The sequence below is a fragment of the Streptomyces sp. NPDC050508 genome, from assembly GCF_040655155.1.
Classification (GTDB): Bacteria; Actinomycetota; Actinomycetes; order Streptomycetales; family Streptomycetaceae; genus Streptomyces.
The window spans coordinates 1-57,250 of record NZ_JBFAJJ010000013.1 but is presented as its reverse complement, the minus strand read 5'-3'; the positions used below and the strand labels follow the sequence as shown (position 1 = coordinate 57,250).

Below are 57,250 nucleotides of genomic sequence, written 5' to 3'. Positions count from 1 at the left end.
TCACTTGCCGCGCAGATGCGTACCGGGCGCTGGAACGCCATGACGACGCCTTGGCCGACTACAACCGCGCCATCGAACTGGACCCGGACAGCAAGTGGTGGGTCATCGCCAAGCGAGGGCTCATCCACCAGGCCATGGGGCGCCTCCCTCACGCCCTTGCCGATCACACCCGCGCCATCGAACTCTTCCCGCACGACGCATGGATCACCACCAGTCGCGCCGAGATCTACCGCGCCATGGGCCGCTACGAAGACGCCCTCACCGACTACACCCGCGCCATCCAACTCGAACCCGACAACGCCTGGCGCGTCATCAGGCGGGGCACCTTCCATCGCGTCATGGGCCGCTACGAAGACGCCCTCACCGACTACACCCGCGCCATCCAACTCGAACCCGACAACGCCTGGGCTATCGGCCCACGGGGGCTCACCTACCGCGCCATGAGCCGGTACGACGACGCCCTCCCCGATCACCACCGTGCCATCGAACTCGCCCCGGACAGCGCCTGGATGACCGCCAACCGCGGCGACACTTATCGCGCCATGGGCCGCTACGAAGACGCCCTCACCGACTACACCCGCGCCATCGAACTCGAACCCGACAACGCCTGGTACCGCTTGAACTGCGGAATCGCCCTGCGCCTCCTGCACCGGCCGGAACAGCACGACCACTTGCGGCAGGCAGCGGAGATGTACTCCACCGAGGCGTCCGCGGACGGCTCTCAGGCCGCTCACGCAAGAGGAAACCTCATCGTGGTGCACTGCGCCGCGCGGGAATGGGACAAGGCATCCGAAGAACTGGAACGTTTCCTGGCATGTCCGCCCACCCCGCTGCGTATCCACGAAGCGCTGGTCGATCTCTCTGACCTCCAAAAGGCCTTTCCCATGGACCTGAGCCAGCTCCGGCCGCTCCACGAACGACTGGAGCACGCGGCCGGTCAGCAACACTTCTGACCACATCGACGACATTCCTCGGGAAGGACACGATGAAGCTCCTCCTCACCGACTCCGGCATCAAGAACGCGACCATCCAGGACGCGCTGGTCGACCTCCTGGGCAAGCCGATCGCCGAGTCCAACGCCCTCTGCATCCCGACCGCGGGGTACGGGGCCCCCGACGCCGATCCGGGCGGGCCATGGCGGTTCATCAGCGGCCGATCCCCCAGCCCCATGACCGAGTTGGGGTGGAAGTCGGTCGGCGTGTTGGAGCTCACCGCGCTGCCCAGCATCGACGAAGCGCACTGGGTCTCCTGGGTCCGGGATGCCGACGTCCTGCTGGTCAACGGCGGTGACACGCTGTACCTGAACCACTGGATGCGGGAATCCGGGCTGGCTGACCTCCTGCCGTCGCTGCACGACACGGTCTACGTGGGACTCAGCGCCGGGAGCCTGGTGATGACTCCCCGCATCGGAGAGGCCTTCGTGGGCTGGAAGCCACCCACCGGCGGCGACAGCACCCTGGGCGTGGTCGACTTTTCGATCTTCCCGCACCTGGATCATCCGGATTGTCCGGAGAACACCATGGCCGAGGCCGAACGATGGGCGGCCGGGATCGCGGGTCCGGCATACGCGATCGACGAACAGACCGCCATCAAGGTGTCCGACGGCGCCGTCGAAGTGATCTCCGAGGGCCACTGGAAGTTGTTTTAGTACCTCCCCCTGCCGTCGCGTCGCAGGTACCTCGCCCGGGCGTCGTCGTGGGCGCTCCGCAGCAGCCGTACGACCGTGTCCGTCGTCCTCTCACCGGGATTGACGACGGAGACCCAGCCTTGTGCCCCGTATACCGGGTGCGGCACCACCATGTCCGCAGCCGCGTAGTCACGGGGGCCGGTGAGGCTGCGCGGCTCCTCCCCCGTGAGCTGTCGGAACGTCGCGCGGTCGACGTGGATGTTCACGCGCCAGCGGCCCGGACGGTCGAGGTCGGACGCGGTGTCGTCGGGGTAGTTCTTGGTGACGACGGTTCCGTACGGCTGGATGTTCCGCGGCAGTCGGCCGTCGGGGGCGTAGTAGAAGAACGCGTCCCCCCAGGCGAGTTCGGGGAAGTCGCCGCCCGGCTCCGGTACGAACACGAGGGCGCCGGTGAAGTCTCGTACGGTCGTGATGATCTGTTCCATACTCATGGTTCAAGCATCATCTTCAAGTGCTGATGTGGGGTTTGACCGATGGACGAGCCGGTGAGCGGTGCACGACGGGGGACGCTCAGGACCTCCGATGTCGCGCGCGAGTCGGGGTACTCGGTGCAACAGGTGCGCGATCTGGAGCGGTTGGGAGTCATTCCCCCGGCCGCGCGTTCGGGCAACGGATACCGCTCCTACGCATCGCTGCACGTGCAGGCTCTCCGCGCCTATCGGGGACTCGCAGGTGCCGTCGGGCCCGTCGTCGCCCGGCAGTTGCTCGCGGAGCTGCGAGCTCAGTCGATCGCGGAGGCGGCCTCGGTGATCAACGAGGTCCATGTTCGGCTGGCCCGGGAACGCGAGGAGGCCCTGCGCGCCCAGCAGGCGTTGCGGGCGATCCAAGCCGAGGGAAACACGGCGGAGTCGGAGCAGGACGGTGACGCGATGACGATCACCGAACTCTCCAGAGCACTCGGAGTACGTCCCTCGACCCTGCGCTTCTGGGAGCAGGAAGGACTGGTCACTCCTGAACGCGTGACCTCCCTGCGGGCGCGCCGCTACGGCCTGTCCGCCGTCAGGGCGGCCCGGATCGTCACGGCCCTGCGCAGTGCCGGCTACGGCGTTCCCGCAGTGCGCGAGATCATGGGCTCCCTGCACCGGCTCGACGGGCAGGGAGACGCTCGGCACGTTCTGCGGGAACGTCTCGACCAGATCGCCGTGCGGACCGTGGAGCTGCTCCGGGCGGGCGCCGACCTGGCAACTGTCGTCCTGACAGCCCAGGAACGGGCGACCGTCTCATCCCGGCCGGGCGACGGGTGACTCAGTGCCGGTGGCCGTCGGAGGGCTCGCTCGTGGTGGCCGCGTCGGCGTGCAGGACCTCGTGGACACCGTCGAGGCGACCGGGTACACCGCGCGGGAACCCGCACGCCCGAGCACACCGGTGCCCGCCCCGCAGTTCGCGTACTGGCCATGGCTGTCGCTGACGCTCGCTGCGCCCGTCGCCACGAACCGGTGAGGGAAAGGCAGTTGCCGATCCGGAGCCGGTCATGAACGATCTCGCGTCATGACGATGAGCACCGACCACCCACCTGCCCGCCCACTCGCGCTCATCACCGGAGTGGGACGCACCGTGGGCATCGGTGCGGGTATCGCCCGCCGACTGGCGGCCTCCGGCTGGGACATCGCCTTCACCTACTGGACTCCCTACGACGAGCGCATGTCCTGGGGCCGCGAGCCCGGTGCGACGGGCGCGATCACCGACGCCCTCACGCAACACGGCGCCGCCACCACGGCCGTCGAGGCGGACCTCTCCGACCCGGACACTCCGGCCCGTGTCTTCGACGAGGTCGAACGCGGGCTGGGCGGCATCACGGCCCTGGTGATGTGTCACTGCGAGTCGGTGGACTCCGGCCTGCTCGACACCACCGTGGAAAGCTTCGACCGGCACTTCGCGGTCAACGCCCGCGCCACCTGGTTGCTGATCCGCGAGTACGGCCGGCGCTTCGCCGCGGCCCCGGGCAGCGGCCGCATCATCGCCCTCACCAGTGACCACACCGTCGGCAACCTCCCCTACGGCGCGAGCAAAGGCGCCCTGGACCGCATCACCCTGGCCGCCGCACACGAGTTCGCCGGCCTCGGCATCACCGCCAACGTGATCAACCCGGGGCCGGTGGACACCGGTTGGATGACCGAAGAGGGACGGTCGCACGTGCTCCGCCGGACACCGCTCAACCGCCTCGGCACCCCGCAGGACACCGCCCACCTCGTCGACTTCCTCTGCTCTCCGCAGGGCCAGTGGATCAACGGCCAACTCCTCCTGAGCAACGGGGGTTTCGCGTAGCGGGCCACCCCATCGGCCCATGGGCCTCAAGCGGTCCGGGCGCAGTCCCCCGCCAGGCGCAGGCTCTGTGTGACGGCGTGCGGGATGTCGTCGACCGGGAACAGCGTGTGCCGTACGGTCCGTTCGGCGTCGACGATCAGGATCAGGCGTTTGTGGCGGAGGCGTCCGGCGCCGCGAAAGGTCGGCAGCCTCAGGGCCGCACCCAGTTGGTGGCGGGCGTCGGAGAGGAGGGGGTACGGAATCTCCTCGACGCGGGCGAACTCCGCTTGTTCGTGCGGGAGTTGGGTGCTGATGCCGCGTACGTCCACGCCTGCCCGGCGGAAGTCGGACCAGGCGTCGCGGAAGAGCCGGTTCTCCAGCGTGCAGCCGGCGGCTCCGGGGATCCGCTCGTCCCAGTCGACTCCGGTGCCGGGGTAGGTGAACAGCACGGTCGCTGCGGCGTCGGGCGAGACGACGGGCAGGTCGGCGCCCTGCGTGCCGGGGAGTTCGAGGTCTTCGGGCAGGCGGGTGCCGGCCAGGGCGTGCACGCGGGTGTGCTCGGCACCGTCGGCATCCGCCGTGGCGGTCAGGCTTCCGTCGCCCAGCATCCATCGGTCGCCCCAGTCCTGCATGGCGACGAGCAGGGGCAGCAGCGCGAGTCCGGCATCAGTGAGCACGTACTCGTAGCGCACCGGACGCCGCTGGTAGAGGCTGCGACGCAGGACGCCCTGGGCGACCATGCGGCCGAGCCGCTCGGTGAGGACGTTGCGGGACAGGCCGATCTCGGCGGCCAGCGCGTCGAAACGGACGTGTCCGCGGGCGATCTCCCGCAGCACCAGAACGTTCCACCAGTCCCCCAGAACCACGGCGGCCTGGGCGATGCCGCAGGTCTCGTCGGCGTTGTGCATCCTCATGCGCCCATAGTAGGTTCTCTTTCAGGACTCACTTTGTTTCAAGACGGAACTTACCGCCCGCCGCCACGCGGGCCCTGCGTGAGGAGTTGCACCGTGACCGCCATCAGCCGGGTCGTCGCACGGGAGATCATCGACAGCCGGGGCAATCCGACCGTCGAGGTGGACGTGGAACTCAAGGACGGATCGCTCGGCCGTGCGGCCGTGCCGTCGGGCGCCTCCACGGGCGCCCGGGAGGCGGTGGAACTCCGGGACGGCGACCCGACCCGCTTCCACGGCAAGGGAGTTCGCCGCGCCGTCGACGCCGTGAACGAGAGCATCGCGGACGCCGTGATCGGACTCGACGCCGAGGACCAGGCGACCGTCGACCACACCATGATCGAGCTGGACGGAACGAGCACCAAGTCACGTCTCGGCGCCAACGCCCTGCTCGGCGTCTCCCTGGCCACCGCCAAAGCCGCCGCGGCCGCCCACCGACTGCCCCTGTACCGCTACATCGGCGGCGTCGACGCCCGCCTGCTGCCGGTACCGATGATGAACATCGTCAACGGCGGCGCCCACGCCGACAACCCGCTCGACTTCCAGGAGTTCATGATCGCCCCCATCGGCGCGGCCACCTTCGCCGAGGCCGTCCGGATGGGCTCCGAGGTCTTCCACACCCTGCGCCGAGACCTGATCGCCGCAGGCCACAGCGCGAACGTCGGCGACGAGGGCGGCTTCGCCCCCGATCTGCGCACCGCGGACGAGGCCCTCGACTTCGTCCTCCACGCCATCGAACGCACCGGCTACAAGCCCGGCACCGACATCACCCTCGTCATGGACCCGGCCACGTCGGAGTTCTTCCGTGACGGCGTCTACGACTACACGGGCGAGGGCGTCCGCCGTAGTCCCGCCGAACACGCCGACTACTTGGCGGAGTTGGTCGACCGCTACCCCGTCGCGTCGATCGAGGACCCGATGGCCGAGGACGACCACGAGGGCTGGCTCGCGCTCACCGCCCGGCTCGGCGAGCGCTGCCAGCTCACCGGCGACGACGTCTTCTGCACCAACGAGACGCTACTGAGCGCCGGTATCCGCGACGGGGTCGCCAACTCGATCCTGGTGAAGGTCAACCAGATCGGCACCCTCACCGAGACCCTGGCCACGGTTGCGACCGCCCACCGCGCCGGCTACACCGTCGTCATGTCCCACCGCTCCGGCGAGACCGAGGACACCACCATCGCCGACCTCGCCGTCGCGACCGGCTGCGGCCAGATCAAGACCGGTTCGCTGTCCCGCGCCGACCGGACCGCCAAGTACAACCAACTCATCCGCATCGAGGAGGACTTGGGCACCCAGGCCCGGTACGCGGGGCGCGATGCGCTGGGGCTGCGTCGCTGAACGCCCGCCACCTGTGGTCAGGTTGCGGGCTGTGCCTCGGTGACGGCGACTCGGCCTCCCTCCACGAGCTGCGATGGCGCGGGCGGCGGCACGTGCCAGATTACTCATGGACTCGGTGAACGAGACGCTTCGTCGAGGTGCGCGGCCAGTACTCCAAGGTGCGCATCAGGCGGCGCGTCGAGGTCGGTGGCCGAGCCGGGGCCCGGCACGTCGGTCCGTGCCGGGCCCCAAGGCCTTCGAGCCCGAAGTGGGCCCAGTTGATGGACAGGTGCTCGGGGAGCTTCACGCGCAGCAGCGCGGTGAGTGCGAAGCCGCCGTCCGTGGCGTCCTTGGCGAGGCCGATCTCCGCGGTCACCGAGATCTCACCGGTGGGAACCTTGGCCGCCCGGCCGTTGGCGGTGACGACCGCGGTGTAGGCAGCGTCCATGATTCCAACCACTTCCCCTGAACTGTTCAACTGCTGTTCTGATGTGCCGACTTCAGGGGAGAACGCGGCTCCCGGCGCTCCGGTCAGGAGACCTTGGCCCCCAGCAGGTCGACCGGGACGATCACCGGCGGCGCGTTCAGCTTCGTCTGCGCGGCCTCGCCGAGTGCGGCGGCGATCCGACCCGTCAGGTGCGCCTGGCGTCCCGGCTCGTCCTCGAAGGTGTCGAACACCCCGAAGGTGGTGGCGTTCTCACGGAACGCGAACCACGCCACCGTGCCCTGTTCCTGTTCGGCCAGTTCCTGCGCGCCGCGGAGCATGGCCTCCACCTCGTCGGCGTACTCCGGCTTGGCCTCGATGCGTACCAGCAGACCGACCTTCATGTGACCACTCCTTGCGTGCGAACCGCCGGGCTCCCGGCGCACAACGAACCTATGGCGGCGGCTGGTGATCACATCAGCGGCAGAAACGACACGGTTGATAGGGTTCCCGCCATGCAGGTAGCGGTCGTCGTCTACGACGGGGTGTTCGACTCGGGGCTCTCCGCCGTCCTCGACGTTCTGGACAACGCCAACGCGCTGGGCGGGCAGATCCATGAGTCGTCGCCCACCTGGGACGTGACACTGGTCGGCCCCGCCCCGCAGGTACGGACCGGGGCGGGATTCCTGGTGGCGCCCGAGCCGCTTGAGCACGCACGCACAGCGGACATCCTGGTCGTCCCGGCCCTCGCGGGGAGCGATCCCGCGGTCCTGCTCGACCATGTCGGCGGCGACGCGTCCCGCGCCGTCCGCAATCTCGTCGCGGAAACCCGTGCCCGTGGTACGTCCGTCGCGTCGGCCTGCGCGGGTACCTTCCTGTTGGCCGAGGCAGGCGTGCTGGACGGGCTGCGCGCGACGACGACATGGTGGCTGTCGCCGTTGTTCCGGAGCCGCTACCCCAAGGTCCGGGTGGATCACAGCCAGATGGTGATCTCCAGTGAGGGCGTCACCACCGCCGGCGCGGCTTTCGGTCACGTCGACCTGGCCCTGGCGATCGTACGGACGGGCAGCCCCGCGCTCGCCGACCTGGTCGCCCGCTATCTCGTGGTCGACGAACGCCCGTCGCAAGCCGCGTACATCATTCCCAGCGCCCTGGCCCAGAGCGATCCGACCGTCGCGGCCTTCGAGCTGTGGACCCGCGAGCATCTGGCGGAACCCATCAGCATTCCCGAGGCGGCGAAGGCGATCGGTGTCAGCGAGCGGACCCTGCAGCGTTCCGTGCAGCGCACGGTCGGGACGTCACCCATCCGATTCGTCCAGGACCTGAGAGTCGAACGCGCCTCCCACCTGCTGCGCACCACCGCCCTCTCCCTGGAGACCATCTCCAGGAAGGTCGGCTACGAGCACCCCAACACCCTGCGGGTGCTCCTCCGCGAGCGCACCGGAAAGACCACGTCGGCCCTCCGCGGCAGCAAGTGATGTGAGGTCACTTCAGGGGATGAGCACGATCTTGCCGCGCGTGTGGCGCTGTTCGAGTTCGGCGAAGGCGTCGCGGACTCGGTCGAGCGGGTAGGCGGCGGCAATCGGGATCTCGATACGGCCGGAGGCGACGAGGTCGGCCATTTCGGTGAGGACCTCGCGAGTGGAGGCATCGACGCTGCCTGCGCTCCGGGTGCCGAGTTCCTGCGCCTTCTGGAACGAGATGATCGTCTCGATCCGGTCCCGGGAGATGCCCAGATCGGCGGCGAGTTGGACGTATTCGGGGCCGAACAGGTCGATGAAGGCGTCGATCCCGCCGGGTGCCGCCGCGGTGAGGGCTTCGGCGAGACGGTCGCCGTACGGGACCGGGGTCGCTCCGTGGTCGGTGAGCCAGTCGGCGTTGGCGGGTGAGGCGATGCCGAGGACGTGCGCGCCCCGTACGGCGAGGAGTTGGACGGCGACGGTGCCCACGCCACCGGCGGCGGCCGAGACGGCGACGGTCTCACCGGGCTTGGGGGCCACCGCGTCGACGGCGGCCCACGCGGTGCAGGCGACGACGTAGAGGGAACCGGCCACCTCCCAACTCAGGGCGTCCGGCTTGAGGATCAGTTGCGACGTCGGTACGACGACGTGGGTGGCGTGGCTGGAGCGCTGCCAGGAGAAGCCGAGGACCTTGTCACCGATGCCGAAGTCGGTGACGCCCTCGCCGAGTTCGGTGACGACGCCGGCGAGGTCGCTGCCCTGGCCGGACGGGAAGGTCGAGGGGAACCGGTCGTGCATCGCCCCCGACCGGATCGCTGCCTCTCCGGGGTTGATGCCGGCCGCCCGAACCTCTACGAGGACTTCTCCCTCGGCGGGTTGAGGCATCGGCACCTCGGTGACGTGGAGGACGTCACGGTCGCCGTAGTGGTCGAAGCGCACTGCTCGTGCTTGTGCGGGACTCATCTGGTCTCCTTCGTCAGGGGTGTTGGCCCGGATCCGGGGCGTGCGGGGTGGTGGCGCGGAGTACGGCGAGCGCGCTCGCGAGGTGGCCGAGCGCCGTGGCCGTGAGTGGGGCGGCCAGCCGTGCCGCGAGTTCACGGTCGAACACTGGACCGGCCCTGGTCATCAACTCCCGACCGGCCGCTGTCAGTTCAACGATCGAGGAGCGGCGGTCGGCGGGGTGGGGACGCCGGGCGCAGTGGCCGAGTTTCTCCAGCCGGTCGACGGCCTGGCTCGCGCCGCCGACCGTGATCGAGAGGGCGGCGGCTATGTCGTTCACCCGGCAGGAACCCTCGCGTTCGACGACGAGCAGCACGTTCAGGCCGCCCAGGGTCACATCGCAGTCGTGCCGGAGCTGGGCGTCGATCCCGTTCCACAGGTCGGTCTCGAAGCGCACCAGGTCGTCGAACAGTTGCCGCAGGTCCACGGGAAGGCTCCTTCCGGCGAGATGCATTAGCTCTAATTATATTAGCACTGATGCACTTGCGCCGACTCGGTGGCGAGTTCCGGCACGGCTACGGACGCCGGGCCGCCTTCACTGAGACCGAACCGCTCATGGACCTTGCACAGGAAGGGGGCGCAGAACATCAGCACGGTCATGGAGACGTCCATGGGTTGTGCCGTGAAGCCGAGCAGAGAGGACAGGTGGCTGTCGCCGACGGAGTGCTTGGAGTCGACCAGCACGGCGTCAACTCCGCTCACCAGAGGGTGAGTTCCAGCGGGCGCGGCGACCGCTCGCACATCCCGGACCAGGCTCTGGGCCGCGTCGGACTTCGATGTCAGGGTGCTCACCACGTTGATCTGCGGCGCGTCGGGGCGGCCCAGTGCGGTGTTGCCGGGGTCGGTCGCCGTGGGCTGTCCGTCGGCGTAGGTTCCCGTGCTGGTCTCGACGCGGGCTGCTGGCGGCTCGTGGCGTCCTCGGGCAGTACGCGTTCGTCCGGCGTGCCGAAGGTGATCCCGAGGAGCGGGCTCGCCGCGAGCAGCAGGACCGCGAGTACGGGCAGCGCGGTGAGCGCCGGCCGCCACATGACGGTGGCGGCCAGCCGTCCCCACACGGGTGCGCGGGTGGCGGAACGCGCGCGGTTCGCCCAGGGCAGCCGCCCGCCGTTGACCCAGTGGCCCAGGACGACGAACAGGGCCGGCAGGACGAACAGCATGCTCACGGTGACGATGACACCGACCCCGGCGTAGCCGAACGAGCGCAGGAAGTACTGCGGGAACACCCCCTCGGCAACTCGGGCTGGGGTCACCCGAGTTGCCGAGGGGTGGCGAGCGGTCGTAACACTCAGATCGCGGCAGCCGCCGCACGGCCCGCCTGGCGGCCGGAGAACAGGCAGCCGCCGAGGAAGGTACCTTCCATCGAGCGGTAGCCGTGCACTCCCCCGCCACCGAAGCCGGATACCTCACCGGCCGCGTACAGACCGGGAATTGGTGTCCCGGTGGCGTCCAGGACCCGGCCCGAGAGATCGGTCTGCAGGCCGCCGAGGGTCTTGCGGGTGAGGATGTTGAGGCGGACCGCGATCAGCGGTCCGGCGCTGGGGTCGAGGATCTTGTGGATCGCGGCCGTACGGCTGAGTGAATCCCCGGGGTAGGAAAGGGCGTTGCGGATGCCCATCACCTGAGCGTCCTTCGAGTACGCGTTGTCGATCTCCCTGTCGCGGGCCTCGATCTGCCGCTGGAGGTCGGCCAGTTTGATCAGGCCGTCGCCAGTCAACTTGTTCATTCCGAGGACCAGTTCGGAGAGCGTGGTGGCGGTGATGAAGTCGACGCCGTTCTTCCTGAACTTCTCGATCGGCTCCGGCGTCTGCCAGATGCGCGAGAGAAGCATCAGGATGTCCTTGTTGGTGAGGTCCGGGTTCTGCTCCGAGCCGGAGAGCGCGAACTCCTTCGCGATGATCTTGCTCGTGGTGACGAACCACGAGTAGTCGTAGCCGCTGGCGGTGATCGAGCCCAGGGTGTGGAGGGTGTCGTAGCCCGGCATGTCGGGGGCGGAGAACCGCTTGCCGGTGGCGTCGAACCACATCGACGACGGTCCCGGGAGGATGCGGATACCGTGGTTGGGCCAGATCGGATCGTAGTTCCTGAGGCCCTCGGTGTAGTGCCACATCCGATCGGGGTTGACGATACGGCCGCCCGCCGACGCGGTGATGCCCAGCATCCGGCCGTCGACGTACGCGGGCACACCGGTGATCATGGTCTTGGGCGGGTTGCCCAGTCGGGCCGGCCAGTTCTGCCGTACGAGATCGTGGTTGGCGCCTATGCCGCCCGAAGTCACGATCACCACGGGGGCGTTGAGTTCGAAGTCGCCCACCACGGTGCGGGAGGTGGCCTTGCCTCGCTGGGCGGTGCTGGGTTCGAGGAGCGCGCCGCGCACGCCGGTCACGGCACCGTTGGTGCGGACGATCTCGTCGACGCGGTGCCGGAACTTGAAGGTCACCTTCCCGCTGGCGACCCCGGCCCGCACCTGCTTCTCGAACGGCTCGACCACGGTCGGCCCCGTGCCCCAGGTGACGTGGAAGCGGGGCACCGAGTTGCCGTGTCCGTCCGCGAGGCCGCCGCCCCGCTCGGCCCAGCCGACGATCGGGAACCAGCGGATGCCGAGGCCGTAGAGCCAGGACCGCTTCTCGTTGGCCGCGAAGTCCACATACGCCTCGGCCCACTTGTGGGCCCAGTAGTCCTGACCGGTCGGGTCGTCGATGCCCCGGTCGAAGCCAGCCGTACCCAACCAGTCCTGCCAGGCCAGCTCCTGGGAGTCCTTGATGCCCATGAGCCGCTGCTCGGCGGAGTCGATCAGGAACAGTCCGCCGAAGGACCAGAACGCCTGGCCGCCGAGGTTGGACTCGGGTTCCTGGTCCAGGAGCAGCACTTTCTTCCCTGCGGCGACCAGTTCGGCGGTGGCGACGAGACCGGCGAGGCCGTGGCCGACGACGATGGCGTCGGCGGACGAGGCGTCGGCCGCGAACGCGGGTACCGCGTGTGCCGAGAGGGCGGCGCCGGCGGCGACACCGCCTGCCACCGTCAGGGCTCTTCGTCTGCTGATCGGCGTGGGGGCCGAGTTCTCCATGGGGTCCCTTCCGGAAGAGAAACGGGAGGTGCGGGAGGTGTGCCCGACACGTGGAGCGTGCCGCGACACCTCTGTTGTTACCGCCGGTAGCACCTAGGGAAACCAGGCTGTGTCAGGAGTGTTGCGGGAGGCGGGTTCAGGACAGGTCGAGCGGGCCGTCGCGGTCGACGAAACGGCCCGAGCCGGCGCCGGGTTGTTCGGTCGCGAGGCGGACGATCGCGTCGGTTCCCTCGGTGACGGTCTGGGGACCGCTGTGGCCGTTGAGGTCGGTCGCCGTGTAGCCGGGATCGGCGGCGTTGACGCGAACGTCCTTGAGCGCCTTGGCGTATTGGGTGGTCAGCATGGTGAGGGCCGCCTTGGAGGCGGTGTAGAGCGGCGATACGACCGAGGACTCGATCCGTGCCGGGTCGTAGGTGACGGCGAGCGAGCCCATACCGCTGCTGACGTTGACGATGACCGGGTCAGCCGATCTGCGCAGCAGCGGGAGGAACGCGGTGATCGTCCGGACCACACCGAAGACGTTGACGTCGAAGACGCCGAGCGCGTCCGCGCCCGTCAGGTCGGCGGGATCGCCATGCGGGCCGTGTACACCGGCGTTGTTGATCAGGACGTCGAGGACGCCTTCGTGTGCGGCGACGTCGGCCGCCGCGGCGGCCACGGAGGCGTCGTCGGTGACGTCGATACGGACGAACCGAGCACCGAGTGCGGCGGCGGCCTCGGCACCGCGTTCCTCGTCGCGGGCTCCGACGATCACGGTGTGGCCGAGGGCGAGGAGGCGGCGGGCGGTCTCGTGGCCGAGACCCTTGTTGGCTCCGGTGATGAACGTGGTGGTCATGCCTCGATCGTCCCCACCACGCGGGTGCGCCGCCAGGGACGCTTCGACCGTAGGAACGGCATTACCAGGATCGGGAGTTGGGAGAGGATGGAGGACATGGCGACGAACGAGGAGCGGGAACTGAGGCCGAGATCGGGACTGGGGCTGGGGCTGGGGCTGGGTGCGACGATCCGTGCCTGGCGGGAGCGGTTGTCCCCGTCGGACGTGGGGCTGCCGTCCGGTCGGTCCCGGCGAGCGACCGGTCTGCGCCGTGAGGAACTCGCCGAGCGCGCCGGGGTGTCGGTCGACTATGTGGTGCGCCTGGAGCAGGGGCGGTCCACGGCGCCTTCGGCCCAGGTCGTCGCCTCGCTCGCGCAGGCCCTCCAACTGACCGCCGTGGAACGGGAGCACCTCTACCGCATGGCCGGGCTGGTCCCGCCGAACGACGAGCCGATCCCCGACCACCTGCCGTCAGGGGTGCACCGGGTGCTGAACCGGCTCGGGGATGTCGCTGTCGCCGTGTTCGCCGCCGACTGGCAGCTGATCTGGTGGAACTCCGGGTGGGCCGCGCTGCTCGGCGATCCGTCGGACAAGCCGCCCGAGCAGCGGAACTTCGCGCGTGAGCGGTTCCCGGTCGGTTCCGGCGACGACGTACGTGACGTACGGATCGCCTCATGGCCGGTACTGGTGCGGAACGACGACGCCTCGAACCTCGCGATCGTGTCCGACCTGCGCCGGGCCACCGGCCGCTTCCCGCACGACGTCCGCCTGGCGGAGCTGATCCGTCAACTCACCGCGGGCAACGGGACGTTCGCACGGTTGTGGACGAGCGGCACAGTGGGCGCACACCGCGAGGACCGCAAGACGGTGGAGCATCCCGAGGTCGGGCCCGTGGACGTGGACTGCGATGTCCTCACAGACGGCGATTCCGAGCTGAAGATCGTCATCCTGACTGCGGCGCCCGGGAGTTCGGACGAGGAGAAGTTGCGGCGGACGTTGGCCGGTGACAGCTTGCGCGCGCCCACCTTCTGATTCTCAGTGGGTCAGTGCTTGGCGAACTGGAGCCGCGTGGGCTGCGTGACGTTCGCTCGCACCGCGAGTGCGGGGACGGTGAGTTGTTCGCCGTAGATGTCGGTGAGCCTGAGCGCTCCGCCGCATCCGCTGCCGTCTTCGGAGATGAAGTAGTTGTAGTCGGTGCGCTGCAGCTGACGCCAGCCGCTGCCCGCCCGAACTTCGAGGCGGGCCAAGGGATTTCGGTGGCCGATCGCCTGGATGCCGCACCAGTAGCGAGTGGAACCGGTCTTGTAGCGGATCGAGATCGTGTCGGAGGTGCTGGGGCTCGCCAGGTTCCAGGTGATCGGGATCCGGCCGGCCGAAGGCGCGGCGAGTTTGGCGAAGGCCTGGGCGCTGAGGTCGATCTGGCCTGGTGCGCAGTCCCCCGGGCACTCGTTGGTGATGCGGACCGTGATGGTGGCGCCGCCTGCCGCGTGGACGAGTACGTACGCCCCGCACGCCTTGGACGACTCGTAGTCGGCGGTGTTCATGGCACCGGTCATGACGTCGTCGCTCGGGTCGTACAGGCAGGCGCCGCCGCCGTCCGCGTCGTAGAAGGTGGCGACTCCGCGGTAGGTGACGCCGGGCCTGATGCGTCCGGCCAGCGAGGCGGTGCTTGGCGCCTGTTGGCGGGTCTTCGTGGCCGACGGTGTGGCCGGGGTGGCGGTCGTACGGGCGGACGGCGTCGCCGACGGCTTCTTCGATGCGGCAGAGGCGGTCGAAGTACCGGTCGCGGAGGGGGAGTTCGCTGCCGACCCGGAGCTGGTGGCTGATGGTCCGGTCGCGGCGCTTCCCGCCTCGGACTTCACGTCCTCGGCGTCCTTGTGGCCGGGCAGAAGCACCAGAGCCAGGGAGACGACGATGAGCACTGCGGCCGCCGACAGGAACAGCCACCGCTTGGACACTGGACCTCCTTGATGGCCGCCACTCGTTGCTCGGAGTGACGGAGGCAGCGATCGTGCCAGCCGCAGGCAGAGTGCGGCAAGCCCTTTCTCTGGAGGCGTAGTTGGGGACGGTGTCGCGTAGTCGGGCTGCCGGGGTTCCTGATGCGTGCCGACCCCCACTGCCGGTCGCGCCACCGGACCCACCTGCCCGAAGGCCGGTTACTGGCGTTCGAACCCGTCGGCCCGGCTCCAACGGAGAGTGGTGTCCCGGCCGAAGACGACCTGCTGCCCGTCATCGGAGACGGCGGCCCGTTCCCAACCGTCGATGTTCTTCGTGACGTTGATGCTCCACTCGGTCAGGCTGCTGGCGCCCACGGCCGCGATGGATTCGGTCGGCGGCTCACCGTCGTAGCAGTACGAGCCGAAGTCCGCGATTGCCGCGACGGTGCCGTTCTTGGTGCGCAGTTGGATGCCCTGGCAGGCGTCGGTCCCGGTGCCATAGATGACCTTCGGTTCGGTCCACGCCTTCGCCCGGGGACTGTAGTGCTGCTCGACGAGGCCCTTGCCGCGCAGGTAGTACAGGGCTACGCGGCGACCGTCGTCGAGTTTCACCACGGCGTTGTACGGGCTGGGGCTGCCGCTCCACGGGAGGTCGCTCTTCTCCAACTGGGCGGTGTACACGGAGGAGTCCGGGGAGGCGGTCGCGGAAGGGGCTGTCGTCGCCGCGTCGTGGTGACCTCCGCATGCCGCCACGGCGATCATCACCGATACCGCCGCCGTCGCCCTGGCCAGCACCTGAATGCCGGGCTTGTGCATACACCGCCTCCCGTCGCCCTGCCTCAGCGCAGGATAAGCGTGATCTAGCTGTTCACGGTGGGGCGTCGGTTGCCCAGCAGGTCCCTCGCGGCTTGGAGTGCGTCGAGTCGGAGAGCCTCGAAGGACGCGGTCCGGTCGTCGTCCTCGTCGGCGAGCGAGATTGCGCACTGGACGATCGGAGCGAGTGCATCCGGGTGGTCGAGCGCCCCGGCGACCTCGGTCCAGATCAGATCGGCGCCGGTGGCAGGATCGAGGCTGCCGTCAGTGATCTCCTCGGCCAGCCAGTAGGCGTGGGCCCATTGCGCGGCCGTAGGGTCTGCCGGTGGTTCGAAGGACAGCCCCAGTTCGTCGAGTACTTGGTCGAAGAGCTCGGGTGCTTCGGGCTCCTCTCTCCGTGCGAGGCCTGCCAGGAGAGGGAGGGAGGGGCTGTCGACATCGGCGAGTAGTGCGTCCAGGCCCGCCTGGATGAGCTGGTCGGACCCCACGTGGCAGCCGAAGGCGCGAGCCCTGGCGAGTCGCCCGAGTCGCGCCTTGGCCTCTTCCCCGGCCATGACCTCGGCCTCCGTTCACCTGGTGGGAGGCCGATGGTGTCACGACCAGGTCAACGTTCCGCCACCGGGTTTTCAGGGCGTGGTCGGCGGCGTGGTCCAGATACGCCGCTCGGCGCTAAGTGGGTCGTCGAGGGCCTCCGGGACCGCGTCCCAAGTCATCGTCGTACGACGTTTGTTGGTATAGCGGGGCCAGCCTGGACCCGGGTCCAGGTCGCGGATGAAGGCGACCCAGGCACCGTGCATCGCGTCGGCGAGGGACTGAGGCGGATGCGGGCCCGTCGCGGCCGTGACGCGTTCGGCGTCCAGGAGGTCGAAGGCGAAGGGGATCTCCATGCAGTGGCCGGCACTGCCCCAGGTGAAGTGGTAGAGCCAGGTGGGGAGTTCGTGGTGTGCGCGGGACTCGACCAGGGCGAGGGACGGGCCGCGGAAGATGACGTCGGTCAGGGCCTGGCCCATGCGTAGCGCCGGGTCCGTCCTGTCCTGGAGGGCGGTGTACATGGTCACGGCGTCGGGCCCGAGGCCGTGACCGGCCAACATGGCGTCAACGGCCCCGATCAGTGGGGGTGTTGGCGTGGTCCCGGGCGGCGGGTAGAACTCGCGCTGGGTGAAGCCGAGCAGGAGGGGTACCGGGGCGGCGCTGCCATCCGCGAAGGCATCCGGGACCGGGACCGGGATCAACTCCCCGTCCGCGAAGGGCGCCAGCGTCAGGCCTGCCTCCGGTGTGGCCAAGGCGTCCTGGAGGGCGAGCAGTTCGTCACCGGTGAGGTCGCGGAGCGCGGAGGCGAGGGCGGGGACGCCGGTGCGTGCGGTCAGGCGGGCCGAGTCGGCGAGGGCGTCACGGCGGTGCTGGGGCGACTTGATGGCGCCGGACTGGGAGATCGCAGCGCGGAAGAGCCCGTGCGCGGAGGGGGTGGCCATCAGGGTCTGCGCGGCGCCGCCTCCCGCCGACTGACCGGCGACGGAGACTTTCCCGGGGTCGCCGCCGAACGCGTCGATGTTGTCGCGTACCCAGGTCAGCGCGGCGATCCAGTCGAGCACGGCACGGTTGTCGGGGGCGTCGTCGAGGTGGAGGAAGCCCTCGATGCCGAGCCGGTAGCCGATGGACACGAGGACGATTCCGTCCCGGGCGAACGCGGAGCCGTCGTACCAGGGACTGGCGGCGGATCCGGCGACGTAGCCGCCGCCGTGGATCCAGACGAGGACCGGCAGGCGGGCTCCGGGGTTCGGGTCGGGCGTGAAGACATTGAGGTTGAGTACCGCGTCGCCCGGTATCGACGGCTCGGGGATGGTGGTGGGGCCGTCGAGGATGAAGGGGCGGCGTTGCGCGGTGGGCCCATACCGGGTGGCGTCGAGCGGTTCGGTCCAAGGCTCGGTCGGGACGGGGGCGGCGAAGCGGAGTTCGCCGACGGGGGCCTCGGCGTAGGGGATGCCGAGGAAGCGGGCGGTGGCGTGCTGCCACGTCCCGAGGACGGGTCCCTGGGACGTGACAGCGAGTACGGGCTCGGGCACGGATCAACTTCCTTGTGGAGGTGGGGGGGTTGTGCGCGGTGGTCGAAGTCTCGTGCCCGGCCCGCTACTTGACGCCCTTGATCGGCCGGACGGCGAGCGCGCTGATCAGTACGACGGCGGCTGCGAAGGCGAACAGGACACGGTAGCCCGGGAGTTTGTCGGAGCCCGCGGCGAACGAGGTGATGAGCACGGAGGCGATGATCGGTCCCAGCGCCTGCGGGACGTTGGTGGCGATGTTGAGGATGCCCAGGTCCTTGCCGGCCGCGGCGCCCTTGGGCAGGACCTCGGTCATCAGGGCCATGTCCAGGGACATGTACGTACCGAATCCCATGCCGCTGACCAGTGCGTACGCGTACATCGCGGGCAGGGTGGGGCTGACCAGCGGGATGGCCATGGACAGGGCGAGCAGGACCGACGCGCCGACCACGAAGATCTTGCGCCGGCCGGTGCGGTCGGAGATCTTCGCCGCCGGAATGGCACCGGCGAGGGTGCCGACGAGGGCGAGCACGGACATCAACTGCTGGGCGCTGTCCACTGCGTCGGCGTCGAGGCCGACGTAGTCCTGGAGAGCGTAGCGCTGGTAGGTGGCGACTCCCCAGTAGCCGAGGATGAACGTCATGCGGGCCACGAACGCCCAGGCGAAGTCGGGGTGCTTGCGCGGTGAGACCCAGAAGCCGGTGAGGAACTCCCGCCAGGAGAAGGGCTCCGGCGGTTCGGGGCGGGTCCGGTCCCGGTTGAGCAGGACGAACGCGAGCACGACGACCAGGACGATCGCGGCGATCACGCCGTAGCCCAGGCCGAGTTGACCGGCGTAGCGGGCGGCGACGATCACGCCGAGCGTGGCGCCGAGGTTGGAGCCGAGGCCGACGAAGGCGGAGACGATGCCGAACCGGCGCGGGGCGACGCGGTCGGCCATGACGGCGGTGAGCGGGGCCTGGATGACGTTCAGCAGGACCTGGACGGCGACCCACATCAGCGTGAGCCACAGCAGGGTGGTGGCGTGCGAGATGGCCAGCAGGGAGAGGGTCGAGCCGACGGCGCCGAACAGCATCCAGGGGGTGCGGCGGCCCAGGCGGCCCCGGGTGCGGTCGGAGATGGCGCCGATGATCGGCTGGGCGAAGAGCGTGACGATGGAGGAGGTCATCGTCACCAGCGCGAGGTTCGATTCCTTCGCGGCGGCGTCGAGGTTCTGGATCTGAGCGGGGAGCAGAACCACGACGAGACCGGCATAGGCGGTGTAGAGAGCGGCGAATCCCGCACCCATCGACCACATCAGGACGTTGACCTGGGAGCTGCCCAGGGTGTCGTCCGTACGGGGAGTGGCGGGGGCGGAAGAGGTCGAAGCGGACAAGGACGCCTCCACGGGGACGGACCGGCTTCGTTGCCGGTGCCGGGAGTATGGCCACGCCGATTTATTTATTTCAAGACTCGAAAAAAAATATCTTCGCCACTATGACCGGATCTCGTCAGGGCGGGGCACAATCGTCGGCGTGAACTCCCCCGCCGACTCCGCCGACGTACGACGCCGCAATCTGGCCCTGGTGCTGCGGTACCTCGACGCCCACGGCCCGTGCGCCCGCACCGAGGTCGCCGTGGGCACCGGACTGGTGCACGCCACCGTCACCGCGCTGGTCACCGAGCTCATCGACCGCGGCCTGGTCCGCGAGGCGGGTTCCGTACCGTCGGCCGGGCGCGGCCGCCCCCGGCGCCTGCTGCGGCTCGTCCCCGAACGCGTGGTCGTCCTCGCCGCCCAGGTCACTCTGGAGTCCGTGCACGTCATGGCGGCCGACTTCCGGGGCCACGTCCTGCACCGCGAGTCGGCGGCCCACCGTGCGCCGTACGGCGATCCGCGCGCGCTGGCCGCGGTCATCGGCTGCCTGGTGCGGTCGGCGGAGGCGGCGGTTCGGGACGCGGCACCGCACACCCACCTCGCCCAACTCGCCGTGGCCATGGCCGGACCGGTCGTCGGCCCCTCCCATCTGGTCGCCGCCGCCATCGACTTCGGCTGGCACAGCATCGACCTGCGCGCCCTGGTGGAAGCCGAACTCCCCGGGCTCGACTGCCCTGTCGACGTGGTCAACGACGCCAACATGGCGGCCCTGGCCGAGTACCACGCCCTCGCGGCCGACGGCGTGGAGCACCCCGACACCGTCGCCTACATCAAGGCCGACACCGGAGTGGGCGGCGGGCTGCTCGTCAACGGCCGTGTGCACAGCGGGAGTCACGGCATGGCGGGCGAGATCGGGCACCTGCCGATCGCTCTCGACGGTCCCGACTGCCGTTGCGGCACGCGGGGTTGCCTGGCTATGTACATCGGCCCCGAACCCCTCATCCACGCGGCCGGGTTGGACCCCGTCGCCGAGGCGGAGGGCGGCGAAGCGGCGCTGGCCGAGCTGGACCGCCGGCTGCGCGCGGGCGATCCGGACGCGGTCGCCGCGCTCGGCGCGGCCGGGCACGCGCTGGGAGCCGCCGTCCTCGGCGTGTCCGGTGTCACCGACGCCGGCGAGATCATCCTCGGCGGGTACCTCGCCACCTGGGCTCCCTGGCTCATGCCGGGCCTGGACGCACGGCTGGCCGGACGCCGTGCCCTGGCACCCGACATGCAGCCGGTCGTCACCTTCGGCGTCCTCGGCGGCGAGGCGACGCTGCGCGGCGCGTTCCAGACCTGCCGTGACGCCGTTCTCGACGACCCCACCAGCGTTCCGGCGGCCCCCGGGGCTCCGGTCGCCGTGCCGTCCCGGTAGCCCGACACCCTGGACATTGCCCTCCCCGCTTCCGGTCGTGGCTTCGTACGGCCGCCCCCGTGCATGCATACTCGGGCTCTGCGCGCGCACCGGCGTTCGCGAGAAACGGGAGGTGGGCGATGGTGGTGCCGTCGACAGCGGGGACGGAACCCCGGAAAATCACGATCAACGACGTCGCCAAGTCCGCCGGGGTGTCCCGGCAGACCGTGTCACGGGCGCTCAACGACAAGGACGAGATCGACAGCGACACCAAGCAGCGGGTGCTCGACGCCGCTCGTGCGCTCGGCTACCGCCCGAGCCGGTTCGCCCGCGGTCTGGTCCGCCAGGACACCATGACCATCGGGCTGGTCATCCCCGATCTGCTGAACCCGTTCTTCACCGAGGTCGCCGCCGCCGCGCTGGAGGCCGCCAGGACCCGGGGCTGGCAGGTCGTCGTGTACGACACCGGGGACCGGGCGGAGGAGGAACTCGGCACGCTCCAGGTGATCAGTTCACAGGTGGACGCGGTCATCGGCTACTTCAGCTGTCCCGAGGGCGAACTGGAGAAGTTCACCCGCGGCATGCCGGTCGTGCTCATCGGCCGGGAGCAGCGGACGCGGTTCACGTCGATCCGGATCGACGGCGCGGAGGGGGTCCACGCCGCGCTCGCCCACCTGGTCGAGAAGGGGCACACGCGGATCGGCATGCTCGACCACCACACGCGGGCCGAGCCGAGCATCCGGCACGAGTGGTTCACGACGGCCGCGGCGGCACACGGCATCGACGCCGGCATGGTGGTCGGCGCGGACCAGACGGCCGACGGCGGCGGCGCGGCGCTCAGGACCCTGCTCACCGCCCACCCCGACGTCACCGCGGTCTTCACGTTCAACGACATCATCGCGATCGGCGCCCTGCGCGAAGCACGGCGCCTCGGCAGGAGCATCCCGCGGGATCTGGCGGTCATCGGCTTCGACGGCCTGCAGCTCGGCGCTCTCGTCGAGCCCCCGCTCACCAGCGTCGCCCTCGACACGCGCAGGCTCGGCGCACTCGCCATCGAGCAGGTCGCCCGCCTGCTGTCGGGGCTGGACGCACTGGCGGCCGACGACCTGGTCGTGCGGGCCGAACTGCGGCTGAGCGGGTCCGCTTAACCCGCCGGATACACATCGGACTCGAATGTCTTGACACTCCCCCACAGCGGAGCGCAAACTTCCGAACATTCGCAACACAACTTCAAGGCATCTCTCTGCAGGCAGTCCCGTGAGCGCTCACGGGAGCGCTCACGGGACTCCCGCAGACCGCAACAAACGGTGTACCCACTCCAGCAGGCATCCCGTCCGAGGGATCAGCATCGAGCCGCCTAGCACCGCCGCTAGTCGTTGTCTGGAACGGAAACTATGAGCAGCAAAGTCACGCGCATCCGCCTCGCCGTCGTCGCCGTGTCGGCCAGTGTCGCCGTACTCGCCGGATGCTCGTCATCCTCGCCGTCGGCCAAGACATCCGCAGCCTCCTGCACGCCGGCGAAGGGCAAGGTCACCCTCCAGTACTGGAACACGGTTCCGGGCATGGACAAGGTCGTCGCCCTGTGGAACAAGAAGAACCCGAACATCCAGGTCGAGACGAAGAACATCTCCAACGACCAGTACGGCATCCTCAGCAACGCCCTCAAGGCCGGGAAGGCGCCCGACCTCTCCCAGGTCGGCTATGACGAACTGCCGAACCTGCGCACCCAGAGCGCCTTCGTGGACGCCTCGGCCTGTTCGGCGGCCACCGCGGCCAAGTCGAAGTTCGTGCCGTGGACCTGGTCGCAGACCAGCTTCGGCGGCACCGGCGTGTTCGCCCTGCCGCAGGACACCGGCCCGATGGCCCTCTATGTACGCAGTGACATCTTCAAGAAGTACAAGATCGCGATCCCCACGACCTGGGACGAGTACGCGGCTGCCGCGGCCAAGCTGCACAAGGCGGACTCCAGCCTCGACATCACGTTCTTCGACCCGAACAACGCCGAGTGGTTCAACGGCCTGCTCTGGCAGAACAACTCGCAGATGTACAGCTACGCGGACAACAAGTGGCAGGTCACCGTCGCCTCGGACCAGAGCAAGCAGGTCGCCGACTACTGGCAGAAGCTGATCGCCGGGAAGCTCGTGCGCACCGATCTCGCCAACGGTTCGACGCAGATGTACGCCGCGTACCAGAAGGACCAGATCGCCAGCTACGTCGGCGCCGCCTGGGGTTACAGCATGTTCCGCGACAACCTGCCCAAGCAGGCCGGGAAGTGGACGATCGTCCCCATGCCGACGTGGGGCTCGAACGGCGCCTCCGGTGACTGGGGCGGCTCGACCGTCGCGTTCATGAAGGGCAGCAAGCACCTCTACGAGTCGGTCAAGTTCAACACCTGGCTCAACACCGACCCCGAGGCCCTCGCGCTGGAGAACCAGCTCGGCGGACTCTACCCGGCGGCCAACGCCGGACTCCAACTCCCCGCCCTCTCCAAGGGAGTTCCGTACTACAACAACGAGAAGATCTTCGACGTCTTCGCCGACTCGTCCAAGAAGATCAACACCAGCTTCGCCTGGGGTCCCACCCAGAAGACGGTGAACCTCGCGCTGCAGGACGCGATGGCCAAGGCGGCGGCCGGTGACGGCACGCTCAGCGACGCGCTGGCGACAGCCCAGGCAGCCGCGCTGAAGTCCATGAAGGACCAGGCGATCCCGGCCGCGGCGGGCAAGTGACCGCGCAATGACCGACATCGCCACTCGCGCGGCGCGCGTGGTGCAGTCACCCGGGGGCCGTCGCCGTCTCAACGGCGGCGGCCCCCGGGCGGGCACCATCTTCGCGTTCGTGATCCCGTTCTTCCTCCCGTTCGTGCTGTTCTACCTGGTGCCGGTCGGCTACGCGCTGTGGCAGAGCGTCCGCGTCGTGCGCCGCACCGGCGGCCAGTACGGCACCTCGTACACGACCTTCGGCGGCTTCGACCAGTACGAGAAGGTCTTCCAGAACACCGAGTTCTGGTCCAGTGTCGGGCGCATCGGCCTGTTCGGCATCGTGCAGGTGCCGGTCATGCTGTTCGTCGCCCTGGTCATCGCACTGTTGCTGGACACCCCGCTGCTGCGGCTCAAGTCGGTCTTCCGCATCACCGCGTTCATGCCGTACGCCGTACCCGGCGTGATCGCCGCGATCATGTGGTCGTACCTGTACTCGCCCCAACTCAGCCCCGTCGTGGACCTGTTGAACGGCATCGGTCTCCACCCCGACTTCCTCGGCCCGGGTGCCGTGCTGTGGTCGGCGGCGAACATCTCGACGTGGCTGTGGACCGGCTACAACATGCTGATCATGTTCTCGGCGCTGCAGTCGATCCCGCAGGAGCTGTACGAGGCCGCCAAGCTCGACGGTGCAAGCAACTGGACCATCGCCTGGCAGATCAAGGTCCCGATCATCGCCCCGTCGATCGTCCTCACCACGGTGTTCTCGATCATCGGCACCCTCCAGCTCTACGCCGAGCCGGCCGTGCTGCGGCAGATCTCCTCGAACATCTCCAGCACGTTCACCCCGAACATGCTCGCCTACGCGGTGGCCTCCGGGAACAACTACCAGCAGGCCGCGGCGATCTCCGTGGTCATCGCCGTCATCACCTTCGTCCTGAGCTTCGGGTTCATGCGACTGACGTCGAAGAGGGCCGGCCTGTGAGCAAGCAAACCGTGAACCGTGAAAGCCAGGTCAGCCGTACGGCCGCGATGGCCCTGATGCTCCTCCTGGCGATCTACTTCCTGCTGCCGATCTACTTCCTGATCGTCGCCGCCACCAAGCCGCAGGGCGACCTCGCCGCCACCAACGGCCTGACCTTCTCGCACTTCAACCTGTTCGAGAACCTGCGCGTCCTGTTCAGCCGCAGCGACGGAATCTTCGGCAAGTGGATCGTCAACACCGTGATCTACGCGGTGTTCGGCGCGGTCGTGGGAACGCTGATCTCCGCGCTGTGCGGCTACGCGCTCGCCAAGTTCCACTTCCGGGGCCGCGAGTTCCTGTTCTCCGTCATCCTCGGCGGCGTCCTCGTCCCGACCACCGCGCTGGCGCTCCCGCTGTTCCTGCTGTTCTCGGCGACAGGCATCGTCAACACGTACTTCGCGGTGTTCCTGCCCAGCATCGTCAGCCCGTTCGGCGTCTATCTCGCGCGGATCTTCGCCAACGCGGCCGTCCCGCAAGAGCTGTTGGAGTCGGCGCGGCTGGACGGCGCCGGTGAGTTCCGCACGTTCTTCTCGGTGGCGTTCAAGCTGATGACGCCGTCGCTGGTGACGATCTTCCTGTTCCAGTTCGTCGCCATCTGGAACAACTTCTTCCTGCCGATGGTGATGCTCCAGAAGGAGTCCCTCTTCCCGATCACGCTCGGCCTGTACGAGTGGAACGGCCAGACCGCCCGCGCCCCGCTGCTCCAGGAGTCCGTGATCACCGGCTCGTTGGTGTCGATCGTGCCGGTGATCATCGTGTTCATCCTGCTCCAGCGGTTCTGGCGCACCGGGCTCGCCGCCGGTTCCCTCAAGTGACCGTCCCCGCACAGAAGGTGTCTCCCGCCATGACCGACTCCGCTGTCTTCGTGCCCCATTTCCACTGGGACCGGGAGTGGTACGAGCCCTTCCAGGTGTTCCGGCACCGGCTCGTCGCCGCTCTCGACACCGTGCTGGAGACAGCAGAGTCGGACCCGGACTTCCGGTTCACCGTCGACGGTCAAATGGCCGCGATCGAGGACTACTTGGAGATGCGGCCGGAGAACCGCGAGCGGGTCGCGGCCCTGGTCGGCGAGGGCCGGCTCGCCGTCGGGCCGTGGCTGATCCTGCTCGACGAGTTCCTCTGCTCCGGCGAGACCATTGTGCGCAACCTCCAGATGGGCTGGGCGGCGGCGGCCGAGCTGGGTGGCGCGATGCCGATCGGCTATCTGCCGGACATGTTCGGCCACGTCGCGCAGATGCCGCAGATCCTGGCCCGCGCCGGCATCGAGCACGCGGCGCTGTGGCGCGGAGTGCCCGGCTCGGTCGACGGCCATGCCTTCAACTGGCGTGCGCCGGACGGCTCCGAGGTCCGTACGGAGTTCCTCTTCGACGGCTACGACAACGGCCTCGACGTCCTGCTGGTACCTGACCGGATCGGCCGCGCGCTCGGCGACTACGCCGAGATGACGGCCGAACGCTGGGGCGGCGACCCGGTGTTGGCGATGGCCGGCACCGACCACAACGCACCCGACCCCCAACTCGCCTCCTGGCTACGGCAAGCCGCCCGCGAGGGCCGCGCCATCACGATCGCCACCCTCGACGAGTACCTCCGCAAGTACGTCCGTGACGAGGTGTCCGCCGTCGTCACCGGCGAGCTGCGCAGCCATGTGCGCGGCAACATCCTCCCGGGGGTGCTCTCGGTACGGCTCGGACTCAAGCAGCGGATGGCCGTCGCCGAGCGCACGATCGACCACGCCGAGCGGATGAACGCCCTGTGGTCCCGGCTCGACGACTCACCGTTCCTCGATCTCGCCTGGCACAAGATCATCGAGTCGACCGCGCACGACTCTGTCGTCGGCTCCGGCACCGACGAGACCTGCGACCAGGTCGCCGCCCGCCTCGCCGAAGCCGCACAGACGGCCCGTGCCGTACGGGACGCGGCACTCACCGAACCCGCCGAACTGGTCCCGAGCGACGGCTACTTGGTCGCCAACCCGCTGCCGTTCGACCGCTCGGTCCTGGTCGAGGTGGACGTCGTGGCCCCACCGGAGGGAACCGCGCTGATCGCGACCGCCGCCGACGGTTCGGCGGCCCCCGTGCAGCTGATCTCCGAGGCCGCGACCGTCCTCAGCGACGAGCGCATGGACGCCTCGCGACTCGAACGCGTCCTGCGCCGTATCCACCGCCGTGAACTCTTCGGCAGGCAGATCGACCACTACGAACTCACCCCCGGCGCGCTCGTCTTCCACCTCGCCGAGGTGCCGACCGGCGGCCCCTTCGACCTGCTGATCCTGCGCCGCGAGGTCGCTGCGGCGGCGGCCGAACATCCGGGTGAGTGGCGGGTGTTGACGCTGGAGGAGGCCCGGGCCACCGCACTCGTGCCCGTGAACGTTCCCGCCTCCGGACTGGCGTCCTTCCGGGTCGAGCCGAGCGACCGCGCCTCCGCAGCCGTACCGTCGCACGCGCCCGCCACGGCAACGGACCGCACGCTCTCCAACGGCCTGGTCGAGGTCGCGGTCGCCGCCGACGGCACCCTGGACGTGACCGGATCGGACGGCACCGTGCTGTACGGCGTCGGACGTCTCGTCGACGGCGGTGACCGGGGCGACAGCTACAACTACGCTCCCCCGGCGCAGGACGTCCTCGTGTCGGAGCCGACGGAGATCACCGTCGAGCTCGTCAAGAACGGCCCGCTGCGTGCACGGCTGCGTGTCATCCGCGTCTACGCGTGGCCGACCGCCCTTTCCTCCGACCGGGATGTGCGCGGCGACCGAACCGTGCCTACACCGGTGGAGACGCTCGTGGAGGTGCGCGCGGGCGAACCGTTCGTGCGGGTCTCCACGTCCTTCCTCAACCAGTCCGCCGACCACCGACTGCGCTTCCATGTGCCGCTGCCCGAGCCGGTCACGACCTCCGCATCGGCCGGTCAATTTGCCGTCACCGAGCGCGGGTTGACCGCCGAGGGCGGCTGGGGCGAGTATCCGCTCCCGACCTTCCCGGCCGGTTCGTTCGTGTCGGCCGGTGCCGCCACCGTCCTGCTCGACCACTCCAGCGAGTACGAACTCGTCGGCGACGGCTCCGAACTCGCGATCACTCTGCTGCGCGCGATCGGCTCGATCAGTGTCAACATCCACCCCCTGCGCGACGAACCGGCGGCGAGCGAGACCCCCGTACCCGGTGCGCAGGACCTCGGGATACGGATCGAGAACCGGTTCGCCGTCGTCCCCTCGGCGACCGGCTGGCGCGGTGCGAACGCGGTCGCTCTCGCCGAGGAGTTCCGTAACGACGTACTGGTCACCCGTGGGACCGCATCCGTAGGCCACCAACTACCTCCCGACAGAGTCGGGTTGCGTGTCGACGGCGAGGACGTCCTCGTCTCGGCCGTCCGTCGTGTCACCGACACCGAGCACGGGTCCGGCACCGAGGTGCGGCTGACCGCGATGCGCGACACCGCGTCGACGGTCCGCGTGGCGGGGGCGTTCACCGAGGCGGCCACCGTCGATCTGCTGGGCCGGCCGATCTCCCGCACCCAGGTCCAGGGCGAGCTCGACCTCGTGCTCGGTCCCTGGGAGATCCGCACCGTCGTGCTCCGGTAGGCCGCCATGATCGAATGCAATGCACCCGTTCTGCTCTCACGAAAGCGTTGTGACCTCTTGCTTCCCGAGTTCTCCCCCCATGTCTCCGACCTCGCTCCCGGGCGTGGCGCCCTGCGTCCGGCGCGCTCGTGGCTGCACTCCGACGCGAAGTCCCTTTCCCTGAACGGGTCCTGGCGTTTCCGCCTGTCCGCCACGGCGTCGACGGCGGAGGACTTCGCGGCCGACGGCTTCGACGACCACGCCTGGGACAGCATCCCCGTGCCCGCCCACTGGGTGCTTGAGGGCGATGGTGCGTACGGCCGCCCGATCTACACGAACATCCAGTTCCCGTTCCCGATCGACCCGCCGTACGTCCCGGACGAGAACCCCACCGGTGACTACCGCCGCACCTTCGACGTCCCCGCCGACTGGTCGGGCGCCGAGCGTGTCGTCCTGCGCTTCGACGGTGTCGAGTCGCTTTTCCGCGTGTGGGTCAACGGCGTCGAGATCGGCGGCGCGAGCGGCAGCCGCCTCGCCCACGAATTCGATGTGACGTCGGCCGTACGCCCTGGTGAGAACGTCGTCGCCGTGCGGGTGCACCAGTGGTCGGCGGCGAGTTATGTCGAGGACCAGGACCAGTGGTGGCTGCCGGGCATCTTCCGCGATGTCACCCTGAGCGCCCGGCCGGCCGGGGGCATCGAGGACATCTGGCTGCGGACCGGTTTCGACGACGGGCGCGGACGGGTCGAGGCTGAAGTCACCGCCTCCGCTACGGCGTTCCCGGTCACCCTGCGCATCCCCGAACTCGGCGTCGAGCAGGTCTGGGCGACTCCGGCCGACGTGGCACCCGTGGACATCGCCGAAGTCGAGCCCTGGTCGGCCGAGTTGCCCCGCCTGTACGACGCCACGGTGTCGACGGCCGCGGAGACCGTCTCCTTGCGGGTGGGTTTCCGCACGGTCGAGATCCGCGGGGACCAGTTCCTGGTGAACGGGCGCCGGGTCGTGTTCCACGGCGTGAACCGGCACGAGACCCACCCCGAGCGCGGCCGTGTCTTCAACGAGGAGCACGCACGCGCGGACCTGGCGCTGATGAAGCGGTTCAACGTGAACGCGATCCGCACCAGCCACTACCCGCCGCATCCCCGGCTGCTCGACCTCGCCGACGAGCTCGGATTCTGGGTGATCCTGGAGTGCGATCTGGAGACGCACGGCTTCGACAAGGTCGGCTGGGTCGGCAATCCCAGTGACGACCCGGCCTGGCGCGAGGCGTACCTCGACCGGATCGAGCGCACCGTGGAGCGGGACAAGAACCATCCCAGCATCGTGATCTGGTCGCTCGGCAACGAGGCGGGCACCGGCAGCAATCTCGCCGCCATGTCGGCGTGGGTCCACGCCCGCGACGCCGAACGCCCCGTGCACTACGAGGGCGACTACACCGGCGAGTACACCGACGTCTACTCGCGCATGTACGCGTCCGTGCTGGAGACCGAGCAGATCGGCACCGACGGTTCACGCGCCCCGCTGCTCAACTGCACTCCCGCGCAGGGCGCCCGGCAGCGCACCAGGCCGTTCCTGCTGTGCGAGTACGCGCACGCGATGGGCAACGGGCCGGGCGCGTTCGACCAGTACGAGGCGCTGGTGCACCAACATCCGCGCCTGCACGGCGGGTTCGTCTGGGAGTGGCGTGACCACGGCATCCTGGCCACGGCCCCGGACGGGACGCCGTACTACGCGTACGGCGGCGACTTCGGCGAGGTCATCCACGACGGCAACTTCGTGATGGACGGCATGGTGTTGAGCGACGACGTGCCGACGCCGAGCCTCCACGAGTTCAAGGCCGTCGTGGCGCCGGTGCACTTCGCGTTCGACGGCGACAAGGTCGCGATCACCAACCTCCGCCATACGGCCGACACGTCGGACCTGCGCTTCCGCTGGCGGGTCGAGCACGACGGACTGGCCGTGGAATCAGGGGAGTTGGAGGTCCCGTTCGTCGCGGCGGGCGACTCGGGCCGGGTGTCGCTGCCGTCGGTCCCGGTGTCGCCGGACGCCGAGACGTGGCTGACGATCGACGCCGTGCTGGCGACGGCCACCCCTTGGGCACCTGAGGGTCATGTCGTCGCAACTGCTCAGCTGGACCGATCGGTTCGCCGTCCTGTACCCGGTGGCAGTGGCCGGTTCGACTGGCAGCCCGGCGACGGGACACTCACGCTCGGCGTCGCCGAGTTCGTCGGTGGATCTCTCGTCAGGCTGGGCGAACGCGCCGTAGCAGGGCCGCGGTTGGAGCTGTTCCGGGCGCCGACCGACAACGACAAGGGCGCGTGGGGCGAGGTCGACGAGAGTGACGCGAGCGTCTCCGGGGTGTCCAACGCCGAGCTGTGGCTTCGTGACGGGCTCGACCGGCTGACCTCACGCCGGGTGTCCGTGGAGCAGAGCGCGGACGCGCTGCGCACGGTCGACAAGGTGTCGGCCGCCGACTCCGGCCTGTCGGTACTGGTGGAGTCCGTCTGGTCGCGGGAGGGCGACGGCGAGGTGGAGCTGCGGGTGGAGATCCAGCCCTCGCGCGGCTGGCAGACGGTGTGGCCGCGGATCGGGGTGCGTTTCGACCTGCCCGACGGCACGGCTCCCGTCGACGGCGCCGCGTGGTTCGGCCTCGGCCCGCTGGAGTCCTACCCCGACAGTGTGCGCGCGGCCCGTACCGGCCGTTTCTCCGCGACCGTCCGCGACCTCTCGGTCGACTACGCGCGCCCCCAGGAGACCGGTCACCGCTCCGAGCTGCGCCGACTGGCCCTGACCAGCGGTGACACCGAAGTGCTGCGTATCGAGGCGCTCCCCGACACCCACGGACGCCGCCCCGGCTTCACACTCAGCCGCCACACCCCGCAGGAGATCGCCAAGGCCGGGCACCCCTTCGAGCTGCCGGAATCGACGACGAGCCGTCTGATCGTCGACGCCGCCCAGCACGGCCTCGGCTCACGGGCCTGCGGTCCGGACGTGTGGCCCGAGTTCGCGCTGCGCCCTGAGGCCCGCACGATCAGGCTGCGCATCACAGCACCGAACTAGGCCGATACGGAGAGGGTGCGGTCTCGCACGGCGGCGACCGCACCCTCAGTATGGGAGGGAGACGACTGCCGTACCGGTCGTCCCCTTGGGAAGGTTCCCCGTGGGAAGGAGTTCCCCGTGCCCACCCTGCTGTCGGTGAATGTCGGTATGCCGAAGGACGTTCCCTGGCAGGGCAGGACCGTCTGCACCGGTGTGTGGAAGTACCCGGTGCACGGCCCGGCGATGGTCCGTCGGCTGAACATCGACGGCGACGGGCAGGGCGACACCGCGGGCCACGGCGGCGAGCAGCGGGCCGTGCTCGTCTACCAGCTCCAGTCGTACCGGCACTGGCAGCGGCACTTCGGCCGCGACGACCTCGGCTACGGCCAGTTCGGCGAGAACCTCACCGTGGACGGCCTGCTCGACGACGAGGTCTGCATCGGCGACCGGTACCGCATCGGCAAGGCCGAGTTCGAGGTCACCCAGCCGCGCGTCACCTGTTATCGCGTCGGCATGCGCTTCGGCGAACCCGAGCTGGCCGCACTGTTGGTGAGCCACCACCGTCCCGGCTTCTACATGCGGGTCGTGCGGGAGGGGCGGGTGCAGGCCGGCGACCGGATCGTACGGACCAGGACCGGTCCAAGCGAGCTGAGCGTGGCAGACACCGACGCGCTGCTCTATCTCCCCGGCCGCGACCCCGCCAAGCTGCGCCTCGCCCTGGACGTGCCCGCGCTGAGTCCCGGCTGGCAGGGGTCGTTCCGTGAACTGCTCGCCGCCGCCGACGGTTCCGCGACCGCCGGACGCCCGGCCTGGGACGGTTTCCGCGCACTGCGGGTGACGGACGTGGTCCCGGAGAGCACTACGGTCACCTCGATCCGGCTGACCGCCACGGACGACTCCCCGCTCCCGACCGCTCACGCGGGCCAGTACCTGACACTGCGCGTCCCCGCCACGCCCGACCCCGCCCCCATACGCAGCTACTCCCTCTCCGCCGCGCCCGACACCGGCAGTTACCGGATCAGCGTCAAACACGAGCCCCACGGCACGGCGAGCGGCTATCTGACCACGCGGCTACGGCCCGGCGCCGTCCTCCAAGTCGCCGCTCCCCGGGGCGACTTCGTGTACGCCGAGGGCAGTGGACCGGTCCTCCTCATCTCCGCCGGCATCGGCCTCACGCCGGTGCTGGCCATGCTGCACGAGCTCGCCGGGCAGGGCAGCAAGCGTGAAGTCTGGTGGATCCACGGTGCCCGCGGCCCCCGGGAACACCCACTCGCCGCCGAGACACACGACCTGCTCACCGCACTGCCGGACGCGCACGAGCACGTGTTCTACAGTGCGGCCACGCCCGAGGAACGGCAGCGCGCCCATGCCGCCCCGGGGCGCCTCACGAAGGACAGGCTGATCGCGCTGTCCGTCCCGGCCGACGCCACCGCCTACGTCTGCGGTCCCGCCTCCTTCATGGCCGACATGCAGCAGGCCCTCGCCGAGGCCGGCATCGACCCGGCGCACATCCACACCGAACTGTTCGGGGCCCTGGCCGCCATCAACCCCGGCGTCACCGGTCAGCCCACCCGGGCGCCGCACCAGCCGCCGGGGCAGCCCGGAACCGGCCCACTGGTGACGTTCGCCCGCAGCGGCATCGCCGCACCGTTCGACGCAGGGAACAACCGCAGTGTGCTCGAACTCGCCGACGCCTGCGACGTACCCACCCGCTGGAGCTGCCGCACCGGCGTCTGCCACACCTGCGTCACGCCCCTGCTGTCCGGAACGATCACCTACTCCCCCGACCCGCTGGAGCCACCGGCCGACGGCGAGGTCCTGATCTGCTGCGCGCGACCCGGCACGGACATCGTCCTGGACATGTAAGGGCCGTCACGCGGTCCCCGTAGAAAAGATTCTTCCGACCTGCAACCTCGATGCCCTCGGAACGTCTGTCCGGGTGGAGGCGCCTCCGAGCCAGGGCCTTCGCCACGGGAAGCCATCCGTGGCGGCGGCCCGCCAGTCCCGTCAGCATCGACGATTCGAGGAATCACATGTCTGCAGGTCACACCGTCCGCCGCAGCCTCCGCGCGGGCCGGGTGCGGATCGCCGTGGGCGTCACCGGCGCAGCCGCCGCGCTCGCCATCGGTGGCTCGTTCACCGCCCACGCCGACACCTCCGCTTCCGAGCCCACGCCGGTGCCCAGCCAGGTGACGTACAGCGAGCTGTGCCCGGAGCCGGTCGAGGCGGTGCCGAACGGAGTCGACGACACCGTCAAGGACAACCAGGTGTCGTACACGACGCTCAGCGAGGACCCGGTCGACGCGGTGCCGGGGAGCGAGTGCGTGGACCCGGGCCCGAACGTCGGCGACCCCGTCGACGCGGTACCCGACGGGAAGGACGCCGCCCCGGACCACTCCGCCAGGGACGCCAAGCCCGCACCCGCCAAGCGGTGACGGAGTCCGAACGCGCGGCTGAGCGCCGCTGATCGGCCACGGGCCATTCGGCGGCCCGTGCCGAGGTGGAGCCGCCGCGTACCTGCCCGGCGGCTCCACCGTCCGTCCGGTGATTCCGGGCGGGTGTACGAAGACCTTGCTGTCCTGGAGATCCATGAACGCGGCGACGACCCCGGCCTACGGTGTGCCGACGGACGGGCACAACCCCCTACGTTTCCCGGCTCGTACCTGGTCGGACGCCCTGCGACGGGCGCTACGGCACCTGGTGCGCGGGATGTCGCAGCGGCGCGAGGACATCCCGGCGGCACCGGACGCACCGGCCGCCCCCGCCGACCTCGGTGAACCCGGCATCGACGAGCTGTACGCCCACCGCCGACTGCCCCTCGTCCGCCTGGCCCTGCTCCTGGTGGACGACCTCCCCACGGCGGAGGACGTCGTGCAGGACGTCTTCGCCGCGCTCTACCGCCGCCACGGCGAGCGGCTCACCGGCCTGGACAACCCCGACGCCTATCTGCGCACCAGCGTGGTCAACACCTCACGCTCGGTCCTGCGCCGCCGCCGTACGGTACGGGCCCACGTCCCCGAACGCGAAGGGCACGCCCCGTCCGCCGAGGAACCCGTTCTCCTGCGCGAGGAGCACGGAGAAGTGATCGCCGCGCTGCACCGGCTGACCCGGCGGCAGCGTGAAGTACTGGTCCTGCGGTACTGGTCCCATCTCAGCGAGGCCCAGATCGCCGACACCCTGAGCCTGTCCCGCGGCGCGGTCAAGTCCACCGCGAGCCGCGCACTGGCCGCCCTGCGCCGAGAGTTGGAGGCGTCCCCATGAAGACACGCGTGACCCCGGAGGCGTCCCGATGATCGAACAGGACCTCGGTTCCGGCCTCCCTCCGGACCCCCTCGAAGAACGGCTGCGCCACGCCCTGCGCGCCCGGGCCGACTCCGTAGACCTGCACGCGCTGCGTCCTGCGGCCCCGCCGACCGGCCGTCCCCGGCTGTTCCGACTCCCGGCCCTCCACCCGGTCCGCCGCACCGCCGTCGCGTTGCTCGTCGTGGCCGCCGCGGTGATCGGCGTCCTGTTCGTGGCGATGCACGAGGTCCGGGAGCAGCCGGTCAGGCCCGCGAACCGCCCCTCGGTGTCACCCACCCCCAACGCCACCGACGCCGTACCCGATCCTCCGGGGCCGGGCGAGGTCACCGCATCGCTCAATCCCTGACCGAGCGCGATGCACCTGGTCACCCACGGAAACTGGTCCCGGCCCCGGCCGCCCACTCGCTCGTCGGAAGCTCAAGAAGCCGCTCGATCCGGGCGCTGTCCGGCAGGGGACCGTGATCGGCGGTCACCTTCAGGGCCGATGCGGCCGTGATGTGCCCCAGCCGCAGCGCACGCTCCATGCCTCCACCGCGCAGCAGCCCGGCCAGGACTCCGGCGGCGAACGCGTCGCCCGCGCCGACGGGCTCCACCACGTCCGTGTCCAGAGCGGGCACCGTCCGTACGCCTTCGTCGCTGAAGGCGATGGCGGAATGGCCACCGTCCTTGACGACGAGGAGGCGCGGATGGGGCAACAGCCCCCGTACATCGGCCGGTTGGAGGTCCGCGCCCCACAACTCCCGCGCCTCGTCGAGGCCGACGAAGGTGATGTCGGCGCGGTCGGCCAGGTCGCGCAGGACGGTGGCGGCCGTACCGGGCGGCCACAGCGCGGGGCGGTGGTTGACGTCGAAGCTGATGGCGTACGGCCGTTCAGCGGCCGGGACGGTGAGCGCGGTGGCCACCAGGCTCCGGCAGGAGGGGGACAACGCCGGTGTCACGCCGGTGAGATGGACGACGGAGGCCGTCCTCAGCTTGTCGTCGTCGAGTACGTCGGGGCCCATCGCCGAAGCCGCCGAGTTGCCGCGGTAGTAGTGGACCCGGGTCCGCGAACCGGTCGGCTCCTTCACGAGCAGCCCCGTGGGCCGCTCCGGATCACGCCGCACACCACTCACATCGACACCCGACGCGCCGACCTCCGCGAGCACCCGCCGTCCCAACGGGTCGTCGCCCACGGCCGAGAGCCACGAGACGGGAACCCCCAGATCCGCCAGATACATCGCCACGTTCGACTCCGCCCCGGCCACCGACACCCGCAGGTCGTCGGCGCACTCCAGCGACGAGGACGGGTCGGGGGCAAGGGCCGCCATGGTCTCCCCAATGCAGACGACCGCACCTTCGGCCGACTGCCAGCCGTTCTTCACGACGCCTCCCGCGCGAACGCAGCATTCTGTACGACGGTGAGCAGGGCGCGAGTTCGGGCGCGCAGCCCGGTCAGACTGCCGCCGTCGGCCGCGTCGCCGACCAGGGGTGAGCCGACGCCGACGGCGGTCGCTCCGGCGTCCAGATACGCCCGCGCGGCCAACTCGTCGACCCCGCCCACGGGTACGAACACCTCGTGCGGGAACGGGCCGCGCAACGCCTTGAGATAGGCGGGACCACCGGCCTCCGCGGCCGGGAAGATCTTCAGCGCGGCGACACCGAGGAGGCGCGCGGCGAGAATCTCCGTGGGGGTCAACACCCCTGCAATTACTGGCAGTTCAAGCCCTTTTGCCTCGCTGATGCCGTCCCCGAGTGCGGGGGTGACAGCGAAGTTCGCGCCGGCCGAGTGGGCGGCGCGGGCGTCGTCGGCGGTCAGGACCGTACCGGCGCCGAGGGGCCGGTCGGGGCCCAGTTCCTTGCGTGCCCGGGCGATGACGGACAGGGCGTCCGCACCGGTCAGGGACACCTCGATCAGTTCGACGCCCTCCTCGGCGAGGGTGAGTACGGTGCGTACGGCGGCTTCCGGGTCGGTACCGCGGACGATCGCGACCAGGCGGTGTGCGGCCAGGGCCGCTCGAAGATCCATGTGACGAATTCCCTTCCTGTACAGGTCGGTTCAGGCACAACGGCAGTTCGTGGACAGCGTCAGCCGCCACCGCACCTCGCCCGAGGCGGGCACCCGGGCGGCGTCATCAGGACCCGCCTCGGCGAGGTCGAAGACGCGGCCGAGCATCGGTTCCACACCGGTGCTGCGGTAGGGGTACGCGGCGGGAAAGCCGCCCAAGTTGCGCCACAGGGCGATGGACACGGGCTGTCCGTCGGCTTCGAGAGCTACGGCGAGACGGTCGACTCCGTCGTGCACACAGCAGCGAGAAGCGTCCACGACGGCTCCTACGGCGGTGCCGTCATCCGGGCCGAAACGGTCCAGGCGCAGCCCGCACGGCACGGGCCAGTCGCCCTCCACCCATGAGGCACCGTCCGGCCACGCCCGGTCCAACAGCCGTGCCGCCTCGGGGAAGACCCGGGTGCGCGCGCCGTCGCGGATGCGCAGAAGCGCACTGTCGGATAGGTCGAGCAGAGCATGAGCAGCCCACACGAAACGGAAGCCCGCGTCGGCCTTCAGAACGTAGTCGGCCACGGCCCCGTCGGTGGTGGCACGCACCGTGCGCGCGAGAGTGAAGCGGTCGCAGTGGAGGACATCCGCTTCTCCCTCGCGCACCCAAGGCCGCGACCAGGCGTCCCCATGGTCCGGAGCGCCCCGAACCGTGGGGATGCATTCCTCCAGTCCGCCCGCGTCGACAAAGGCATCGCCCGGTGACGCCTTCTCCCGCTCCGGTGCCTCACGCCGCCACAGCCATTCGCGCCCCGCCGTTGTGCGCAGTGAGGTCCAACGCCCGCCGTGCGCACGGTCGATAACGATGTCCAACGGCACGGTCACCACTCCGCGAACGAGCCGTCGGGGTGCCGCCACACGGGGTTGCGCCAGGCGTGACCGGTGCGGTCGGCGGCGCGTACGGCGGCCTCGTCGATCGTGATGCCGAGGCCGGGGATGTCGCCGCGCAGGGCGTGGCCGTTGACGAACCGGAACGGCGCCGGGTCGACGAGGTAGGACAGCAGGTCGGCGTCCTTGTTGTAGTGGATGCCCCGACTCTGCTCCTGGATAAGGAAGTTGGGGGTGGCGAACGCGACCTGCAGACTGGCCGCCAGCGCGATCGGGCCGAGTGGACAGTGCGGGGCGAGTTGGGCGCCGTAGGCCTCCGCGAGCGAGGCGATGCGGTGCACCTCCGAGATGCCGCCCGCGTGGGACAGGTCGGGTTGGGCGACGGCGATGCCCGCGGCGAGCGGGGGCAGGAACTCGGCGCGTCCGTAGAGGCGTTCACCGGTGGCGAGCGGAACCGGGCTCGACGCGACCAGGCCGGCCAGCTGATGGCCGTGCTCGGGCAGGACGGGTTCCTCCACGAACAGCGGGTGCAGCGGGGCGAGTTCGGCGAGGACGCGGCGGGCGCCGGCGGCGGTGAAGCGGCCGTGGAAGTCGACGGCGACATCGCGGTCGGGGCCGAGTGCCTCGCGGGCGGCGGCCACGCGGGCGACGATCGCGGCGGTCTCGGCGGGGGTGGGGATCGGTGAGGTGGCTCCGGCGGCGTTCATCTTCACCGCGGTGAAGCCCGCCTCGACCTGGGCGGCTATCTGCTCGCTCAGCTCGGCGGGTTCGTCGCCGCCGACCCAGGCGTAGACCCGGACGCGGTCGCGCACGGGACCGCCCAGCAGGGCGTGCACGGGAGCGCCGTACGTCTTTCCGGCGATGTCCCACAGGGCCTGGTCGAGGCCGGCGACGGCGCTGGAGAGGATCGGGCCGCCCCGGTAGAAGCCGCCCTTGGACATCACCTGCCAGTGGTCCTCGATGCGCAACGGGTCCTGGCCCACGAGGTGTTCGGCCAGCACGTCGACTGCGGCGCGGACGACTTCGGCGCGCCCTTCGACGACCGGTTCGCCCCAGCCGACCACGCCCTCGTCGGTCTCGACGCGGCAGAACAGCCAGCGGGGTGGGACGAGGAAGGTCTCGACACGGGTGATCTTCACTGAGACCGGGAGCCTTCCGTTTCTTCGGAGTCGCCGAGGCGATCCAGATCGCGGCCGGCCTGGTCGAGCAGGGCGCGCATCGCGGCCTCGGCGGCCTGTGGGTCCTGGTCGCGTACGGCGTCCAGTACGGCGCGGTGGGCCGGGACGGGGTCCTCGCTGTGTGGGGCGCTGTGCACGATGCGGTCGCGGTGGGCCAGGCCGGACTCGATCACCATCTCCATGCGTTCGAGGAGTTCGTTGTGGGTGGCGGCGAGCAGGGCACGGTGGAAGGCGAGGTCGGCCTCGACGGCGTGGGCGGCGCCGGTGCCCTCCTCCCCCATCGCGTCGAGGGCGCCGTCGAGGGCGGCCAGGTCCGCGTCGGTGCGGCGCTGGGCGGCCAGGCGCACGGCGGCGGGTTCGATGATGGCGCGTACTTCGGCGAGGTTGTGCAGCAGTGCACGGTCGGACTCTGAAGTGGAGGCGCCCTCGAACTGCCAGCGCAGCACGTCGGCGTCGAGCAGGTTCCACTCGGCGCGGGGGCGTACGAAGGTGCCGCGCCGCTGCCGGGCGTCGACCATCCCCTTGGCCGCGAGCACCTTCAGCGACTCGCGCAACGCGGTCAGGCTCACGTCCAACTCGCTCTGCAGCGCCACGAGATCCAGCGTGGCCCCCTCGGGGATCTCACCGCCCAGGATGCGGCGGGCGAGGAGTTCCACGGTCTGGCCGTGCACGCCTCGACGGGCATAGGGCGTCATGTCGTACAGCCTTTCTGCTGGTTGGGGAGCGTGGTCATGCGGAGGCCTTGACGACGCTCCAGCCGCCGTCCACCACGAGACTCGTGCCGGTGATGAAGGAGGCTTCGTCGGCGCTGAGGAACGCGATGGCCGCGGCCACTTCCTCAGGCGTGCCGAAGCGGCGTACGGCCGTCTCGGCGATGCTGCGTTCCCGTTCCTCGGGCGGCACCCTGTCCCAGGCGGCAGTCAGTATCGGTCCCGGCAGGACGGCGTTGACGCGCACAACAGGCCCGTATTCGACGGCGAGTTGACTGCACAGGGAGAGCAGGGCTCCCTTGGCGGCGGCGTAGGCGGGATGCCCGGGTATGCCCTTGTGGGCGTGCACGGACGAGGTCAGCACCACCGCGCCCCGCCGCTCCTCCAGGTCGGGCAGCACCGCCCGGAAGCCGAGGAAGCTGCCGGTCAGATTGACGTCGAGCTGCCGCTGCCAGGACGGCACGGTCATCTTGTGAGCGGGTGTGACGTCGACGGTGAAGGCGTTGCTGACGAGGACGTCGACGGGCCCGAAGGCGTGCGCGGCGCCGACGATCCGCGCCCAGTCGTCCTCGACCGCGACATCGGCGGCCACGAACCGCGCCCGCCCGCCGTCCTTCCCGATCCGCTCCGCCACCGCCTCGCCCCGCTCCTCGGCGATGTCGGCGAGCACGACGGCGGCTCCCTCCTCGGCGAGGCGTACGGCCGTGGCGGCTCCGATGCCGGAGGCCGCTCCGGTGACCACGGCCGTGCGTCCGGTGAAACGGGCGCCGTGCCGTCGTACGGACTGCTCCATCGTGGGGATCGACTCCTTCGCGTCCTTCGCGAGCAAGGGCTTGCTGGGAAACATACGGGGCTCACTCACGTATCAGCACGACCAGGTCGGCATCATGATCGACACTCCACGCGAACGGCAGCCCGTAGTGCAGCAGATGGGCTCCGCTGTACGTCGTCCCGGTCGCCGTGTCCCGGTAGCCCGCCGCCGGTTCGAGCCCGCGCAACCGGAGCCGGTCCGGGCGCCCCGGCATGAGCGGGGCCCCGTCGAGACGCCCGGTGCTCAGTGCGGCGACGACCGTGCGGTCACCGGCGTCGTACTGCACGCCGCAGCTCGGGTCCTCCAGCGCACCGAGGAGCCGTGCCTCGCCGTGATGGATCACGTCCCGCACCTCCTTGTACCGGCCGATCCACCGAGCCGCCTCGGCCCGCTGCTCCGGCGTCCAGGCGCGCAGGTCGGCGCCGACGCCGAGCACCCCGCACATGGCGTTGACGAAGCGGAAGGCGAGACTGCGCGGGCGTGGGTCGAAGATGCCGGGCGCGTCGGTGACCCAGGAGCTCATGACGTGCGGGGCGTGCGCGTGGAGGAAGCCGTACTGGGTCGAAAGCCGGTCCAGCGGTGCGGTGTTGTCGCTGGGCCAGACCACGTCGGTGCGCGCGATGGCCGCGTGCTCGATCCGCCCGCCACCGCCCGCGCAGCCCTCGACCGTGACATCGGGGTGGGCGGAACGGAGGTGGTCCAGGACACGCAGATACCCGGCGACATGCTCGGCGTCGAGATCGACACGGCCGGCACCGGGACGGCCCCGCTCGGTGGGCGGGCGATTCATGTCCCACTTGAGGTAGCTGATGTCGTACGAGCCGAGCAGCCGGTCGAGCGTCCCGATCACGAAGTCCTGGACGTCGGTCCGGCCCAGGTCGAGGAGGAGTTCGTTGCGGACGAGTCGGCCGGGGCGGCCCTCGATCCGGTAGACCCACTCGGGGTGTTCGGCGTACAGGCGGCTCCCGGGGCTGACGGCCTCGGGCTCGATCCACAGGCCGAAGTCCAGTCCCAACGCCCGAACATCCGCGACGAATTGGCCGAAGCCCTGCGGGAAGGCCGCCGGGTCCGGCCACCAGTCGCCGAGTCCCCCGGTGTCGTCGGCGCGACCGGTGAACCACCCGTCGTCCACGACGAACAGTTCGGCCCCGATGTCGGCAGCCGTCTTCGCCAGCTCCAGTTGCCCGGCCGCGTCGACGTCGAAGCCGGTGGCCTCCCACGAGTTGTAGAGGACCTTGCGGGGGCGGTGCAGGCGCGCGCCGGAGAGGTGCCGTTCGTAGCGGTGCCAGACTCGGGAGAGTCCGTCGAGGCCGTCCGGGCTGAAGGCGCAGGCGAGTTGGGGCGTGGCGAGGGTTTCGCCGGGTGCCAGCGGCACCGCTCCCTCGTGCGGCACCCGACCCGCTCGTACTCGTACGGCACCGCCCGGTTCCGCCTCGGCGGTGATGTGCCAGTTGCCGGGCCAGGCGAGGGCGATGCCGTACGCGGCCGACGCCTCGCCGTCCTGCACCGCGAGCCAGGGCGCGTACGCGTGGCCCGGCGCACCTTGCAGGCTGCCGATGGTGAACGTGCCTCTGGGCAGGTCGAGTTGGGTGCGCTGGAACTCCTGCGACCACTGGCCCGTGAGGTACGTCAGTCGGGCGAGGCCGGAGACGGGGATGTTCACGGCGGCCGAGTCGGGTCGCTCCAGGCGCAGTTCGTGGGTGGCGGTGAACTCCGTCCAGCGGAGGATCACATCCGTACCCGGGACGCTCTCGTAATGGAGGACGGTACGCAGGCCCAGCAGCTCGTCGTGGAAGGCGAGCCGTAGCGCACCCTCGTCCCCCTCCGCCCCGGTGAACTCCCACCACACGCCCCGGTTGTCCCCGTCCGGACGGGACGCCACCAGCTCGGAGCCGGTGAACGGCCTCAGCCCGTACGGCAGATACTCGGCCGGCGCCGCGTCGGCGGGCGTGATGAAGTGCGTGCGCCTCGACCAGTCCAGGGCGGACGGACCGTCCTCGACGCCGAGCGGTCCCCATGCGTCGAGTTCGGCCCAGGGGCCGTCCGGGGACAGGCGCACGGTGTAGCTGGTGTTCTCCGTGCGCAAGGTCCAGCGCTGGTACGTCACTTCACCGCCCCGAGGTTGAGCCCGGCCACGAAGTGGCGCTGGAAGCGCAGGAACACGGCGACCGTGGGCGCGGCGGCGATGACGGAGCCGGCCGCGATGACGTTCCACATCGACACGAACTGCCCCTGAAGTCCGATAAGGGCGGCGGTGATCGGCATCTTGGTGTCGCTGCGCAGCACGGTGATCGCCCAGAGCAGGTCGTTGAAGATCCAGGTGAAGGACAGGGCGCTGAGCGCGGCCAGGGCGGGGCGGGTCAGCGGAAGGATGATCCGCCAGAAGATCTGCCAGGGCCCTGCGCCGTCGACGACCGCCGCCTGCTGGATCTCCGCCGGGATCGACCGCATGAACCCGTGCAGGACGAAGACGTAGAAGCCGACGCCGAAGCCGATCTGCACGCCAATGAGTGCGGGCAGGGTGTCGAAGACGCCCATCACCTCGCTGAGCTTGGACACCGGGATGAGCAGGATCTGCGGTGGGAGCAGGTTGCCGCCGAGCATGAGGAGCAACAGGGAGCGGCGGAAGGGAAGTTCGTAGCGGCTGAGGGCGAAGGCGGCCATAGCGGCGAGGGCCAGGGTGATCAGGACGCAGGGGATGGTGACGACCAGGCTGTTGATGAGGGCGCGCTGCTGGCCGCCGTCGACCCAGGCCTGGCGGAAGTTGCCGAGGGTGAAGGAGTGCGGCCAACTGCCCAGGCCGTTCGCCGCGATGTCGTCGAAGGAGCGCAGGCTGGTCACCAGGACCAGGGCAATGGGCAGCAGCCACAGGATCGCCAACGTGCCTGCGCCCAGGTGGAATCCGGCGGTCGCGGCCCGTTTGCGCCGCAGGGCCGTGGAGTTGGCGGACATCAGTCGGCCTCCCTGAACGCGCGGACGAGGTAGGAGCAGATGACGCCGAAGGCCAGTACGAAGATGACGACGGCGAGTGCGGAGCCGTAGCCAAGTCGTAGGGACTGGAAGGCGGTTGAGTACATGTAGGTGCTCAGCAGCTCGGAGGAGTGGTAGGGGCCGCCGCGGGTCAGGGACCACACGACGTCGAAGGAGCGCAGCGAGTCGATGACGATGACCGACAGAACTACCGCGTTGACGCTGCGGAGTTGAGGCAGGGTGATGTGCCGCAGTCGCTGCCAAGGGCTCGCGCCGTCGACCTTGGCGGCCTCGTACAGGGCCGGGTCGATGCCTTTGAGGCCGGCCAGGTAGAGGACCATGACGTAGCCGATCTGGCGCCACAACGCGGGCACGATCACGGCGTACAGGGCGGTGTCCTGGTCGGCGAGCCACGCGTGGCGCAGGCTGCCGAGACCGACGGACTGGAGGAGTTGGTTGAGGACGCCGTCGGGTTGATAGATCGCCTGCCAGACCAGAGCGGTGGCGACCAGGGAGAAGACGACCGGCAGGAACAGGGCCGCGCGGTAGAACCCGACGCCGCGCCGCTCCTGTTGGAGCAGGAGTGCGGCGGCGAGGCCGAGCAGGGCGGACAGGCCGCCGAAGAGGACGAGCCAGAGGACGGTGTGGCCGGCCGCGCTGCGGAAGACGTCGTCGTGGGCCATCTCCCGGAAGTTGTCCAGGCCGACGAACTGCGGTGGGGAGACGCCGTCCCATTTGGTCAGGGCGAGGTAGAAGCCCTGCACGGCGGGCCAGAACACCCACACCGCCTCGACGAGGAGCGGGACGAGGACGAAGGCGAGCACCAGCGGGGGTGTGCGCCGGGGGCCCCGGGGCCGCTTGCCCGTGGCGGGCGTGCGGGCCGGGGACTTCCGGTCGGGCGCGGTCAGGACGGCCATGTCAGGCGTTCCAGATCTTCTCGGCGTCGCGCTGCCAGTCGGTGAGGATGCTGCCGATCGACTTGGGCTTGGCCAGGAACTTCGTCAACGCGTTGTCCGCGGTGGGCTGGAGGGCGTCGCTGGAGTCCCGGTTGAAGAACTGGGTGACCTCGGTCGCCTCCGCGACGTGCTTGCGGCCCTTCTTGACCAGAGCGGTGCCCGCGTCCTTCGCGTCGGGGTTGCAGGGCAGGACGGTGCCGGAGGAGCCCTTGATGTAGATCTCCTGGGCCTCGGCGGTGGCGAGGTACTTCATCAGGTCGATCACCTGGTCGTGGCGGCCGGTGCGGGCGCTGGCGAAGTAGCCGTCCACTGGCGCCTCTTCGGCGAGCGGGACCTTGGAGTCGATGATCGGGAAGCGGAAGAAGTCGACGTCGGCGAGGGCGCTCTTGGGGGTCGCGTCGGCGAAGAAGGTGCCGATGAGCATCATGCCGCTGCGGCCGTTGAGCAGGGAGGTCGACGCGTCCTGGAAGGCGACGGCGGCGCCGTTCGGATCGAAGTACGGCAGCACCTCCTGCCAGCGGTCGAAGACCTTGCGCACCTCGGGGTCGTCGAACCGGTGCTTCCCTGCGAGGAGTTCACGGTGGTACTGAGCGCCGTTGATGCGGATGTCGAGGTAGTCGAACCAGGCCGAGGCCACCCAGGCCGTGCCACCGCCGGCTCCCAGCCCGATCGGGTTGACGCCCTTGCTCTTGAGCTTGTCGCACAGGTCGAGGAACTCGTCCCAGGTCTTGGGCTCGCTCACACCCCACTTGGCGAAGTTGGACTTCCGGTAGAACATGCCCCACCAGTAGTAGGTGTTGGGCACGAACACCTTCTTGCCGGAGCTCGCGGTGCACAGCGAGTTGAGCGCCTTGGTGTAGCGCTTGAGGTCGGGCGACGTGGTCCACGCCTCGTCGAGGTCGAGCAGCAGGTTCTTCTTGGCGTAGGCGTCCGCCACCGAGCCGGGGTACCAGGTGTACACGTCCGGCGGGTTGGCCGAGGTGAGGTACGTCGGCAGCTGGGTGCGGAAGGTCTCCGCGGCGACCGTGTTGAGGCTCGCGCGCTCCGACCCCTTCTTGCCGTACGCGGCGACGAGGTCCTCCATCGCGGTCTTGGCCTGCGGGGCGGAGAGGTTGGACTGGAGTGTCACCGCGCCCTTCGAGGAGCTCTTGCCGGAGGAGGTGGAGGTGACACAGCCGCTGAGCAGCGCCGCCGTCCCCGCGGCACCGAGTCCGGCGAGGAATCGGCGTCGGTCTGGCTGATGGTTCGTCATGGATGGCTCCCTGTGGATCCCGCGCGGATCCAGGTTCACGTGGCGTCCCCACCACGTCAAGAATAATTACTAATTTATTTGAACTGGGTCAGGTGGACGTAGCCGTCGACTCCGCGGAACACCGCGTCGACCGTCCCGTCCGGCCCGGCCACCGCCCCGAGCGCACCGTCGAACGCGGCGCTGGGGAAGGCCTGTTGCTTGGTCCAGCCCTGCCAGGCACCGTTCTCGTACCGCTGCTGCCAGAGCGTGTAGTCGGCGGCCCGCACGTACAGCACTACGGCGTCCCCTACGGCGACCAGCGTCGGACTCCCGCTGACGGTCCCGCCGACCGACACCCACGGCGACCACTCCCCCGACGTTTCCCGGGTCCGCGTCCACACGTCGTCGGCCGCGCTGCGCACGGCCACATGAACCCGACCCTGGGCGTCGACGACGGCGGACGGGCGGCCGTACACCGGCCTGCCGTCGGGTGCGCCGAGCGAGGTCCAGGCGGACGACGGGCCGCGCTGCACGACCTGCCCGTCGGAGCCGGTGGCGAACAGCGTCCAGTTCCCGGAGTCGGTGAACGCCACCGACGGCGCATCGGCCACCTGACCGCCCAGGCCCTGCCACGCACCCCAGCGACCGCCGACGTAGACCCGCCGGTAGACCCGGGAGTCGGCGCCACGCACGAAGACGTCGATCCGGCCGCCGGCCGAGGCGTACGCGGCGGGCTGGCCGAGGATCCCGCCCTTCGCGGGACCGCCGAGATCCCGCACTCCGGCATCCGCGTGCTGGACGAGCGACCCATGCGGTCCGCGCAGGAACGTCGTGAGCGTGTCGCCGTCGCGGACGACGGCCGGGCTCGCCGTGGCCTTCGCGCCCAGGTTCGTACCGGGCAGGGCGTCCGCCCCGGTCAGCTTCAGGAACGCGGTGCCGTGCGCGGGAACCTCGACGGTGTACGACCCCGTGTGCGCGCCCCGGTCCGCGCGTGCCCGCAGATCCCTGACCTGGACCGGTCCGCCGAGCCCGACGTCCGCGAACTGCACGGTGCGCAGGGCGGGTTGGTCGGACCGGTTGAGCAGGACAACCGCGCGCCGTCCGTGTCCTTCCAGCACCTTGCTGTACACGTCGCCGACCGAGTCCGAGGCCACCCGCACGCCCTGGATCGCCAACGGATCCTGGTCGACGGCGATGATCTCCGGGTTGCGCAGGGTGGCGAGCATCGAGTCCGACAGGGTGCGCGGGTCGGATCCCAGGACGAGCGGCGAGGCCATCTCGGCCCACATCACGTACTGCGTGGTGGACTCCTCCTGGCTCAACTCCAGGGCTCCGTCCGTCATTTGACGCATGGGGATGAGGTAGTCCGGGTCGTTGTAGTGACCGGGTCCCTGCGCCTCGGGGTGCCAGGCGTTCGCGTCCATGTTGCGCAGGATGTTGGGCCACTGGCCGGGGCTCGGGGTGCCCCAGGCGATGTCCGTGCCGGTGCGCCAGGAGTCGGCGATGGTCGGGCCGTAGACGTACGTGTTGTGCGCGTCCTGCTCGGGGGTGTGCGGCAGGCCCCAGTCGTCGGTGAGCGGGTTGCACAGGTTCAGCAGCATCTTGCGGCCGGACTTGGCGACCGCGTCGCTGAACTCCTTGAACGCCGGACCCGGATCGAGCTTGGCGCCGATGCCGCACAGGAAGTCGACCTTGACCGCGTCGATCTTCCAGCCGGCGAACTGCCGTGCGTCCTGGTCGTAGTACCCGCGACTGCCGAGCCCGCAGCTCTTGCCGCCGTCGTAGGTGCCGGCGTCGGTGTAGATGCCCGCCTTGAGGCCTCGCTGGTGAAGGTAGGAGACCAACGCGGGTATGCCGGACGGGAAGCGGTCCGGGTTGGCGACCAACCGGCCGTCGGCATCACGCGGGTTGTCGGCCTGCCAGCCGCCGTCGAGCCACACGATGTCGTAACCGGCGTCCCGCAGACCGCTGTTGACCAGCTTGTCCGCGGCACTGCGCACCTGCTGCTCGGTGGGCGCGCCCAGACCGTAGTAGGTGTTCCAGCCCATGTAGGGCGTCGGCGCGAGGCCGCTGTCGTAGTAGTCGGGTGCGCCCTGGTCGACGCCGGTCTGCGCCGTGGCCACCGGGGCCGCGGTCGCCGCCAGTACGGTCGCGATGGCGACGACGGTGGCTCGGCGCGTCCGTCTCGAAGCCGCGGGTGTGCGGACCTGCGGGTGTGAAGTCACTTGCCTCTCCCGAGGGTTGGGAAGCAGGAGGACGTGACGCGGGCCGCGCTGCGGCAGAGGACTTCCGGCGTCACGGCGACGACTGTGGCGCGCGTCCGAAACCCTGTCAACATTAATTCCTAATTTATTAGAAGGAAGGTCGAACCTTGCACCAGGGGTTGACAGAGCTTCCCTCTCGTCCCAGCCTTTGGCAACGTTGTCAGTGCCGCCGACGTCTGATGGGACATCACGCTCATGACGGATCAGCCGAGTTCACCACGCCTGTCGCGCCGTTCCTTCGTCACCACGGGTTCCACCCTGCTTGCGGGGTTCGGTCTCGGTTTCCGGTCGCCCATGTCGGCCGCCGCGGCCCCCTCCCCCGGTGAACTCGCGCTCCACCGCCCCGTGTCCGTGTCCTCGACGGCCTACGCACCCACCCCGGGTTCGTTCGTGGTGGACCGGCTCGCCTCACCGGGTGTGCGCGGCAGTGGCTGGCGGGCCGCGGCGGGGGACCCGCAGTGGATCTCGATCGATCTGCAGGCCGCGTGCGACGTCACGTCGATCCGCCTGACCTTCGAGGCCGATGCGAGCGACCCGGTGTTCACGCCCCCCGCCACGGGCAATCCGGCCGACGGCACAACAGGCAAGGAGATCCAGTCGAGTTACGCGGTCGAGTACGTCGTCGAGACGTCGACCGATCACGCGTCCTGGACCAGCGTGTACCGCACCACGGCGGGCACGGGCGGCGTGGTGACCATCCAGCCTCCGCGCCCGGTCACCGCACGCTGGGTACGCATGACCTCGCTCCGGCGCTCCAACCCCAACCCCCTTGGCCTGAACGGCTTCGAGGTCTACGGCACCGCAAAAGGGCACCGGCCGTCGGCGACGGGCTGGACGGACTGGGGCACCGACTCCGGACCGGCACCCGAGCTGGCGGTGGCCGAGGACGGCACGGTTCCGGTGGAGTCCGGCTGGCGGCTGACGCTCGACGACTGGGCCGGCGCCGACGGCACGGAGTTGTCGAAGACGTCCGTCGACACCAGCGGTTGGCTGCCGGCCACCGTGCCCGGCACGGTACTCGGCTCACTCGTGGACCAGGGCAGGCTGCCCGACCCCGTGGTCGGACTGAACAACCTCCACATCCCCGAGGCCCTGTCACGCCATTCGTGGTGGTACAAGCGGGACTTCGAGGTGCCGCGCAGCCTGCGGACCGGGGCCGGGCGCCGGATCTGGCTGGAGTTCGACGGCATCAACCACACGGCCGACATCTGGCTCAACGGTCACCACGTGGGCGGTCTGACGTACCCCTTCGCCCGCTCGGCCCACGGCGTGACGGAGCTGCTCGCGACCGGCGGCGGGGCGAACGCGCTCGCGGTGAAAATCACGCCCATGCCGGTACCCGGCAGCCCCGGCGACAAGGGCCCCGCTGGCGAGTCCTGGGTGGACGCGGGTGCCAACCAGATGAACCTCAACTCCCCCACCTACCTGGCCTCTTCGGGCTGGGACTGGATGCCGGCGGTACGCGACCGGGCCGCCGGCATCTGGAACCACGTCCGGCTGAGATCGACCGGCCATGTCGTGATCGGCGATCCGCGGGTCGACTCCGTCCTGCCGGACCTGCCCCAGGTGTCGGTCGCCGAGCTGACGATCGTCGTCCCGGTCCGCAACGCCGACTCCGCCGACCACCGGACGACGGTCTCCGCCTCCTTCGACGACGTACGGGTCAGCAAGGTCGTCACCGTGCCGGCGGGTGAGAGCGTCGAGGTCACGTTCACCCCTGACGCCTTCGGTCAACTACGGCTGCGCGACCCGGAGTTGTGGTGGCCCAACGGTTTGGGTGACCCGGCCCTCCACAAGCTCACCATCACCGCCATGCTCGACGGCTCCGAGAGTGACCGCCGCACCACCCGGTTCGGCATCCGCCAGTTCGGCTACGCGTACGAGGTGCCGCTGCCGTTCGCCAACTCCGGTGACACCTATACCCAGTCCGTGCCCTTCGACCGGCAACAGGCCCGGTACGTGCGCGTCAAGTGCCTTACTAGGGCGTCGGGTTGGGGAAACTCCCTGTGGACCCTGGCCGTACGCGACAGTGCCCGGCCCGCCACCGACCTCGCCCTGCACGCGCAGGCCGACGCTTCGACTACGGACGGGGACGACCACGGTCCGGCCAACGTGACCGACGGCGATCCCGGCACCCGCTGGTCCTCGGCCTACGCGGACGACCAGTGGATCCGGGTCGACCTGGGGTCCGTGCAGTCCTTCGACGGGATCGACCTGGTGTGGGAACAGGCGTACGCGAAGACCTTCGTGGTGCAGGTCTCCCCCGACAACGCCACGTGGACCGATGCCGCGTCGGTGGACAACAGCGCGGTTCCGCTGCCCTTCAACAACGGCAACGCGAGCCTCCAGGTGGAGGACTTCGCTGTCCGGACCGCCCGTTACGTCCGTATCAACTGCGGGCTGCGCAACACCAGTTGGGGCAATTCACTGTGGTCCCTCGGTGTCATCGACAGCGCCGCCCCCGGCACCGACCTGGCCCTGCACCAGAAGACGACCGCGTCCACCGAGGATCCGGACCACCCGGCCGCGCACGCCACCGACGGTGACACGAGCACCCGTTGGTCCTCGGAGTACGAGGACCACCAGTGGATCCAGGTCGACCTCGGGGCCTCGAAACGTTTCGACCGGGTCGCGATCCTCTGGGAGTCGGCCTACCCGAAGACGTACGTGATCCAGGTGTCGGACGACGCGGACACCTGGACCGACGTGAAGTCGGTGTCCAACACCCCCGATCCATTGAAGATCAGCGTGAACGGAGTGCGGGTGCTCGCCCGCGGCGGCAACTGGGGCTGGGACGAGCTGCTCCGCCGGATGCCGCCGGAGCGGATGGACGCGGCCGTGCGGATGCACCGGGACATGAACTTCACCATGATCCGCAACTGGGTGGGCACGTCCGACCGGGAGGAGTTCTTCGCCGCCTGCGACGAGCACGGAATCCTGGTCTGGAACGACTTCCCCAACGCGTGGGGCATGGACCCGCCGGACCACGACGCCTTCAACTCGATCGCGCGGGACACCGTCCTGCGCTACCGCATCCACCCCAGCGTGGTCATCTGGTGCGGGGCCAACGAGGGCAACCCGCCCGCCGCCATCGACCAGGGCATGCGCGAGGCCGTGGAGGGACAGGCCCCCGGCATCCTCTATCAGAACAACTCGGCCGGCGGCATCATCACCGGCGGCGGCCCGTACGGCTGGGTGGAACCGGAGAAGTACTTCGACCCCACCACCTACGGCAGCAAGGACTTCGGCTTCCACACCGAGATCGGCATGCCCGTCGTCTCCACCGCCGCCAGCATGCGCAACATGACGGGCGACGAGCCCGAGTGGCCGATCCGCGGCGCGTGGTACTACCACGACTGGAGCGAGCGCGGGAACCAGGCACCGCAGACGTACAAGGCGGCCGTAGAAGCACGCCTCGGCGCGACCACCGGCCTGGACGACTTCGCGCGCAAGGCCCAGTTCGTCAACTACGAGAACACGCGCGCCATGTTCGAGGCCTGGAACGCGAACCTCTGGGACAACGCCAGCGGTCTCATGCTGTGGATGTCCCACCCGGCATGGCACAGCACGGTCTGGCAGACCTACGACTACGACTTCGACGTCAACGGCACGTACTACGGCGCCCGTTCGGCCTGCGAGCCGCTCCACGTCCAGGCCGATCCCGAGGGGCAGGTCATCGCGGTCAACCACACGCGCGACGGCCTGAAGAACGCCGTGGTCTCAGCGCAGTTGATCGATCTGACGGGCCGTCGGCTCGGCGGGAACGCGAGCGCCCGACTGGATGTGTCACCGGCCGCGACCGCGAAGGCGTTCACCGCACCCTGGACCGACGACCTGCCCGACCTGCATCTCCTGCGCCTGACGCTGGAGGGCGGTGACGGCCGGGTCCTGTCGCGCAACACCTACTGGCGCTATCGCACACCGGCCGCCATGCAGACGTTGAGCAGCGCACCACGGACGAAGGTCTCCGCGACGATCGGACGCCTGTCCCGCTCCGGAACCCGTGCCGAACTGACCGCCACCGTACGGAACGACGGTCCGGCCGTAGCCGCCATGGTCCGTCTCTCCCTGACGAACGACACGACCGGCCGGCGCGTGCTGCCGACGCTGTACAGCCACAACTACCTGTGGCTGCTGCCCGCCGAGTCGCAAACCGTCACCTTGTCCTGGCCGGTCCGGGCCCTGACCTCGGGCCGTCCGCTCCTGACAGTGGAGGCGTACAACAGCCGCCCCTCGACGGCCTTCAGTGGAGGTCGATGACGAGACCGCTGTCGGCGATCATGACCTCGCCGTCGTATGCCCGGCGGGCGGCGTCCACGAAGTCGTGCGGGTCCGATCCGGGCCACAGATGGGTGAGTACGAGACGACCCACCTGCGCTTGAGCGGCGTACTGGCCGGCGTGCCGCGCGCTGGACAGGTACTTGGCGGAGTGCTCGGGCACTTCCTCGGCGTAGGTGGCCTCGGCAATGAGTACATCGGCGTCCCGCGCCAGGTCCGTGATGTCGGGGGACGGCCCGGTGTCACCGGTGTAGGCCAGCCGCCGCCCGCCGGCTGTCAGCCGCATGCCCGCGTTGGGCACCCAGTGCGGCAACGACCGGGTGGCCACCGCGAACGGACCGATCTCGAACTCCGCGCCCGGTATGAACTCGTGCAGCAGACAGGCGGCGTCCAGCATTCCCGGCCGGTCCAGTGCGAGGACCGCGTCGAGAGCCCGGGGCGGGGCGAAGACCGGGAGCGCGGACGGCGGGTCGTCGTCCAGCGCCCTGGCCCGCAGCAGCGGGTTCAGGTCGGCGCAGTGGTCGGGGTGTCCATGACTGATCAGCACCGCGTCGACGCCGTGCGCGGGCGTGTGCTCCAGCAATCGGGGAAGGGCGGCGTATCCGAGGTCGATGACGAGCCGAAATCCCTCGTGCTCCACCAGGAAACCACTGCACGCCAGACCGGCCGACGGCCAGGCACCACAGCCCCCCAGCACAGTGATCCGCATGATCTCCCCCTGACCGTATCGGGGAACAGCGTCTCAGGACGCCTCCACCGCCGTCTTGATCCGCTGCCCGAACGCGGGTGCGTCCTTGCGTGCCGCACCCAGTGCGAAGCCCACCAGCAGCTTTCCGATGCCGTGGCCTTCGAGGACGTTGAAGATCCGCACCTTGGTCGTGCCCGGACCGGTGGACTCCAGGTCGTACCCGCCCTCGTCGGCCGTCACGACGTTCTTCGAGGCCTCCGTCCAGCGGATTCGGTTGGGGGCCTCGAATTCGGTGATCCGGAACGTCCGGCCCGTCTTCATGCCGGCGTCCTTGACCGTGCTCGTGAAGACCGTGCCCACGGCCGTCGGCCCCTCCGGAGTCTTGGTGATCTCCTGGACCCGCGGGCTGAACTTGGGGTCGTTCGTACCCTCGGAAAGGAAGGCGAAGACCTCCTCGATAGGGCGGTTGATCTCGGCTGTCGCCTCAAACTGACCGGCCACGATTCCTCCTGTGCTGCGGTTGGAGTTCCGGCTGGGTGCGCACTGATGTGCCGAGCACCATCAGCGTATCGGCGCGGGTCCGGCCGTGCTCCTCATCGGCGCTATGACGGGGGACCGTCACGACGCATGGTCTCGCTGAAGAACGCCCAGATGGCGGCGGGGCCGTTGAACGTGTGGTCGGTTCTGCCCATGAGCCGGGGGAAGCGGTAGTCGGGGTTGGGGATCGTGTGGCCGCCGCCGGAGACCGTGAACGCCACGACGGGGGCCTTGCCGGGCTGGGTGTAGCGGGTCTCGATCACCGACGGGCCGTCCGACCCGTCCTGGGGCGGTCGGGTGGGTGGCCAGCTGGTCGGGGGCCGGGTGATGCCGTTGACCTCGGCGAAGGCTCGGGCGGTGGCCTCGGCGGAGAGTACGTTGCCGCGCTTCTGGAAGCCGAAGATGCTGGCCTCGCCGCCCTCGTACGGCATGATCGGGTCGCGGGTGCCGGCGATGAGCAGGACGGGCAGTGGGGACTTCGGCTCCGGGAAGGCCCACTGGTCCGGTGTCGGCAGGCCCGCCCCGATCACCGCGATGGCGGCGATCCGCTCCGGTGTCCGGGCGGCGAGGCGAAAGGCCAGCTGGCCGCCGTTGGAGAACCCGGTGACGAACACCCGGGCAGAGTCGATGCCGTGCCCCTGCCGGAACCGCTCGACGAGCGCGGCGATCAGGCCCTCGTCGTCGATGTCCTCCTTGCGGGCGGGGGTGACGGCGGCGGTCCGGCCGTCGTTCCAGCCACGCTTGTAGCCGTCCGGATAGATCACCGCGAACCCGTGCCGCTCGGCCAGTCTGTCGAAGCCGTATCCGGTGGCCGTACGAATGGTCTTCCCGTCCTGCTGTGAGCCGTGCAGGACGAACAGGAGGGGTGCGCCGGGCGGCAGGTCCGCGGGGACGAAGGCCCGGTACGTGCGTGTCCGCTCGGCCACGGTGATCGTGTCCACCGTCACCGGGGCGCTGAGCCGTGGTTCGACGGGTGCGGGGGTGTGCAGGAGGTATCCGTACGCGGCGGCGCACACCAGCGCCACCACGCCGATCGCGGCCAACGCCGTCGCCAAGGCACTCATCGGTGTGCCCCCTGGTCATGCGCGCCTGTCGTGCATACCCGCCGTACCAGCATGGCCCTGTCCTCACGTCGTTGCCCGTACGTCCCCGTACTCCAGGGCGTTCTGTCTGCGCTTTCACCCTGCGGTGGCGGCCGGGGCGGTATCCAGGGACCGGGAGTCCGTGGCTGCCACGCGTGCCCCGCCGTACCGTGGTGACCATGGACAAGCAGGCTCTCGCGGCGTTCCTGCGCGGCAAACGAGAACGTGTACGCCCCGAGGACGTCGGCCTGCCGCACGGGCCCAGGCGTCGTACCCCTGGGCTGCGCCGCGAAGAGGTCGCCCAGCTCGCGCACATCTCCGTGGACCACTACAGCCGACTGGAACAGGCCCGCGGACGTCATCCCTCACACGCCGTCCTGACCGGCATCGCCCGTGCGCTGCGCCTGTCCGACCAGGAGCGCACCCACCTCTTCCGCCTCGCCGGAGAGGCGGCGCCCGAGCGTGCGCAAGCGCCCTCCCGCGACGTGGACCCCGGCACACTGAACCTGCTGGAGCGCCTCACCGACGCCGGCGCCCTCGTGCTCGACAACACGTGCCGGGTCCTGGCCTGGAATCCGCTGGCGGCAGCCCTCTTCGAGGACTTCTCCGCCCTGACCGGCCCGGACCGCAATGTCATCCGCCGCTACTTCCTGCACCCCGACGCCGAGCACCACGCCTACGGCATGACCCGGCCCCACCGGTTCGTGACCGCGGCCGTCAGCTATCTGCGCGTCGCCACCGCCCGCTACCCGGACAACGCCGAACTCCGCACCCTCGTCGACGAGTTGCTCACCGGCAGCGAGGACTTCGCCCGGCTGTGGTACTCGCACGAGCTGCGCATCGAACACCACAACCACCAGGAGATCCGGCACCCCCAAGTCGGGCCGATCGACCTGGACTTCGACGTCCTGACCGTGCCGGGCCAGGACCAGCAGCTGGTCATCTTCACCGCCGAGCCCGACTCCCGCGCCTACCGGACCCTGCAACTGCTCAAGGTCATCGGCACCCAGCGCATGGACATCGCCACCTGATCCACCACGTGCCGTATCGGCAGCGGGACTTGAGCAGGAAGCGCACGAACGCCCGACTCCTCGACGTCAGTCGGCCATCGGTACGGACGGCGCCCCCGGCGGCATGTTGAACGGTGTGACCACCTGGATCGCCGAGGGCAGTGACGGGCCGTCGTCGGGGAGCGCCTTGTGGGCGCGCATGATGATCTGGCAGGCGCGGCGCATGTCCTGGCGCAGGTCGTGGTGGAGGACCGCGGACAGCCGGCGCTCGCGCAGCAGGCGGGTGTTGTCGTGGTCGAGGTCGTGGGCGATGAACACCGCGCATTCCCGGCCGAGCGTGTCGAAGGCGTCGAGGGTGGCGAGGTTGCCGCCGCCCGCGGAGTAGACAGCGATGATGTCCTCGTCCCGTTTGAGTGCCTCCAGGACGAGTTCGTGCTGGGTGGCGTCCAGGCCGTCGCTGTCGGTGACCTCCACCAGAGAGCGCTGCGGGTCGGCGAGGCGCATCGCGCTGCGGAAACCCATCTCGCGCTCCTCCTCGCCCCGGAAGGAACCCCGGCTGATGGTGGTCAGCACGTTGCCGGGCCGCTTGCCCAGCCACTGTCCTAGGAGGTAGGCGGCGGTCGTGCCGGCCGCGCGGTTGTCGATGCCGACGTACGCCAGGCGGGCGCTGTGGGGCAGGTCGGTCACAAGGGTGACGACCGGGATGCCGACCGCGACCAGCCGGCCGACCGCCGCCGCGATCTCCGGCTCGTCGGGGGCTTTGAGGATCACGCCCTGCGTACCGCGCTTCGCGATTCCGTCCAGGGTTCCGATCAGTTCGGCGGGCGGGCAGGTCTCGCGGAAGTGGAAGCGGGAGCGCACGTGAGCGGGATGCAGCGAGGGCAGCTCGGCTTCGAGTGCGTCCCGTACGGCGGTGGAGAACCGTGCCGGGCTCTGCATCACGATGTCCATCATGAAGGTGCGGCCACCGAGCCGGACCTGGCTCTGCTGGCGGTCCAGGTCGCTGATGGCTTCCTGGACCTCTCTGATGGTGTTCTCCGTGACGTTGCCCCGCTGGTTGAGGACACGGTCCACGGTGGCCGTGCTCAACCCGGCCTGCCGGGCGATTTCCCTGATCGGGTACGGATGTCGCATGAGTGATCTCCCGGACCGATGATGCACTTTTGATGTAGCGGCAAGCATTGAATGATGGGTTTGGGTTCTCAAGACTGGCAGAAACGCACCGACAGCGAAAGGGACCCGGATGTCTCCCGTAACCGCAGCGACGCGGACCTGGCTGACCGAGGCGGACTGCGATCTCGACGCGTTCCGCTCACTCGTGGAGCAGCGCACCGACCTCGCCGACCACCCCTCGGCCGAGCGGATCGAACAGAACGTCCCGCTCTACGACAGCGACCGGCTCCGCTCCCTGGCCACCTCCCCGGAGGGCCGCCGGAGCGTGCAGGACGAGTTGGTGCGTGCTCTGCTGGACGGGCCCGGCATCGTGGTCCTCAAGGGCGCGTTCCCGGACGAGGCGGTCGTGGACCGGGCGTCCGAGGCCTTCCGTGCGCTGATCGAGGAGGAGCGGGCGAGCGGTGCGGCCCGCGGTGACCACTTCGCCAAGCCCGGCGCGAACGACCGGGTCTGGAACGCCTTGGACAAGGTGGCCGTACGGGCGCCGGAGGTGTTCGCGGACTACTACGCCAACGACATCCTGGAGCTGATCTCCGAGGCCTGGCTCGGCCCCGCCTACCAGGTCACCTCGCAGGTCAACGTGGTCAACCCGGGCGGTGCGGCACAGAACGTCCACCGCGACTACCACCTCGGCTTCCTCTCCCAGGAGCAGGCGGCGGCCTATCCCGCGCACGTCCACCGGCTCTCGCCGGTGCTGACCCTGCAGGGTGCGGTGGCCCACTGCGACATGCCCGTCGAGTCCGGCCCGACCCTCTATCTGCCGCACTCACAGAAGTTCGAGCCCGGCTATCTCGCCTGGCGACTCCCGCAGTTCGTGGAGTACTTCGACGCGCACCATGTCCAACTCCCCCTGGAGAAGGGCGATGCGGTCTTCTTCAACCCGGCGCTCTTCCACGCCGCCGGGCACAACCGCTCGGCCGGCATCAGGCGCATGGCCAATCTGCTGCAGGTCTCCTCCGCCTTCGGCCGTGCCATGGAGACGGTGGACCGCGAGGCGATGGCGAACGCACTGTTCCCGGTGCTGCTGAGCCGCAAGGCCGAGGGCGTCTCGGAGGACTGGCTGCGCCGCGTGATCGCCGCCACCGCCGAGGGCTACCCCTTCCCGACCAACCTCGACCTCGACCCGCCGGTCGACGGCCTCGCCCCGCCCTCCCAGGCCGACACCCTCCGCCAGGCCGTCGCCGAGGACTGGGAGCCCGAGCGGCTGCGCCACGAACTGAAGGCGGCCGCCCAGCGCCGCCAGAGCTGAGAAGGACACATCACTCTCATGGGACTCCTTGAGGACAAGGTTGTCCTCGTCAACGGCGGCAGCCAGGGCATCGGCGCGGGCATCGTCCGAGCGGCCGTACGGGAAGGCGCGAGCGTCGTCTTCACCGGCCGCCGCGC

The 57,250-nt window shown here is 69.8% G+C and carries 50 protein-coding genes and 2 pseudogenes (1 of these 52 cut by a window edge); 23 read left to right on the top strand and 29 right to left on the bottom strand.

Annotation, left to right across the window (positions count from 1 at the left end):
* Both AB0I69_RS32260 and AB0I69_RS32255 read left to right on the top strand, forming a co-directional pair.
* Positions 1 to 953, top strand: partial view of a tetratricopeptide repeat protein gene (locus tag AB0I69_RS32260; protein ID WP_363099272.1) — the final stretch only. It extends 2,182 nt beyond the left edge of the window; 953 of the gene's 3,135 nt are visible here — the last part of the coding sequence; its start codon lies off the left edge, out of view; its stop codon occupies positions 951 to 953.
* 32 nt (positions 954 to 985) lie between these two features.
* Positions 986 to 1,648 (top strand): Type 1 glutamine amidotransferase-like domain-containing protein, encoded by a 663-nt coding sequence (locus AB0I69_RS32255; protein WP_363099271.1) that lies wholly within the window; start codon positions 986 to 988, stop codon positions 1,646 to 1,648.
* Here AB0I69_RS32255 and AB0I69_RS32250 read toward each other — a convergent pair.
* On the bottom strand, positions 1,645 to 2,112 hold the full coding sequence (locus AB0I69_RS32250; protein ID WP_363099483.1) for a DUF6194 family protein: 468 nt from the start codon (positions 2,110 to 2,112) through the stop codon (positions 1,645 to 1,647). The two genes, AB0I69_RS32255 and AB0I69_RS32250, sit on opposite strands and share 4 nt — an antisense overlap.
* Before the next feature lie 48 nt (positions 2,113 to 2,160).
* Here AB0I69_RS32250 and AB0I69_RS32245 point away from each other — a divergent pair, with 48 nt between their 5' ends.
* From AB0I69_RS32245 to AB0I69_RS32235, 3 genes are read left to right on the top strand one after another with little or no spacing between them, the layout of a single operon-like run.
* Entirely contained in the window at positions 2,161 to 2,931 is a 771-nt protein-coding gene (locus tag AB0I69_RS32245) for a MerR family transcriptional regulator (protein WP_363099270.1), read from the top strand.
* A 49-nt stretch (positions 2,932 to 2,980) separates the two neighbouring features.
* Entirely contained in the window at positions 2,981 to 3,127 is a 147-nt protein-coding gene (locus AB0I69_RS32240; RefSeq protein WP_363099494.1) for a hypothetical protein, read from the top strand.
* Between the two features lie 48 nt (positions 3,128 to 3,175).
* Positions 3,176 to 3,952, top strand: coding sequence for an SDR family oxidoreductase (locus tag AB0I69_RS32235; protein ID WP_363099269.1), 777 nt, complete (start codon positions 3,176 to 3,178; stop codon positions 3,950 to 3,952).
* Between the two features lie 26 nt (positions 3,953 to 3,978).
* Here the strand turns inward: AB0I69_RS32235 and AB0I69_RS32230 are convergent, their stop codons facing one another.
* Positions 3,979 to 4,845, bottom strand: coding sequence for a winged helix-turn-helix transcriptional regulator (locus AB0I69_RS32230; protein ID WP_363099268.1), 867 nt, complete (start codon positions 4,843 to 4,845; stop codon positions 3,979 to 3,981).
* Positions 4,846 to 4,938: 93 nt separating this feature from the next.
* Between AB0I69_RS32230 and eno the strand changes: the two genes are divergently transcribed.
* Positions 4,939 to 6,222, top strand: coding sequence for a phosphopyruvate hydratase (gene eno, locus AB0I69_RS32225; RefSeq protein WP_363099267.1), 1,284 nt, complete (start codon positions 4,939 to 4,941; stop codon positions 6,220 to 6,222).
* Positions 6,223 to 6,322: 100 nt separating this feature from the next.
* On the opposite strand, the gene AB0I69_RS32220 is transcribed toward eno, so the two are convergent.
* Positions 6,323 to 6,649 carry a hypothetical protein gene (locus AB0I69_RS32220; RefSeq protein ID WP_363099266.1) on the bottom strand — a complete coding sequence of 109 codons (327 nt, stop codon included), beginning with the start codon at positions 6,647 to 6,649 and terminating at the stop codon, positions 6,323 to 6,325.
* An 83-nt stretch (positions 6,650 to 6,732) separates the two neighbouring features.
* Positions 6,733 to 7,029, bottom strand: coding sequence for an antibiotic biosynthesis monooxygenase (locus AB0I69_RS32215; protein ID WP_363099265.1), 297 nt, complete (start codon positions 7,027 to 7,029; stop codon positions 6,733 to 6,735).
* 111 nt (positions 7,030 to 7,140) lie between these two features.
* Between AB0I69_RS32215 and AB0I69_RS32210 the strand changes: the two genes are divergently transcribed.
* Positions 7,141 to 8,103, top strand: a complete 963-nt coding sequence (locus AB0I69_RS32210; RefSeq protein WP_363099264.1) for a helix-turn-helix domain-containing protein — start codon at positions 7,141 to 7,143, stop codon at positions 8,101 to 8,103.
* 12 nt (positions 8,104 to 8,115) lie between these two features.
* Here the strand turns inward: AB0I69_RS32210 and AB0I69_RS32205 are convergent, their stop codons facing one another.
* The 5 genes and pseudogenes from AB0I69_RS32205 to AB0I69_RS32185 form a co-directional block, all read right to left on the bottom strand.
* Positions 8,116 to 9,048 carry an NADP-dependent oxidoreductase gene (locus tag AB0I69_RS32205; protein WP_363099263.1) on the bottom strand — a complete coding sequence of 311 codons (933 nt, stop codon included), beginning with the start codon at positions 9,046 to 9,048 and terminating at the stop codon, positions 8,116 to 8,118.
* 13 nt (positions 9,049 to 9,061) lie between these two features.
* Positions 9,062 to 9,511, bottom strand: coding sequence for a MarR family winged helix-turn-helix transcriptional regulator (locus AB0I69_RS32200; protein WP_363099262.1), 450 nt, complete (start codon positions 9,509 to 9,511; stop codon positions 9,062 to 9,064).
* Between the two features lie 152 nt (positions 9,512 to 9,663).
* Positions 9,664 to 10,307 (bottom strand): annotated as a pseudogene (locus AB0I69_RS32195) (MMPL family transporter); the annotation flags it as partial.
* A gap of 62 nt (positions 10,308 to 10,369) precedes the next feature.
* Positions 10,370 to 12,148 (bottom strand): FAD-binding dehydrogenase, encoded by a 1,779-nt coding sequence (locus tag AB0I69_RS32190; protein WP_363099261.1) that lies wholly within the window; start codon positions 12,146 to 12,148, stop codon positions 10,370 to 10,372.
* 136 nt (positions 12,149 to 12,284) lie between these two features.
* Positions 12,285 to 12,983: an SDR family NAD(P)-dependent oxidoreductase gene (locus AB0I69_RS32185; RefSeq protein WP_363099260.1), complete on the bottom strand. Its 699-nt coding sequence runs from the start codon at positions 12,981 to 12,983 to the stop codon at positions 12,285 to 12,287.
* A 96-nt stretch (positions 12,984 to 13,079) separates the two neighbouring features.
* On the opposite strand from AB0I69_RS32185, the gene AB0I69_RS32180 reads away from it, so the two are divergent.
* Positions 13,080 to 13,994 carry a helix-turn-helix transcriptional regulator gene (locus AB0I69_RS32180; RefSeq protein WP_363099259.1) on the top strand — a complete coding sequence of 305 codons (915 nt, stop codon included), beginning with the start codon at positions 13,080 to 13,082 and terminating at the stop codon, positions 13,992 to 13,994.
* Between the two features lie 11 nt (positions 13,995 to 14,005).
* Here AB0I69_RS32180 and AB0I69_RS32175 read toward each other — a convergent pair whose 3' ends face one another.
* The 5 genes from AB0I69_RS32175 to AB0I69_RS32155 form a co-directional block, all read right to left on the bottom strand.
* Positions 14,006 to 14,920: an expansin EXLX1 family cellulose-binding protein gene (locus tag AB0I69_RS32175; RefSeq protein WP_363099257.1), complete on the bottom strand. Its 915-nt coding sequence runs from the start codon at positions 14,918 to 14,920 to the stop codon at positions 14,006 to 14,008.
* 198 nt (positions 14,921 to 15,118) lie between these two features.
* A complete protein-coding gene (locus AB0I69_RS32170) occupies positions 15,119 to 15,715 on the bottom strand; it encodes a hypothetical protein (protein WP_363099256.1) in 597 nt (198 codons plus the stop codon).
* Between the two features lie 44 nt (positions 15,716 to 15,759).
* Positions 15,760 to 16,266 carry a hypothetical protein gene (locus AB0I69_RS32165; protein ID WP_363099255.1) on the bottom strand — a complete coding sequence of 169 codons (507 nt, stop codon included), beginning with the start codon at positions 16,264 to 16,266 and terminating at the stop codon, positions 15,760 to 15,762.
* Positions 16,267 to 16,338: 72 nt separating this feature from the next.
* Entirely contained in the window at positions 16,339 to 17,775 is a 1,437-nt protein-coding gene (locus AB0I69_RS32160; protein WP_363099254.1) for a carboxylesterase family protein, read from the bottom strand.
* A gap of 64 nt (positions 17,776 to 17,839) precedes the next feature.
* Positions 17,840 to 19,126, bottom strand: coding sequence for an MFS transporter (locus tag AB0I69_RS32155; RefSeq protein ID WP_363099253.1), 1,287 nt, complete (start codon positions 19,124 to 19,126; stop codon positions 17,840 to 17,842).
* Between the two features lie 139 nt (positions 19,127 to 19,265).
* On the opposite strand from AB0I69_RS32155, the gene AB0I69_RS32150 reads away from it, so the two are divergent.
* The 11 genes from AB0I69_RS32150 (at position 19,266) to AB0I69_RS32100 (ending at position 34,462) form a co-directional block, all read left to right on the top strand.
* Positions 19,266 to 20,519, top strand: a complete 1,254-nt coding sequence (locus AB0I69_RS32150; RefSeq protein WP_363099252.1) for an ROK family transcriptional regulator — start codon at positions 19,266 to 19,268, stop codon at positions 20,517 to 20,519.
* Between the two features lie 119 nt (positions 20,520 to 20,638).
* On the top strand, positions 20,639 to 21,646 hold the full coding sequence (locus AB0I69_RS32145; RefSeq protein ID WP_363099251.1) for a LacI family DNA-binding transcriptional regulator: 1,008 nt from the start codon (positions 20,639 to 20,641) through the stop codon (positions 21,644 to 21,646).
* Positions 21,647 to 21,892: 246 nt separating this feature from the next.
* On the top strand, positions 21,893 to 23,227 hold the full coding sequence (locus AB0I69_RS32140; RefSeq protein ID WP_363099250.1) for an ABC transporter substrate-binding protein: 1,335 nt from the start codon (positions 21,893 to 21,895) through the stop codon (positions 23,225 to 23,227).
* Between the two features lie 7 nt (positions 23,228 to 23,234).
* Positions 23,235 to 24,182: a sugar ABC transporter permease gene (locus tag AB0I69_RS32135; RefSeq protein WP_363099249.1), complete on the top strand. Its 948-nt coding sequence runs from the start codon at positions 23,235 to 23,237 to the stop codon at positions 24,180 to 24,182.
* Positions 24,179 to 25,036: a carbohydrate ABC transporter permease gene (locus AB0I69_RS32130; protein ID WP_363099248.1), complete on the top strand. Its 858-nt coding sequence runs from the start codon at positions 24,179 to 24,181 to the stop codon at positions 25,034 to 25,036. Before AB0I69_RS32135 ends, AB0I69_RS32130 begins: the two co-directional genes overlap by 4 nt.
* A 29-nt stretch (positions 25,037 to 25,065) precedes the next feature.
* Positions 25,066 to 27,795 carry an alpha-mannosidase gene (locus tag AB0I69_RS32125; RefSeq protein ID WP_363099247.1) on the top strand — a complete coding sequence of 910 codons (2,730 nt, stop codon included), beginning with the start codon at positions 25,066 to 25,068 and terminating at the stop codon, positions 27,793 to 27,795.
* Positions 27,796 to 27,852: 57 nt separating this feature from the next.
* On the top strand, positions 27,853 to 30,834 hold the full coding sequence (locus AB0I69_RS32120) for a glycoside hydrolase family 2 TIM barrel-domain containing protein (RefSeq protein ID WP_363099245.1): 2,982 nt from the start codon (positions 27,853 to 27,855) through the stop codon (positions 30,832 to 30,834).
* A gap of 117 nt (positions 30,835 to 30,951) precedes the next feature.
* Positions 30,952 to 32,679, top strand: a complete 1,728-nt coding sequence (locus AB0I69_RS32115) for an MOSC and FAD-binding oxidoreductase domain-containing protein (protein WP_363099244.1) — start codon at positions 30,952 to 30,954, stop codon at positions 32,677 to 32,679.
* A gap of 167 nt (positions 32,680 to 32,846) precedes the next feature.
* Positions 32,847 to 33,248: a hypothetical protein gene (locus AB0I69_RS32110; protein ID WP_363099243.1), complete on the top strand. Its 402-nt coding sequence runs from the start codon at positions 32,847 to 32,849 to the stop codon at positions 33,246 to 33,248.
* Positions 33,249 to 33,402: 154 nt separating this feature from the next.
* Positions 33,403 to 34,074 carry a SigE family RNA polymerase sigma factor gene (locus AB0I69_RS32105; protein ID WP_363099242.1) on the top strand — a complete coding sequence of 224 codons (672 nt, stop codon included), beginning with the start codon at positions 33,403 to 33,405 and terminating at the stop codon, positions 34,072 to 34,074.
* A gap of 28 nt (positions 34,075 to 34,102) precedes the next feature.
* Entirely contained in the window at positions 34,103 to 34,462 is a 360-nt protein-coding gene (locus tag AB0I69_RS32100) for a hypothetical protein (RefSeq protein WP_363099241.1), read from the top strand.
* A 19-nt stretch (positions 34,463 to 34,481) separates the two neighbouring features.
* On the opposite strand, the gene AB0I69_RS32095 is transcribed toward AB0I69_RS32100, so the two are convergent.
* From AB0I69_RS32095 to AB0I69_RS32045, 11 genes are all read right to left on the bottom strand, one after another.
* On the bottom strand, positions 34,482 to 35,477 hold the full coding sequence (locus AB0I69_RS32095; RefSeq protein ID WP_363099240.1) for a sugar kinase: 996 nt from the start codon (positions 35,475 to 35,477) through the stop codon (positions 34,482 to 34,484).
* Positions 35,474 to 36,121: a bifunctional 4-hydroxy-2-oxoglutarate aldolase/2-dehydro-3-deoxy-phosphogluconate aldolase gene (locus AB0I69_RS32090; protein WP_363099239.1), complete on the bottom strand. Its 648-nt coding sequence runs from the start codon at positions 36,119 to 36,121 to the stop codon at positions 35,474 to 35,476. The genes AB0I69_RS32095 and AB0I69_RS32090 overlap by 4 nt, the downstream gene beginning before the upstream one ends.
* Positions 36,122 to 36,151: 30 nt before the next feature.
* Positions 36,152 to 36,973, bottom strand: a complete 822-nt coding sequence (locus tag AB0I69_RS32085) for a hypothetical protein (RefSeq protein WP_363099238.1) — start codon at positions 36,971 to 36,973, stop codon at positions 36,152 to 36,154.
* Positions 36,970 to 38,115, bottom strand: coding sequence for a galactonate dehydratase (dgoD, locus tag AB0I69_RS32080; protein ID WP_363099237.1), 1,146 nt, complete (start codon positions 38,113 to 38,115; stop codon positions 36,970 to 36,972). The genes AB0I69_RS32085 and dgoD overlap by 4 nt, the downstream gene beginning before the upstream one ends.
* Complete coding sequence (locus AB0I69_RS32075) at positions 38,112 to 38,849, bottom strand: FadR/GntR family transcriptional regulator (protein ID WP_363099236.1); 738 nt, start codon at positions 38,847 to 38,849, stop codon at positions 38,112 to 38,114. The genes dgoD and AB0I69_RS32075 overlap by 4 nt, the downstream gene beginning before the upstream one ends.
* Before the next feature lie 34 nt (positions 38,850 to 38,883).
* Positions 38,884 to 39,657: an SDR family NAD(P)-dependent oxidoreductase gene (locus AB0I69_RS32070; RefSeq protein ID WP_363099482.1), complete on the bottom strand. Its 774-nt coding sequence runs from the start codon at positions 39,655 to 39,657 to the stop codon at positions 38,884 to 38,886.
* 61 nt (positions 39,658 to 39,718) lie between these two features.
* On the bottom strand, positions 39,719 to 41,782 hold the full coding sequence (locus AB0I69_RS32065; protein ID WP_363099235.1) for an alpha-galactosidase: 2,064 nt from the start codon (positions 41,780 to 41,782) through the stop codon (positions 39,719 to 39,721).
* Positions 41,779 to 42,627 carry a carbohydrate ABC transporter permease gene (locus AB0I69_RS32060; protein ID WP_363099234.1) on the bottom strand — a complete coding sequence of 283 codons (849 nt, stop codon included), beginning with the start codon at positions 42,625 to 42,627 and terminating at the stop codon, positions 41,779 to 41,781. The genes AB0I69_RS32065 and AB0I69_RS32060 overlap by 4 nt, the downstream gene beginning before the upstream one ends.
* On the bottom strand, positions 42,627 to 43,562 hold the full coding sequence (locus AB0I69_RS32055; protein ID WP_363099233.1) for a sugar ABC transporter permease: 936 nt from the start codon (positions 43,560 to 43,562) through the stop codon (positions 42,627 to 42,629). Before AB0I69_RS32055 ends, AB0I69_RS32060 begins: the two co-directional genes overlap by 1 nt.
* Position 43,563: 1 nt before the next feature.
* Positions 43,564 to 44,853 (bottom strand): extracellular solute-binding protein, encoded by a 1,290-nt coding sequence (locus AB0I69_RS32050; RefSeq protein WP_363099232.1) that lies wholly within the window; start codon positions 44,851 to 44,853, stop codon positions 43,564 to 43,566.
* Between the two features lie 74 nt (positions 44,854 to 44,927).
* Positions 44,928 to 47,057 carry a glycoside hydrolase family 27 protein gene (locus tag AB0I69_RS32045; RefSeq protein WP_363099231.1) on the bottom strand — a complete coding sequence of 710 codons (2,130 nt, stop codon included), beginning with the start codon at positions 47,055 to 47,057 and terminating at the stop codon, positions 44,928 to 44,930.
* 234 nt (positions 47,058 to 47,291) lie between these two features.
* Here AB0I69_RS32045 and AB0I69_RS32040 point away from each other — a divergent pair, with 234 nt between their 5' ends.
* Positions 47,292 to 51,356, top strand: coding sequence for a discoidin domain-containing protein (locus AB0I69_RS32040; RefSeq protein WP_363099230.1), 4,065 nt, complete (start codon positions 47,292 to 47,294; stop codon positions 51,354 to 51,356).
* Here AB0I69_RS32040 and AB0I69_RS32035 read toward each other — a convergent pair.
* The 3 genes from AB0I69_RS32035 to AB0I69_RS32025 form a co-directional block, all read right to left on the bottom strand.
* Positions 51,340 to 52,083 (bottom strand): MBL fold metallo-hydrolase, encoded by a 744-nt coding sequence (locus tag AB0I69_RS32035; RefSeq protein ID WP_363099229.1) that lies wholly within the window; start codon positions 52,081 to 52,083, stop codon positions 51,340 to 51,342. The two genes, AB0I69_RS32040 and AB0I69_RS32035, sit on opposite strands and share 17 nt — an antisense overlap.
* 33 nt (positions 52,084 to 52,116) lie before the next feature.
* A complete protein-coding gene (locus AB0I69_RS32030) occupies positions 52,117 to 52,563 on the bottom strand; it encodes an SRPBCC family protein (RefSeq protein ID WP_363099228.1) in 447 nt (148 codons plus the stop codon).
* Positions 52,564 to 52,664: 101 nt separating this feature from the next.
* The gene (locus AB0I69_RS32025) at positions 52,665 to 53,663 is read right to left on the bottom strand and encodes an alpha/beta fold hydrolase (RefSeq protein ID WP_363099227.1); all 999 of its coding nucleotides are present in this window, start codon (positions 53,661 to 53,663) and stop codon (positions 52,665 to 52,667) included.
* A gap of 197 nt (positions 53,664 to 53,860) precedes the next feature.
* On the opposite strand from AB0I69_RS32025, the gene AB0I69_RS32020 reads away from it, so the two are divergent.
* A complete protein-coding gene (locus tag AB0I69_RS32020; RefSeq protein WP_363099226.1) occupies positions 53,861 to 54,712 on the top strand; it encodes a helix-turn-helix transcriptional regulator in 852 nt (283 codons plus the stop codon).
* A gap of 66 nt (positions 54,713 to 54,778) precedes the next feature.
* Here the strand turns inward: AB0I69_RS32020 and AB0I69_RS32015 are convergent, their stop codons facing one another.
* Complete coding sequence (locus AB0I69_RS32015) at positions 54,779 to 55,825, bottom strand: LacI family DNA-binding transcriptional regulator (protein ID WP_363099225.1); 1,047 nt, start codon at positions 55,823 to 55,825, stop codon at positions 54,779 to 54,781.
* 109 nt (positions 55,826 to 55,934) lie between these two features.
* Here AB0I69_RS32015 and AB0I69_RS32010 point away from each other — a divergent pair, with 109 nt between their 5' ends.
* Both AB0I69_RS32010 and AB0I69_RS32005 read left to right on the top strand, forming a co-directional pair.
* A complete protein-coding gene (locus tag AB0I69_RS32010; RefSeq protein ID WP_363099224.1) occupies positions 55,935 to 57,113 on the top strand; it encodes a phytanoyl-CoA dioxygenase family protein in 1,179 nt (392 codons plus the stop codon).
* 18 nt (positions 57,114 to 57,131) lie between these two features.
* Positions 57,132 to 57,250 (top strand): annotated as a pseudogene (locus AB0I69_RS32005) (short-chain dehydrogenase); the annotation flags it as partial.

Coding starts and splice junctions, on each gene's coding strand:
- AB0I69_RS32015 (WP_363099225.1), bottom strand. CDS start 55,825: ATGCGACATCCGTACCCGATCAGGGAAATCGCCCGGCAGGCCGGGTTG.
- AB0I69_RS32075 (WP_363099236.1), bottom strand. CDS start 38,849: ATGACGCCCTATGCCCGTCGAGGCGTGCACGGCCAGACCGTGGAACTC.
- AB0I69_RS32035 (WP_363099229.1), bottom strand. CDS start 52,083: ATGCGGATCACTGTGCTGGGGGGCTGTGGTGCCTGGCCGTCGGCCGGT.
- AB0I69_RS32070 (WP_363099482.1), bottom strand. CDS start 39,657: ATGGAGCAGTCCGTACGACGGCACGGCGCCCGTTTCACCGGACGCACG.
- AB0I69_RS32040 (WP_363099230.1), top strand. CDS start 47,292: ATGACGGATCAGCCGAGTTCACCACGCCTGTCGCGCCGTTCCTTCGTC.
- AB0I69_RS32205 (WP_363099263.1), bottom strand. CDS start 9,048: ATGAGTCCCGCACAAGCACGAGCAGTGCGCTTCGACCACTACGGCGAC.
- AB0I69_RS32230 (WP_363099268.1), bottom strand. CDS start 4,845: ATGAGGATGCACAACGCCGACGAGACCTGCGGCATCGCCCAGGCCGCC.
- AB0I69_RS32010 (WP_363099224.1), top strand. CDS start 55,935: ATGTCTCCCGTAACCGCAGCGACGCGGACCTGGCTGACCGAGGCGGAC.
- AB0I69_RS32060 (WP_363099234.1), bottom strand. CDS start 42,627: ATGTCCGCCAACTCCACGGCCCTGCGGCGCAAACGGGCCGCGACCGCC.
- AB0I69_RS32245 (WP_363099270.1), top strand. CDS start 2,161: ATGGACGAGCCGGTGAGCGGTGCACGACGGGGGACGCTCAGGACCTCC.
- AB0I69_RS32235 (WP_363099269.1), top strand. CDS start 3,176: ATGACGATGAGCACCGACCACCCACCTGCCCGCCCACTCGCGCTCATC.
- AB0I69_RS32210 (WP_363099264.1), top strand. CDS start 7,141: ATGCAGGTAGCGGTCGTCGTCTACGACGGGGTGTTCGACTCGGGGCTC.
- AB0I69_RS32105 (WP_363099242.1), top strand. CDS start 33,403: ATGAACGCGGCGACGACCCCGGCCTACGGTGTGCCGACGGACGGGCAC.
- AB0I69_RS32185 (WP_363099260.1), bottom strand. CDS start 12,983: ATGACCACCACGTTCATCACCGGAGCCAACAAGGGTCTCGGCCACGAG.
- AB0I69_RS32215 (WP_363099265.1), bottom strand. CDS start 7,029: ATGAAGGTCGGTCTGCTGGTACGCATCGAGGCCAAGCCGGAGTACGCC.
- AB0I69_RS32135 (WP_363099249.1), top strand. CDS start 23,235: ATGACCGACATCGCCACTCGCGCGGCGCGCGTGGTGCAGTCACCCGGG.
- AB0I69_RS32145 (WP_363099251.1), top strand. CDS start 20,639: ATGGTGGTGCCGTCGACAGCGGGGACGGAACCCCGGAAAATCACGATC.
- AB0I69_RS32110 (WP_363099243.1), top strand. CDS start 32,847: ATGTCTGCAGGTCACACCGTCCGCCGCAGCCTCCGCGCGGGCCGGGTG.
- AB0I69_RS32050 (WP_363099232.1), bottom strand. CDS start 44,853: ATGACGAACCATCAGCCAGACCGACGCCGATTCCTCGCCGGACTCGGT.
- AB0I69_RS32180 (WP_363099259.1), top strand. CDS start 13,080: ATGGCGACGAACGAGGAGCGGGAACTGAGGCCGAGATCGGGACTGGGG.
- AB0I69_RS32165 (WP_363099255.1), bottom strand. CDS start 16,266: ATGGCCGGGGAAGAGGCCAAGGCGCGACTCGGGCGACTCGCCAGGGCT.
- AB0I69_RS32125 (WP_363099247.1), top strand. CDS start 25,066: ATGACCGACTCCGCTGTCTTCGTGCCCCATTTCCACTGGGACCGGGAG.
- AB0I69_RS32020 (WP_363099226.1), top strand. CDS start 53,861: ATGGACAAGCAGGCTCTCGCGGCGTTCCTGCGCGGCAAACGAGAACGT.
- AB0I69_RS32055 (WP_363099233.1), bottom strand. CDS start 43,562: ATGGCCGTCCTGACCGCGCCCGACCGGAAGTCCCCGGCCCGCACGCCC.
- AB0I69_RS32025 (WP_363099227.1), bottom strand. CDS start 53,663: ATGAGTGCCTTGGCGACGGCGTTGGCCGCGATCGGCGTGGTGGCGCTG.
- AB0I69_RS32220 (WP_363099266.1), bottom strand. CDS start 6,649: ATGGACGCTGCCTACACCGCGGTCGTCACCGCCAACGGCCGGGCGGCC.
- AB0I69_RS32170 (WP_363099256.1), bottom strand. CDS start 15,715: ATGCACAAGCCCGGCATTCAGGTGCTGGCCAGGGCGACGGCGGCGGTA.
- AB0I69_RS32190 (WP_363099261.1), bottom strand. CDS start 12,148: ATGGAGAACTCGGCCCCCACGCCGATCAGCAGACGAAGAGCCCTGACG.
- AB0I69_RS32140 (WP_363099250.1), top strand. CDS start 21,893: ATGAGCAGCAAAGTCACGCGCATCCGCCTCGCCGTCGTCGCCGTGTCG.
- AB0I69_RS32255 (WP_363099271.1), top strand. CDS start 986: ATGAAGCTCCTCCTCACCGACTCCGGCATCAAGAACGCGACCATCCAG.
- AB0I69_RS32100 (WP_363099241.1), top strand. CDS start 34,103: ATGATCGAACAGGACCTCGGTTCCGGCCTCCCTCCGGACCCCCTCGAA.
- AB0I69_RS32250 (WP_363099483.1), bottom strand. CDS start 2,112: ATGGAACAGATCATCACGACCGTACGAGACTTCACCGGCGCCCTCGTG.
- AB0I69_RS32090 (WP_363099239.1), bottom strand. CDS start 36,121: ATGGATCTTCGAGCGGCCCTGGCCGCACACCGCCTGGTCGCGATCGTC.